General features: G+C 35.2%; 43 protein-coding genes and 5 pseudogenes. 32 read left to right on the top strand and 16 right to left on the bottom strand.

The window, feature by feature from the left end; genetic code table 11:
- Positions 1–122: 122 nt before the first annotated feature.
- Both MLD65_RS15670 and MLD65_RS15665 read right to left on the bottom strand, forming a co-directional pair.
- Complete coding sequence (locus tag MLD65_RS15670) at positions 123–869, bottom strand: helix-turn-helix domain-containing protein (RefSeq protein WP_243292794.1); 747 nt, start codon at positions 867–869, stop codon at positions 123–125.
- Between the two features lie 25 nt (positions 870–894).
- A complete protein-coding gene (locus MLD65_RS15665) occupies positions 895–1,443 on the bottom strand; it encodes a GNAT family N-acetyltransferase (RefSeq protein ID WP_243292793.1) in 549 nt (182 codons plus the stop codon).
- A gap of 336 nt (positions 1,444–1,779) precedes the next feature.
- Here MLD65_RS15665 and MLD65_RS15660 point away from each other — a divergent pair, with 336 nt between their 5' ends.
- From MLD65_RS15660 to MLD65_RS15610, 11 genes and pseudogenes are all read left to right on the top strand, one after another.
- A complete protein-coding gene (locus MLD65_RS15660; RefSeq protein WP_243292792.1) occupies positions 1,780–2,148 on the top strand; it encodes a hypothetical protein in 369 nt (122 codons plus the stop codon).
- A 114-nt stretch (positions 2,149–2,262) separates the two neighbouring features.
- On the top strand, positions 2,263–2,631 hold the full coding sequence (locus MLD65_RS15655; protein ID WP_243292791.1) for a hypothetical protein: 369 nt from the start codon (positions 2,263–2,265) through the stop codon (positions 2,629–2,631).
- Between the two features lie 197 nt (positions 2,632–2,828).
- Positions 2,829–2,990 (top strand): annotated as a pseudogene (locus MLD65_RS15650) (type I restriction-modification system subunit M N-terminal domain-containing protein); the annotation flags it as partial.
- Between the two features lie 280 nt (positions 2,991–3,270).
- Entirely contained in the window at positions 3,271–3,675 is a 405-nt protein-coding gene (locus tag MLD65_RS15645; protein WP_243292790.1) for a (deoxy)nucleoside triphosphate pyrophosphohydrolase, read from the top strand.
- A 531-nt stretch (positions 3,676–4,206) separates the two neighbouring features.
- Complete coding sequence (locus tag MLD65_RS15640; RefSeq protein WP_243292789.1) at positions 4,207–4,569, top strand: YwqH-like family protein; 363 nt, start codon at positions 4,207–4,209, stop codon at positions 4,567–4,569.
- Positions 4,570–4,634: 65 nt separating this feature from the next.
- Entirely contained in the window at positions 4,635–4,931 is a 297-nt protein-coding gene (locus MLD65_RS15635) for a YwqI/YxiC family protein (protein WP_243292788.1), read from the top strand.
- Positions 4,925–6,364, top strand: a complete 1,440-nt coding sequence (locus MLD65_RS15630; RefSeq protein ID WP_243292787.1) for an LXG domain-containing protein — start codon at positions 4,925–4,927, stop codon at positions 6,362–6,364. The genes MLD65_RS15635 and MLD65_RS15630 overlap by 7 nt, the downstream gene beginning before the upstream one ends.
- Before the next feature lie 20 nt (positions 6,365–6,384).
- Positions 6,385–7,083: a hypothetical protein gene (locus MLD65_RS15625; RefSeq protein ID WP_243292786.1), complete on the top strand. Its 699-nt coding sequence runs from the start codon at positions 6,385–6,387 to the stop codon at positions 7,081–7,083.
- A gap of 59 nt (positions 7,084–7,142) precedes the next feature.
- Complete coding sequence (locus MLD65_RS15620) at positions 7,143–7,934, top strand: hypothetical protein (RefSeq protein WP_243292785.1); 792 nt, start codon at positions 7,143–7,145, stop codon at positions 7,932–7,934.
- Positions 7,935–7,954: 20 nt separating this feature from the next.
- Complete coding sequence (locus MLD65_RS15615) at positions 7,955–8,392, top strand: hypothetical protein (RefSeq protein WP_243292784.1); 438 nt, start codon at positions 7,955–7,957, stop codon at positions 8,390–8,392.
- Positions 8,393–9,056: 664 nt separating this feature from the next.
- A pseudogene (locus tag MLD65_RS15610) lies at positions 9,057–11,960 on the top strand (DEAD/DEAH box helicase).
- A gap of 425 nt (positions 11,961–12,385) precedes the next feature.
- Here the strand turns inward: MLD65_RS15610 and MLD65_RS15605 are convergent.
- A complete protein-coding gene (locus MLD65_RS15605; protein ID WP_243292783.1) occupies positions 12,386–12,751 on the bottom strand; it encodes a PH domain-containing protein in 366 nt (121 codons plus the stop codon).
- A gap of 1,223 nt (positions 12,752–13,974) precedes the next feature.
- Here MLD65_RS15605 and MLD65_RS15600 point away from each other — a divergent pair.
- The 6 genes and pseudogenes from MLD65_RS15600 to MLD65_RS15580 all read left to right on the top strand — a co-directional run.
- Positions 13,975–14,706: an ATP-binding cassette domain-containing protein gene (locus MLD65_RS15600; protein WP_243292782.1), complete on the top strand. Its 732-nt coding sequence runs from the start codon at positions 13,975–13,977 to the stop codon at positions 14,704–14,706.
- 598 nt (positions 14,707–15,304) lie between these two features.
- Positions 15,305–16,018, top strand: a complete 714-nt coding sequence (locus MLD65_RS15595) for a hypothetical protein (RefSeq protein ID WP_243292781.1) — start codon at positions 15,305–15,307, stop codon at positions 16,016–16,018.
- Positions 16,005–16,277 (top strand): hypothetical protein, encoded by a 273-nt coding sequence (locus MLD65_RS15590; protein WP_243292780.1) that lies wholly within the window; start codon positions 16,005–16,007, stop codon positions 16,275–16,277. Before MLD65_RS15595 ends, MLD65_RS15590 begins: the two co-directional genes overlap by 14 nt.
- Positions 16,278–16,283: 6 nt before the next feature.
- Complete coding sequence (locus MLD65_RS18490) at positions 16,284–16,529, top strand: metalloprotease family protein (protein WP_481748541.1); 246 nt, start codon at positions 16,284–16,286, stop codon at positions 16,527–16,529.
- Positions 16,530–17,184: 655 nt separating this feature from the next.
- Entirely contained in the window at positions 17,185–17,640 is a 456-nt protein-coding gene (locus MLD65_RS15585; RefSeq protein ID WP_243292779.1) for a (deoxy)nucleoside triphosphate pyrophosphohydrolase, read from the top strand.
- Positions 17,573–17,773, top strand: a pseudogene (locus tag MLD65_RS15580) (phospholipase D-like domain-containing protein); the annotation flags it as partial. The gene MLD65_RS15585 and the pseudogene MLD65_RS15580, both read left to right, overlap by 68 nt.
- Positions 17,774–17,948: 175 nt before the next feature.
- Here the strand turns inward: MLD65_RS15580 and MLD65_RS15575 are convergent.
- The 4 genes from MLD65_RS15575 to MLD65_RS15560 all read right to left on the bottom strand — a co-directional run bounded on the left by MLD65_RS15575 (position 17,949) and on the right by MLD65_RS15560 (position 22,439).
- Entirely contained in the window at positions 17,949–19,895 is a 1,947-nt protein-coding gene (locus tag MLD65_RS15575; RefSeq protein ID WP_243292777.1) for an FtsX-like permease family protein, read from the bottom strand.
- Positions 19,885–20,646 carry an ABC transporter ATP-binding protein gene (locus MLD65_RS15570; protein WP_243292776.1) on the bottom strand — a complete coding sequence of 254 codons (762 nt, stop codon included), beginning with the start codon at positions 20,644–20,646 and terminating at the stop codon, positions 19,885–19,887. The genes MLD65_RS15575 and MLD65_RS15570 overlap by 11 nt, the downstream gene beginning before the upstream one ends.
- A gap of 102 nt (positions 20,647–20,748) precedes the next feature.
- Complete coding sequence (locus MLD65_RS15565; protein WP_243292775.1) at positions 20,749–21,753, bottom strand: sensor histidine kinase; 1,005 nt, start codon at positions 21,751–21,753, stop codon at positions 20,749–20,751.
- Positions 21,750–22,439, bottom strand: coding sequence for a response regulator transcription factor (locus MLD65_RS15560; RefSeq protein WP_243292774.1), 690 nt, complete (start codon positions 22,437–22,439; stop codon positions 21,750–21,752). The genes MLD65_RS15565 and MLD65_RS15560 overlap by 4 nt, the downstream gene beginning before the upstream one ends.
- Before the next feature lie 540 nt (positions 22,440–22,979).
- Between MLD65_RS15560 and MLD65_RS15555 the strand changes: the two genes are divergently transcribed.
- Together MLD65_RS15555 and MLD65_RS15550 are read left to right on the top strand one after the other, a co-directional pair.
- Positions 22,980–24,149 carry a ParM/StbA family protein gene (locus MLD65_RS15555; protein ID WP_243292773.1) on the top strand — a complete coding sequence of 390 codons (1,170 nt, stop codon included), beginning with the start codon at positions 22,980–22,982 and terminating at the stop codon, positions 24,147–24,149.
- A 10-nt stretch (positions 24,150–24,159) separates the two neighbouring features.
- A complete protein-coding gene (locus MLD65_RS15550; RefSeq protein WP_243292772.1) occupies positions 24,160–24,747 on the top strand; it encodes a hypothetical protein in 588 nt (195 codons plus the stop codon).
- 142 nt (positions 24,748–24,889) lie between these two features.
- On the opposite strand, the gene MLD65_RS15545 is transcribed toward MLD65_RS15550, so the two are convergent.
- Entirely contained in the window at positions 24,890–26,353 is a 1,464-nt protein-coding gene (locus tag MLD65_RS15545) for an ATP-binding protein (RefSeq protein WP_243292771.1), read from the bottom strand.
- 117 nt (positions 26,354–26,470) lie between these two features.
- Between MLD65_RS15545 and MLD65_RS18485 the strand changes: the two are divergent.
- The 7 genes and pseudogenes from MLD65_RS18485 to arcC form a co-directional block, all read left to right on the top strand.
- A pseudogene (locus tag MLD65_RS18485) lies at positions 26,471–27,013 on the top strand (transposase); the annotation flags it as partial.
- A gap of 115 nt (positions 27,014–27,128) precedes the next feature.
- Positions 27,129–27,428, top strand: a pseudogene (locus tag MLD65_RS15535) (AAA family ATPase); the annotation flags it as partial.
- A gap of 236 nt (positions 27,429–27,664) precedes the next feature.
- A complete protein-coding gene (gene arcA, locus MLD65_RS15530; RefSeq protein ID WP_243292769.1) occupies positions 27,665–28,897 on the top strand; it encodes an arginine deiminase in 1,233 nt (410 codons plus the stop codon).
- A 29-nt stretch (positions 28,898–28,926) separates the two neighbouring features.
- Entirely contained in the window at positions 28,927–29,964 is a 1,038-nt protein-coding gene (gene argF / locus MLD65_RS15525) for an ornithine carbamoyltransferase (RefSeq protein WP_243292768.1), read from the top strand.
- Positions 29,924–31,279, top strand: a complete 1,356-nt coding sequence (locus MLD65_RS15520; RefSeq protein ID WP_243292767.1) for a M20 family metallopeptidase — start codon at positions 29,924–29,926, stop codon at positions 31,277–31,279. Before argF ends, MLD65_RS15520 begins: the two co-directional genes overlap by 41 nt.
- A gap of 21 nt (positions 31,280–31,300) precedes the next feature.
- Positions 31,301–32,782 carry a YfcC family protein gene (locus tag MLD65_RS15515; RefSeq protein WP_243292766.1) on the top strand — a complete coding sequence of 494 codons (1,482 nt, stop codon included), beginning with the start codon at positions 31,301–31,303 and terminating at the stop codon, positions 32,780–32,782.
- Positions 32,783–32,873: 91 nt separating this feature from the next.
- Positions 32,874–33,836, top strand: a complete 963-nt coding sequence (gene arcC / locus MLD65_RS15510) for a carbamate kinase (RefSeq protein ID WP_243292765.1) — start codon at positions 32,874–32,876, stop codon at positions 33,834–33,836.
- Positions 33,837–34,132: 296 nt separating this feature from the next.
- On the opposite strand, the gene MLD65_RS15505 is transcribed toward arcC, so the two are convergent.
- A complete protein-coding gene (locus tag MLD65_RS15505) occupies positions 34,133–34,825 on the bottom strand; it encodes a Crp/Fnr family transcriptional regulator (RefSeq protein ID WP_243292764.1) in 693 nt (230 codons plus the stop codon).
- Positions 34,826–35,054: 229 nt separating this feature from the next.
- On the opposite strand from MLD65_RS15505, the gene MLD65_RS15500 reads away from it, so the two are divergent.
- The 5 genes from MLD65_RS15500 (at position 35,055) to cydC (ending at position 42,180) form a co-directional block, all read left to right on the top strand.
- Positions 35,055–36,122, top strand: coding sequence for a GGDEF domain-containing protein (locus MLD65_RS15500; RefSeq protein WP_243292763.1), 1,068 nt, complete (start codon positions 35,055–35,057; stop codon positions 36,120–36,122).
- Positions 36,123–36,315: 193 nt separating this feature from the next.
- Positions 36,316–37,713: a cytochrome ubiquinol oxidase subunit I gene (locus MLD65_RS15495; protein ID WP_243292795.1), complete on the top strand. Its 1,398-nt coding sequence runs from the start codon at positions 36,316–36,318 to the stop codon at positions 37,711–37,713.
- On the top strand, positions 37,710–38,723 hold the full coding sequence (gene cydB / locus MLD65_RS15490; RefSeq protein ID WP_243292762.1) for a cytochrome d ubiquinol oxidase subunit II: 1,014 nt from the start codon (positions 37,710–37,712) through the stop codon (positions 38,721–38,723). Before MLD65_RS15495 ends, cydB begins: the two co-directional genes overlap by 4 nt.
- Positions 38,723–40,444, top strand: a complete 1,722-nt coding sequence (gene cydD / locus MLD65_RS15485; RefSeq protein WP_243292761.1) for a thiol reductant ABC exporter subunit CydD — start codon at positions 38,723–38,725, stop codon at positions 40,442–40,444. Before cydB ends, cydD begins: the two co-directional genes overlap by 1 nt.
- Positions 40,441–42,180: a thiol reductant ABC exporter subunit CydC gene (gene cydC / locus MLD65_RS15480; RefSeq protein ID WP_243292760.1), complete on the top strand. Its 1,740-nt coding sequence runs from the start codon at positions 40,441–40,443 to the stop codon at positions 42,178–42,180. The genes cydD and cydC overlap by 4 nt, the downstream gene beginning before the upstream one ends.
- A 708-nt stretch (positions 42,181–42,888) precedes the next feature.
- Here the strand turns inward: cydC and MLD65_RS15475 are convergent.
- Complete coding sequence (locus MLD65_RS15475) at positions 42,889–43,431, bottom strand: transposase (RefSeq protein WP_243292759.1); 543 nt, start codon at positions 43,429–43,431, stop codon at positions 42,889–42,891.
- 55 nt (positions 43,432–43,486) lie between these two features.
- Positions 43,487–43,924, bottom strand: coding sequence for a transposase family protein (locus tag MLD65_RS15470; RefSeq protein WP_243292758.1), 438 nt, complete (start codon positions 43,922–43,924; stop codon positions 43,487–43,489).
- Between the two features lie 138 nt (positions 43,925–44,062).
- On the opposite strand from MLD65_RS15470, the gene MLD65_RS15465 reads away from it, so the two are divergent.
- Complete coding sequence (locus MLD65_RS15465) at positions 44,063–44,269, top strand: hypothetical protein (RefSeq protein ID WP_243292757.1); 207 nt, start codon at positions 44,063–44,065, stop codon at positions 44,267–44,269.
- Positions 44,270–44,354: 85 nt separating this feature from the next.
- On the opposite strand, the gene MLD65_RS15460 is transcribed toward MLD65_RS15465, so the two are convergent.
- The 5 genes from MLD65_RS15460 to MLD65_RS15440 all read right to left on the bottom strand — a co-directional run bounded on the left by MLD65_RS15460 (position 44,355) and on the right by MLD65_RS15440 (position 48,108).
- Positions 44,355–44,681 (bottom strand): hypothetical protein, encoded by a 327-nt coding sequence (locus MLD65_RS15460; RefSeq protein ID WP_243292756.1) that lies wholly within the window; start codon positions 44,679–44,681, stop codon positions 44,355–44,357.
- Positions 44,682–44,784: 103 nt separating this feature from the next.
- On the bottom strand, positions 44,785–46,710 hold the full coding sequence (locus MLD65_RS15455; protein WP_243292755.1) for a DUF6792 domain-containing protein: 1,926 nt from the start codon (positions 46,708–46,710) through the stop codon (positions 44,785–44,787).
- A complete protein-coding gene (locus MLD65_RS15450; RefSeq protein ID WP_243292754.1) occupies positions 46,707–47,318 on the bottom strand; it encodes a hypothetical protein in 612 nt (203 codons plus the stop codon). Before MLD65_RS15450 ends, MLD65_RS15455 begins: the two co-directional genes overlap by 4 nt.
- A 170-nt stretch (positions 47,319–47,488) precedes the next feature.
- Positions 47,489–47,737: a hypothetical protein gene (locus MLD65_RS15445; RefSeq protein ID WP_243292753.1), complete on the bottom strand. Its 249-nt coding sequence runs from the start codon at positions 47,735–47,737 to the stop codon at positions 47,489–47,491.
- Positions 47,734–48,108 carry a hypothetical protein gene (locus MLD65_RS15440; protein ID WP_243292752.1) on the bottom strand — a complete coding sequence of 125 codons (375 nt, stop codon included), beginning with the start codon at positions 48,106–48,108 and terminating at the stop codon, positions 47,734–47,736. The genes MLD65_RS15445 and MLD65_RS15440 overlap by 4 nt, the downstream gene beginning before the upstream one ends.
- Positions 48,109–48,338: the final 230 nt, after the last annotated feature.

The following is a 48,338-nucleotide window of genomic DNA, read 5'->3' as shown; positions in this document are numbered from 1 at the left end:
GCCCAACGATTAGCAACCTACTGATGATGATAAGGAACACGTTGGTAAGCCGTATGCCTTAATAGGGCACGTACGGTTTGATGAGGGGGTAGCCTTGAAAGAGGTTACCCTACTCTATACCCTTAGTAGGTGCTTTCTTCTAACCTTTTGAGTGCTTTCTCATATGCTGCCTTTCTTTCTCTTTCCTCCCAATCGAGTCTTTGTAAAATTCGCTGCCAATATATATTTCCTTCATCAGCGTAAGATTTTGCAGTTTCTCTCCACAAATATGCTTCGGCCTCTTCAAGGACAATATAATGCCGACTATGGATTTTAAAGTGAGGCATACCATCATCTCTGATTAGACTATATATCGTAGACGGACTTGTTCGAAAATGATTTGCTGCTTCTTTGATAGTTAGAACTGTCCTGCCATAGTAGTTTTCTTTATCCTTTTTTGCAAAATTCTTAATTTCATTAGAGAAACTGGCTAATTCTTCTCTTATTATTTTCCTAAGAATATCATCAATCATTTTTGGTTCCTCCTTTGTTTTATGAAATTTAGCAATTTCAGACTGTACAGTTTTTACGTCCCAATTATTGTCTGGATCAGACCAACCTGATTTTTTATAATTTTCAAGTGTTTCTTTAATTTCCTCTTCATTTAGAATTATTCTAGATTTAACCTTTCTATGGGGCATTGCTCTAGAAAACGTTAATTGCCGTATTGTGGATGAGCCGATACCAGTCATTGAGGATACTTCTTTAATGGTTAGGTATTTCTTAGGTATATATTGTCCACTCTGATATAAGTAGTTAACCGAAGTACAAACTTCTTCCCTAATTATGGTTTCCAAAAGGAATTCAAAAGAAAAACTATTTAACTGCATGTCTATTCATTTGCCACCTTCCTTTTTATAAGATGTTTTGCCACACTAATTCTCCAATTTTATGAGAGTCTATCCTCTTTCCTTCCAAACTAACTTTGAAGTCATGCTTCTTATAAAAGTGTACTAATCTATCTAAATGGTCACTATCAACATTTGATATCCAGCCTGAGATATTATTTATATTTCTTGCTTTTGCAATTTGTATAAGATTGCTAAGAAGTATACTTCCATAACCGTGATTAGAAAGAGGCTCTGCAATTTCAATATCCGCTAGAGAAATCATGTTAAAGTCTGCATTAAAAAAAGCCTTTAACATGGGGTCAGGGTAGTGAGTCCCATCTTTAGAAATAACTCTTATCCCTAGAATAATGCTTGTTTCTTCATGGTTTGGAATGTCCTCATAGAAGTGTCTATATAGAATTAATATTTCTTCCCCTTTTGGAATTGTTGATATTATTTCAAATCCTCTTTTTGAAATCAATTTATTATGGTACTTCACCTCGTATTCAAGATCGTTTTTTCGTTGTAAAGGTGATATTCTATTTTGATTAAAAAGTTCATTAAGGAAATCCATTAGACATTCTCCGTTCTATAATTTAGAAATAGATTTAAACAATATAAAAACGAAGATACGTTCGTCTTTTATCTAATCTATTATATAATCTATGGTACTATTCAACTACAGAATTTTACAAATTGATTATAGGGATATTAGAAAGGTCTTATAGGTTTGAATATCACCCAAAAATCAGTTGTTAACAGCCTCTGAAATCAATTTTAGGTATGCTACTTATATATAAGCATTAAATTTATTTTTTCTGTATTTAGCCCTTAATATCAAGGTATTTACTCCATTATCTTGAAGAGTCGTTATGTATAAATTTTTCAAAAGATAATGGAGGAGATACACTTGAAACGAACAAATCACTTAAGAAAAACAAAGGAAAATGTAATTGTTGAGTTCCATCACGAAAATTTCCTTTTTATGATTACACGCTTTAAAAGAATCAACTGGCAGCAATACAAGGGGTTCACTCAATATCAGTACTTTTTATTTGTATTCGACAAAAGGTTGGAAATGGTTAATAAAGAGAATTCTTTAACAACCGATGTTTTTAATACAAAGGTCAGAGGTAATGTTTATGCAACCTTTGAAGATCTAAAGCAAAATATAGATGCTATTTTGAGTGAGTATATTTTAGTTGATGATGAGATTTTCGAGTGTTTAAAATTGGTTGGAAAATTAAATCCTATTTATTTAAACAAAGATGAGGAGTAAAACCCTTGTCTTTTTTAATTACTAAATTTCCGAATGTGTAAAAAAATTCTTGTTCTGAAAATGCAGTGATCACCTCATAAATGTTGAAGTAAACAGTAGAGGGAGGTGTGAATATTGCTTAAATTGAAGGTAGAAGAATTAGTAGAAATAAATGATTTTTATAATGGTGCATCTAGGGTAACGATAACCAATGCAACAGGCAATATGGTTCTTTTTGAACTTTATGATGGTCGTGACATAGAAGAATTCATTCTTAGTAAGAGGGATTTGATAATGGTACTTAGAAATTTTTATGTAGAGGATATTTGTGACATTGTTCATTCAGGAGTTTATGGTTTTATGGATGTAAAAGTAGATAAAACAAGTGAACATTATCCTGTGCAAATCTCTGTTGAAGATGGACATAAGTATTACTGTAATTTAGAGGAACTTAATTACATATATGAAATAATTGATTACCAAAAAGAAGTGTTAACTTTATAAAGGTTTGATTGAAGACAGAAATGGTGAACTAAAGACAGGTCATAATGATTTCATGTGAGAGAAAATCATATAAAGCATAGGTAAAATAGGTGACTAAAAGGCTCCGCTCAATTATTGAAACTATTATATTATGCGACAAAGTTTATGATAAAATAGGAATAAAGTTGGAAATTGTTGTTGAGGAGGAATAATATATTATGGCTGTAAAAGCAGATATAGATTTTCAGAAAGACTTATTTGATGCGGCGACTAGGATGCGAGGAAGTATCACTCCATCAGATTATAAACATTATGTATTACCATTGATATTTCTACGGTATGTATCATTACGTTTTGATAAGCGAAGAGCACAAGTTGAAGTAATGGAGAGGCTAATGACCTCTCCTGTTGTTATTTTACCCTATCCAACGTTACGGAGAACCGTATCACAAGTAAAAGTAAAGCAGAAGTTTGAAATTACTATTTAGTATTAATTATTTTCTGGTTGCATACTAAATGTTAAATATTTCATTTAGAAAGTGAGGATCGTTGACAAAGACTGTTCCACGTGAAACAATATTCCCATTTTTACCGAAAATCCTCTCAATCAGAGTATAATAAAGGTGGATACATAAAAATTGTTGACATAAGGAGGATATAATGAAAAAGAATGTGCATGTTGTTGGTGCTGTCATTATAGAAGATGGAAAAATTTTATGTGCGCAAAGAGGAGAAGATAAATTATTGCCTTTGAAATGGGAGTTTCCAGGTGGAAAAATTGAAAAAGGTGAGTCACCAGAGGAAGCATTGCGTCGGGAAATTGAAGAAGAAATGGACTGTAAAATCGATATTGGTGAACAAATTGAACATACAGTTTACGAATATGATTTTGGAATTGTTCATTTGACGACTTTCTCTTGCCGAATTATTGAAGGAGTTCCTGTGTTAACGGAGCATATGGCTGTTAAATGGTTAGAACCCCATGAATTAAAGTCCCTAGATTGGGCGCCAGCGGATATCCCGACGATTGAAAAATTATCTGAGATCGAGCTTTCGAAAAAGTAGAAGTAGAGAGGCTATTCCATAAGTTCAATTAAACCAATTATGGATGGTCTCTTTTTTTATTCGGTCAGTTGCCTATTCGATTTGGATAAACAACTATTGCGTACAATGCTTGTTCACATTAAAATGGGGATAACAACTAAACGGTAAAAAATGGTGATCAAATGGGTAGTTTTATTCAAAGTTTAGAAGCATCTTTACATAAAGGTTTTATTAATCAACAATCTAGTAAGATTGGAAACTATAAACTTAAGTTATTGGTTAATAATACCGAGTCAAATTATTAGTAAAACAAAAACTTCGGTTCTTGATAAAAAAAGTACCGTATTCGTTATTCTTGAAAGTGCCAATTAACCTCAGAAACGAGATATACAGATAAGTTCTCAGTTAATATAAGTCAAGAACTTGTTTTTGAAGGTCCATAATTCTCAAATAGAACATTTAGGTTATTTAATTACAATAAATTGTTATAACAAAGATTCTTTTTATTATAATATTACTCTTTAAATCACATATGAATGGGGTGAAAGATTAATGTCTATAGCTTATTATTATAGTCTTTTAAGAAAACAGCAGAATCAGTATCAGAGGCTCCAAAATTGCAAGAGACAACTGGTTGAGAAACAGCAGGAATATTCCTCTTATCGGCAGAATGTGACAGATCCTGATCTTTCTTCTAATACATGGCATGGAACACTTGCGACGAGGTTTCAAGAGATCAGACTGGAAGGTATGCTTCAATCTTACTTAGATATAGAGATAGAACAATTTAGTAATGTTTTTACAGCTTTGGATAACACAATACAGCAAATTCAAAGTGAAATTAACTCTACTAAGCAAACAATAGCCGATCTTGAGGCGAAGCTTGCTGAAGAAATAATCCATAAAAATTCGTAAAATAACTATTTAATAGTACGATAATATGAAAAGTTGAACTGATCCAAACAGGAGGTGTACATGAAATGGAAGCAGAAATCAATTTCAAACAAGATGAGATTGAGCGAGCGCTTTCTGAATTAAAATTATCTACTACAGCTCTCCAAGCATCGTTTCCTTGTGACATTACCGGTAATAATATGCTAGAGGTTGTAGATAAATTGAATAAATTGAATCAAACAATAAACCAATTAACGGAAGCTTATAAAGTGTTACTTTTAAAGAATGAAGAATTAACTAGCCAATCTGTTCAGTTGATGGTAGAGGCTGATCTACAGATTTCCTCTAGTATAAAGTCAAGATTAGGAGGTGAACGATGGTGAAAACGTTAGAAGTGCAATCTTTTCAATCCGGATTGAATCAAATTTTGGAAAAGTTGAAGCAGCTGGAAGAACAGATAAAACAAGTAGAAAAAGCTGTAAGGGGGATTGTTTCTCTTGAGGATTCCCTTAAAGGGAAGGGAGGTCAATCCATTAGATCCTTTTATCAGGATTGTCATCAGTCATTTTTAGTATTTTTTCAGCAGGTTATTCAACATTATGAAACCACTTTGAAAAGCATTAAAAATGCAATTCAATCAGTTGAACCCAGATCAGATGGATTTATCAGCCAAAGTTTTTTGCAACACGAGTTAGAAGCAGGGCTTAACAAGACAAGAGACATAACAATGGAGCTAACGAACGAGACAAACAATACAATATTAAGTGTCCAAGATATTGTGGAGTTACCAAGAATTGATGATCAAACTTTTTTCCAGTATGTCGATGAAGCTAAACGTCAAAAGGAACATACAATTGAGAAGTTACATATTTTTGATCAAGAACAGACAAGTGCTCTTGATACAGTCGAGCAGGATCTGCAAAAAATGAGACAATATGTCCAGCAGATTCAGACGTTGTTTACGAATGGCACTCTTTCTATTGATACGTATTCTCCTAATCGCTCCTATAGTAACAACCAGAATATAGGTGATCCAAATTCAAATTCTTCAATTGCAAATAATCAGAGGGTTTTAACGAATGGGGTGGAAGTAGCTGATCCTCAAAATATCCCAGATATGGAATGGGATCCGACTCCGACATTAGGGTTGAATTTTGATCAGTGGAAGGAACAGCCAGTCAATGCTGGAACTAACCTTGGAGTTCTAACAGCTACCGCCTATGGAGCTGCAAAAGATGTAAAACTTGCTAACAAAGGATTTGGAGTATCAAGAACTACTAAAGTCACGGGCCAAGGAAAAGAAAGGGTCGTTGTAAAAGTAAATAAGCCTGAATTAGGGGGCTTTAACAAAAAAACCTATTCAGGTACAAATGCTACAAATTATAACAAGTTATATAAGCTAGTTGATCCAATGACTAAAGTAAAAGACTCTTTTAAATGGTCTAGTAATCGTATTGGCTATATTGGAGTAGGGGTTACAGTTACAGGAGATATTGTTCATGGTGTCCAAAAAAATCAAACAGGAAGTGAAATTGCAGGAAATGTCACAGGTGATGTTGTAGTAGCTGGGGCTTCAATTGCAGCAGCGGCCTATACAGGAGCAAAAATAGGAGCTTTGGTCGGATCGTTTGGTGGTCCGGTGGGGTTTGCTGTTGGAACTGTTGCCGGAGCTGCAGCTGGGATAGTGGTGACATCTTTGCTTAGTGATTTTAAATTCATGGATGTTGATAATGATGGAAAATCAGATTCTATCGGTGACGCGATTAAAAAAGGAACGACAGGCTTAATTAATAAGGTAGGCTCTTGGTTTAAATAATAGAGTAAGAGGTGTCATTCTTGAACAATCAACTAGATATCGACCGTGTTACAAAATCTTATTTAAAGTTTCAAACTCCTAAAGAAAACAGAAGCAATATTATTGTTTTTTTTCTGATTCTTCTTGATGCTTTTGGACTGCTACCAATTGTGGCAGAGCCATTTTCCCGTGACTTTTTTATTGCGGCTACTATTCCAATTTCCATCATTCACCTATGGGCATTTTTGTATATTTTTGCCCCGTACAAATATGAACGTTCTTACTATTTATTCTTCGGCTTCTATGGGGTTATCAATACCTATGTATATTTTCTTGTCAGCCAGAAGCTTTTGTATGCAAACATTGGTACAGAGGGACCTCTGCCCTTTATTATTGGACTTATATGCCTAATAGGATTGATAGGTCTTCTAAATTGGGTTAATCTTAAAGCTTTATATTCAGGAACCTATGCGAAACTTCAGCAAAAGGGTGCAAATGTAAATATTTCCCGCATTATTGCAGCGTCTGGATTAGGTTATGTTATTGCACAGTTAATCCTTACTTATATTTACAGTGAATCAGTTCGAATGATGATTTTCATTTTACTTTTATCCATCTTATCAATTTTCACTGCGTTTTGTTCTGTTTATATTCACCGATATTTCTTTATTTTAAAAAACTACGAGACGGTAAAAAAAATTCATCCGAATTTTGGATTGCCTAAAAACTTAAGAAAATAAGCTACCTATCGTAATTAGCTCTAAAGTAGGACAATATTATTTAGAAAGGGATAATTGCCATGAATGTTATATTGTCTAATAAAGATATCTTTCTACTAATGAATATTCTAGGGGCAGAATCTCTAATCGGCATTTCAAACCCCTTTTTACAGCATAGTAAAGAAGATATGGAGAAAGAATGGGAAAGAACCTTTAAAAAACTCCATAACTTGGGTTTTGTTGACTTTGTAGAGAGCGAATTAAAGTTTGATAAGACATTTATTCACTCAATGTGGGTGATGGCAAGGACAAATGTAATCGTTGAGACCATGACTGATGATCTGGACAAAAGCCTGTTGTATTTTAATAAGGAAGCTGTCACAGAGTGCAAGAGGTTAGAAGAAGAGCAATACTTAGTTCTCGTCCATGGGACTCCTGAGTGGACTTGGAATCATGTTCTCTTACCACGTATGCTGATGGGGCAAGAGAACCTTCCAATCCGATCCACAGACACCCTGCTAATTACTCCAGATGATTACAAAGTATATTGTGAAAGGTGTGAAATACATAATCCAGAGGAGTTGTCTAAAAATAACGAATTAAAAAGTAATAGCTTGATCGTTAGACAGTTCAATAAATCAATCCAAAGGAAAAAATATTCGAAGAGAATGATGATGTTTTATCGGTTGAATAAATGTTGGAATGTAGAGGGACTTCATGTTCTTGCCTCGCCATCATATAATTGGACATTAAAGATGGTGAATAGAAATGGACAAGAGTGGCTTGAAGCAAAACAAGGAACAAGTAAAGACATATTAAAAGAAGTACTAGATGTAATAAAGTGTGTGAAACAGGAACAGCCAGTCAAATAAAGAGAAGGTGTGTAAGGACATTGCTATTTAAAAATAAAGATCATTTAGACCTAAATAAAAAATGGTACGGCGTCGGAATCATGTCAGAAAACGGTCTATCGGACGAACAATATGATAGGCTAACAAATAAAATTCTAGATGCCGTTAACAATGTTGGGATGACGTCCGACTTGATTAGAAAGGAATGGGATGAAAAGCAATTAAATATTCTTAATCAACGAATTCAGAATCGAAGGTTATCTGATCCATGCTTCATTGTAAATGAAATGGTTCCTGAACTTATTGAAAGAGAGAAAAAGCTCCTGGAGAAGAATCATAAGTGGAGAAAGATGCTTGGCCTTCTGATGCCAATTGAATACATGGCTGCAGAAACTAGAGCGATATTTAATTTTCGTCACACACTTCTCTATACTGATGATTTGGAAGAAGTAGTTGAATTTCTCAAAACGAGTAACTAAACACACCATTTACTGGTGTGTTTTATACTACTTTGTAATGAAGCAAGAGTTAAGATATCTTTTACTGATAAAGCTCTACAAATCGCCCGTCATTTATTAAGAAGTATAGGTTAGGTGCTTAGCGCATAGTGAGGGGATAAAATGAAAAAAAGAAAAAAAGACATCTGAAGCTTGAACAAAGACAAAAACAAAAGAAGAAAAGGGATTTGGAGAAAAGAAAAGAAAACGTAAGGAAGAAGCATTTAATAGGGAGAAAGAGTCGACGGCAACAAAATTTTTTCGATCGCTAAGTATATTGTTACTTTTAGCTCCAGGTTGGTATTTGCTGACAAGTCATCTTGAAGCTGAATATACAGAACAGGCGTTGATTAAACCTTATTATTCGTGGATCAAAACCATTTCAGTCGGATACTGGACTATTGGGTATAATCCTAGATCTTGCTCATTTCTTCACATTATTGGCAGATTTACGTAAACATACAGAGGACTTGTTGGTTTCTGTATACCATTGTGTAATGTTTATGTAACTTGGACTTGGTATATTAACTTATTTTCTTATTGCTTAAATCAAACTCCCCCTCTAATTGGATAAACAACTATTGCGTACAATGCTCGTTCACATTAAAATGGGGATAACAACTAAAAGGTAAAAAATGGTGATCAAATGGGTAGTTTTATTCAAAGTTTAGAAGCATCTTTACATAAAGGTTTTATTAATCAACAATCTAGTAAGATTGGAAACTATAAACCTAAGTTATTAGTTAATAATGCCGAGAAAAATGAATATATTTTAACCTCTTTATTAGAGGAATTAGATCATTGTACGTCCTTTCTGTTTTCTGTTGCTTTTATCACAGAGAGTGGATTAGCTACGTTGAAGTCTCATTTTCTTGATTTGAAACATAAAGGAATTAGCGGGCGGATTTTAACGTCAACGTTTTTACATTTTAATCAGCCAAAAGTGTTCCGTGAACTCATGAAGATCAGCAATTTAGAAGTACGTTTAACGAATTTAAAAGGTTTTCATTCGAAAGGATATATTTTTACTCATAATGACTACTATTCATTAATTGTCGGAAGTTCGAATTTAACGGCACATGCATTAAAAGTTAATTATGAATGGAATGTGAAACTTACATCTCATGAAAATGGAGAAATCGTTCATCACTTTAAACAACAATTTGAAGAAGTTTGGCAAGAGGCGGACATATTAACGGCACAATGGATTGAAAACTATGAAAAGGTGTATGAACAGCTTTCAAACAGAAAATTATCCGACCAAGTCATTGAGTTGCCAAGCTCTTATGAACCGAATGCTATTCAAGAAGCGCTAAAAATACACCCGAATAAAATGCAGCAAGCGGCTTTACAAGAAATTGAAGCCCTTCGATTAGAAGGTAAGAAAAAGGGGTTAGTGATCTCTGCCAAAGGTACGGGAAAAACCTATCTTTCAGCATTTGATGTAAGACGATTTGCGCCAAAACGGATGTTGTTTATTGTTCATAGAGAACAAATTTTGCATAAAGCGAAAGAGGATTTTCAAAAAGTCCTTGGTGGACCAAGTAAAGACTTTGGTATTTTGGCATGAACGAATAAAGAAACAGAAGCGAAATACTTATTTGCGACCATTCAAACGATATCAAAAGAACATTATTTAACTCAATTTGATCCAGAAGCATTTGAATATATTTTAATCGATGAAGTACATAAAGCAGGGGCTTCGTCCTATCATCGTGTTATTCATTATTTCAAACCACAATTTTTGATGGGAATGACGGCTACTCCTGAACGGACAGATGATTTTAATATTTATTCATTATTTGATTACAATATTGCCTATGAAATTCGCTTGCAAGAAGCATTAGAAGAAGATATTCTGTGTCCTTTTCATTATTTTGGTGTTACTGACCTTGAATATAATGGGGAAATAATCAATGATGCAACTATTTTAACCAGGCTTGTTACGGAAGAGCGGGTGCAGCATTTGGTTGAAAAAATTGAATATTACGGTTTCTCTGGAGAGAAAGTTAGAGGGCTGATTTTTTGCAGCAGGAAAAAAGAAGCTGAACAACTCTCGATAAAATTAAATGAAATGGGGTATCAGACGGTCGCTTTAACAGGGGATCATTCTCAAGAGGAACGGGAGCGACGTGTTCGCCAATTAGAAAATGGAGATCTTGACTATATTTTAACCGTAGATATTTTTAATGAAGGAATCGATATCCCGAGTATTAATCAAGTTGTTATGTTAAGACAAACACAATCGAGTATTGTTTTCATTCAGCAGCTTGGAAGAGGCCTCCGTAAGCACGAATCGAAGAACTATGTAACGATTATCGATTTTATCGGTAATTATAAAAATAATTACTTAATTCCAGTCGCACTATCAGGTGATCGAACACAAAATAAAGACAATATTCGCAGAAAGATGATTGATACAAGCTATATTAAAGGCGTGTCAACGATTCACTTTGAGGAAGTCGCTAAGAAACAAATTTTGCGATCGATTAAAGATACCCGACTAACCAAATTAGCAATGCTAAGAGAAGCATTTAATGAGTTAAAAAATCGACTAGGAAAAATTCCTTTTTTGTATGATTTCATCACAAATCATTCAATAGACCCGCTCGTAATTGTAAATGAACATAGCAATTATTATCAATTTTTATTGAAACTTAATGAAGATATCCCAGTCATATCGGTTTATGAAAATCAAGTATTAACGATGCTGTCACAAGAAGTGTTGGATGGAAAACGGAAGCATGAACTACTTTTATTAGAGATGCTACTTGCTGAAGGAGAAGTGGAATTCGATAAGTATCTTGTTTATTTACGAGAATCGAATTGTTCAACAGATGAATCGGTTATCGCCTCCGTTCAACGTATATTTGATTTATCGTTTTTCACGCGAAGTCATCAAAAGAAATACGGGGAGCAACCAATCATTAAATTGACGGCAGATAAAAAGTATATACTTAATCCCACGCTACGAGCTAGTTTAAGTGAAAATCAATATTTTAAGGAATTGGTCCAAGATATTATTAAAAGTGGGATAGAGAAAAATAAAACGTTTCGCAGTGACGAACCTTTCACGTTATATCAAAAGTATTCGCGAAAAGATGCATGTAAGCTATTAAATTGGGAAAAAGATGAAAGCTCCACTGTTTATGGCTATAAAACAAAATACCAATCTTGTATTATATTCGTTACCTATCATAAACAGGATGAAATTGATTCTAGTGTAAATTACGGTGATGAATTTCTCAGTCCAGATTTGTTCAAATGGTATACAAGAAGCAATCGAACACTAAAGTCAAAAGAAGTGCAAACGATTATAGAAGCAGAAAAGAATGGAATCGATATTCATATGTTTGTGAAAAAGGATGATGATGAAGGAAGGGACTTTTATTATTTAGGAAAAGCGGTCCCTGATCCATCTAGTATCGAACAAACAACGATGAAAGATAAAAAAGAGAAGGATATCCCAGTGGTACATATGAATATGGTGATGGCGAACCCTGTTCAACATCAGTTATATCACTATATTAAGAACATTGGTAACAATTAATAGCTAAATATAAAAGCGAAGCTACGTAAAAAGAGCTTCGTTTTTATATTTAAGAACCTAAGTACATTGATAGTGGGATCAGGCATAATTTATTTTGAGTTTGAGAGTAAACTATAGTTAGAAAGGTTGTTCACATGGAATCCATTGTAGATCGTGGACAGTCAAGTATTTCACTCAGCGTCAAGATAAAGCTGAAGCACTTTTAAGAACAACGATTGAAAAATTATTGAGAATAATGAACGTTACACCTATTGTTTCGCATTTACGTTTCTTCATTCCAGATGAAAGAGCTTATCTCCCAATTTGGCTAATGCCAGTATAAAAGCTTTATTATAATAAAAAGTTGGCACCCAAAATAGTTGCCAACTTTCCAGAAAAATTAAAATAGAAGGTTACAGATTAAGAGCATTGAGATTTCAATGCTGTTATAAAATATGTTTAGCGATGATCCGATCAAGCTTTCGAATATTTACTTTCTTATTCAAGTTTAATTTAAAACAACCGGCTTTCGTCCATAATTCCAATTCTGCATTAGCGTCTAGCATACCACCATTTTCACTTGAATACATGATAATAGAGTTAAAGGGGATTGTGTAAATTTCAACTTTTTTCCCTGTTAGTCCCTGACGATCTGCAATAATGAAGCGCTTATTTGTTACGACAGCTACGTCTCTTACGGTCTTATAAGCTACTTCTACTGATTCATCGTCAATTAGTATTTCTTCTATTTCTCTAGGTACAGGAACTTCCTCATAGAAAGTCCACGACATAATTGTACTAACATCCGCCATAAGCACTCGACCTCCAAATAATGTAAAATCTAGCGTTTTTATTATATAGCACATATTTACATAAGTAAATGTTATTGAAAGGGTATATCACTTATAAATATTATCGGGTTTTATTTGAAAGCACTGCGTCACATGAACTTTTAATCTGAACTAAGTAGATAAAAACTATAACAAAGCCTTTTTGATTCTTCAGTAACCATTCTAGGTTATGGATTGATTAACGTTTATGAAGGGAAGGTAGTCCCGCTAATAGTGGATGATGGGGAGTAGCTTTGATAAAGTGAAGTGATGTGAAACATTAAGGTAACAGTCCTCTTAAAGCAGATGTAGGCTCTTGGTTTAAATAATAGAGTAAGAGGTGTCATTCTTGAACAACCAACTAGATATCGACCGTGTTACAAAATCTTATTTAAAGTTTCAAACTCCTAAAGAAAACAGAAGCAATATTATTGTTTTTTTTCTGATTCTTTTTGATGCTTTTGGACTGCTACAATTGTGGCAGAGCCATTTTCCAGTGATTTTTTTATTGCGGCTATTATTCCAATTTCCATCATTCACCTATGGGCGTTTTTGTATATCTTTGCTCCGTACAAATATGAACGTTCTTACTAATTATTCTTCGGCTTCTACGGGGTTATCAATACCTATGTATATTTTCTTGTCAGCCAGAAGCTTTTGTATGCAAACATTCGTACAGAGGGTCTCTGCCATTTATTATTGGACTTATATGCCTAATAGGATTGATAGGTATTCTAAATTGGATTAATCTTAAAGCTTTAGAAGTTTTAATGTTGAAAATAAATTTTTCCTGTTTATCAAAGATTTGTGTGAAAAAATGAGACAATTTACTTATTTGTTACTGATATTGGGAAATATTTCTTTTTGAATGGAAAATGATATAATAATATAAAATGTAAAAAGTTAATATTTTGGTAGATATTAACAAAGTACAAATCATGCTTTGGAGTTCTATTTATTCTTTTATCAATCACCTCGAAGAACAACATAAGGAAATTATTGAAAACAAATGGATCATTTGGGTTGTTGTTTTAATTGTACTACTGGCTGGAAGTGGCTATGCATTTTCTGGTAAGCTGAAGTGGAGCTGGCCGAGTTTGGGATATTGGTATAGGATGTAAACCTAAATAAATTAAAATAGCCGTTCTCTAAAATATTAATGTTTACTACTTACTACAATAAAAATAAATTATAGGGTTGAATCAATGATTACTGTATCTAATTTAGAAAAATTATATGGAAAAAATAAAGTCTTAGACAAGCTCAATATTAAATTTAGTTCAACAGGTACTGATATTATAGTTGGTGTCAACGGTTCTGGGAAGACCACCCTGTTAAACTGTATATGTGATATTACTCCTTTTCAAAATGGCGACATTCAGGTAGATTCCATTGACCATAAAGAGAAAGAAGCAAAACTGAAAATGTATTATATTCCTTCTGATTTCTATCTTCCTGAGTATTTGTCGGGAAAGGAATATGCGGACTTTGTTTTCAATCGATATGAAAACGCAGATGAACAATTTTTTCAGTTTGTTATTGAACTATATCATTTGAAGGAAGCTATTTATAAAAAAATTAGTGGCTACTCCTATGGGATGAAAAAAAAGCTGCAAATAGCCGTGTCTCTGTCCTTAAGGGTGCAGTATATTTTCGCTGATGAAGTTTTTAATGGCTTGGATTATGAGAGCTACCTTTTAACAGAGTATTTAATTAATAGGCTATCAGGAGATCGGAAATTCATTTTAATTACCCACAATATGGATTATATTAATCGTAATCCACAGGCGGATGTTTATTTATTGAGCTACGGAAAAATGCAAGTAATGAAGGATATAAGCAAAATTGAGGAAATAGTAATTAATAATGGAGAATTAAAAAACTACTATGACAAAATTGACCGATTCCTTAACGATAACCAAAATTCTACTAAATGAAGTTTTTAATAACATTTTATCCAATAGTATTTTTAAAAAGAGAAGAAACAGGTATATTTTACTTGCCTGCTTGGTTGTGGCTTATGTCCTGTACTTTCTTTTGAATGTGTCTGAACTGAATAAGATTTTTGTCAGTGAAGCCGAGACAACTATGGAAATGCGTAATATCTTATTTTCGAGTCTCACCAATGTTATCCTAATTATTTCGGGTATAATTTATCTCATTGTTACGATTTCTTTTTCCATTACGAATAGAATGCAATATCAGCTCAAAATTTTGCCATTTGAGAAAGGTAGTATTTGGCTGGGGAGTATTTTCTTTCAATTGTTATTGGGATATAGTTCTTTTTTGATTATCTTTGCTATTATTATCCCTTTGCTGAAGCTTTTTCATTTTTCTTTATCACTAAATTTATTGATTTTGGTCTATTGTCAGCTCTTGTTTTTGGGCAGTGTGTGCTTCTATTATTTTGTGTTTTACTCTGTAAGTAAAATCTTGAAGCTCACGTATTACAACATTAATAATATGATATTAGTTGTTTTTCTTTTCTTTTACTTTTTCATTTTCCGATTCAAAATCGATTTGCAAGTCAAATCTATGAAGTTGCAAATTAACCATATTTTTGTTCTAATATTGATTTTCTTGCTACTTGTTCTAACTGTTTTGTTAGCACTTGCCATTTATTTTCTTCAATCCAAAAATAGTGAAGAGATGTATTCTTCGTCAGATTTTTATTCGACACGGTATACCATTCCGATGAATCAAGTGACATTCATTTTATTAGGGACATTTAGGAATAAGCTCACAATAAGATTAATTGGAATCGTAGCGCTCTTTTTCAGCTTATCCTATATTGATACGAAAGATTTTGTCATTGCCATGACAACTCTTGTTTTTGTATATCCTGTGATTGCATTTTCAGCAATTCGTTATTATAGTACAACGGTATCTTACCGGAAAATGAATCCATTTTTTGGACTTACTCCGTTCCGTGAGACGATCATAACCACATTCGTAAATTGGCTAATAAATCTCCCATTGATTATCACAGCGATTGGACTTCAAGGAGATTATGAGAAAACAGCATATTACGGTTTTATCATTTTTGAGGCAGCACTTATCATGGGTATTATATTCCCCAAAAATAAAAGCTCTGTTAATGAGTTCTCTGCGTCAGTTCTATGTGTCATTATCGCTGTTTCCCTATACCTAATTTCGAAAAGCTTCCTTATATTCATAAGCATATTATTGGTTCTTACTCTTATAAAATATTCTTTGATAAAAAGGAGTTTTCTAGATGAAGCTATCTAAGTTTATCTTTCTTGGAACAGTTCTTTATCTTTTTCTATTTTTGTTTGATTATTTTATTACCTTGTTTTCCATTGATGAAACAGGGGTTTACATGTCAAAACTTGGATTGAAAATAGACATGATTATGAATGAAGAAGAGCTTTTTACGACATTTTCCTTAACACCTCAAATCCTTGTCACTTATGGGATTTGGTTATTATTTATTTGCCTGTGCTATTTTGGAATAAAAAAATTCAGAGCCAGAAGTATCTCTAGTTAGAAAATAATGGATAATTTTATTATCTTTATAAGGGAGTTTTTGATTGTCTATTTGATGGTAATCAGTGTGATGGTGGTGCACGAACTCATTCATCTTCTCTTTATTAAAGTATTCAAGAAAGAGATTAAATCCATCAAAATAAATCTGTTAGGTGGAAAGGTTTCGTATTTGAATGAAAAGAGGTACTTAGAAATGTTGATAATATCGATTGCGCCAAATAATTGGATTTGGGCATTTACGGAACCATATTAGCATTTATCTGTCTCCTCAATCTCCTTAATCTTCTTCCTTTCACAGCAGACGGCTCTGCTATCATTTACGCTACGGTTAAGATGGTCCAAGCGAAGAAGAAAGGGTTTAGTGCTTCGAAGTTGTAAAAAAGTAGGAGCGGGGCATATAGGATTAGGAAAGCAAGTGGACGGTTCTGGGCGCTTCCTTTGGTACTCGAAGGAAGCTGGAGAAGAACGGATTTACTAACTCGGTGGTTTTTAAGAGCCCCTGCTAGACTAAAATAATAAAAAAACTTAAACGGTTAAACTAACACAGTTATTGGTTTAGCCATTTTTTGTTTTACTTTGTTCAGGTATTCGACGGGGGTTCTTTTGTATTGGAATCTCTTTATATGCTCATCTGTTCTTTCTTTCCAATTTTCCATCTCTTCACACATCAAATAGTTGGGGGAGAATTCGTTATTCTACAAAGCTGAAAATAAACAAAAAACCTTAGAACCTTGATGTTACAAGATTTCTAGTTTTTTTGCATTGCTCTTTAATGAGGAAATTAATTAACGAAAGTAAAACTAAACAGCTTTCTTTGAAACAAAATTCTCCATTTTTTTCAGAAGATCATATCAATCGGAGTATAATAAAGTTGGCTAAATAAAAACAGTTGACACAAGGGGGTTATAATGAAAAAGAATGTGCAAGTTGTTGGAGCTGTCATTATAGAAGATGGAAAAATATTATGTGCGCAAAGAGGAGAAGATAAATTATTGCCTTTGAAATGGGAGTTTCCAGGTGGGAAAATTGAAAAAGGTGAGTCACCAAAGGAAGCATTGCGTCGCGAAATTGAAGAAGAAATGGGCTGTAAAATCGATATTGGTGAACAGATTGAACATACAGTTTACGAATATGATTTCGGAATTGTTCATTTGACGACTTTCTCTTGCCGAATTATTGAAGGGGTTCCTGTGTTAACGGAGCATATGGCTGTTAAATGGTTAGAACCCCATGAATTAAAGTCCCTAGATTGGGCGCCAGCGGATATCCTGACAATTGAAAAATTATCTGAAGATCAGCAATCTAGAAGTACGTTTAACCAATTTAAAAGGTTTTCATTCGAAAGGATATATTTTTACTCATAATGACTACTATTCATTAATTGTCGGAAGTTCGAATTTAACGGCACATGCATTAAAAGTTAATTATGAATGGAATGTGAAACTTACTTCTCATGAAAATGGAGAAATCGTTCATCACTTTAAACAACAATTTGAAAGAGCCAACGATTAGAAAAATAATAAAGGAATTACAGGGATTTTCTTTAGTAGAGCAGCAAGGTGAGAGATCAGCATTTTATTGTATAAAACAGCAATATTTTGAAGTTTAGTTTTAAAAAGTACGATTTGTAAAAAGCTCTAGGCTCCTTTTAGCCTAGAGCTTTAATGCTATATCAAAGCGCCTCTCTAATCACCTTCTTATAATAAAGCACAGACAGAATACCAAATATGGAATACAAGGCGGTATAAAGGATCATAACGATGATCATCGGTGTCCAAAGCTCGGTCCCGAATAAAAACCAGCCAGATTGGACGGCAAAATAGCTATGAAGCAGCCCGATGACTAAAGGAATGCCAAAATTAAAAAATTGTTTGGATTGAATGCCTTTTAGCAAGTCTCCTTGGGTGAAACCGAGCTTTCTTAATATGGTGTAGTTCGGCTTTTCATCTTCACTCTCACCCATTTGTTTAAAATAAAGAATACAGCCGGACGTAATAAGAAAGGTTAGCCCTAAGAAGCCGACGATAAACATGATGAGTCCCATGTTTTTTTTCTGACTGTTGCTCATTTCAAGGCGTGAATCGTGCGAAAGGTTATCGTGAAAGCTAGCTTCTTTAAATAAATCATTTGCTTTTTCAATATGTGCTTCCTTTACGATATCAATACCGATATAAATGGATGATTCTTTTTGAATTTCTGGATCTAAATCGTTTTTTAAACGTTCAAAGATTGCTTCGTCGACAATGGCTGTAGGCATTCCACCATTTGTAAAATACAATGAAATCGGGTAATCGTGTTTTAACCCTAAATATTTCTGGGAAATAACTTCACTTTTCCCCTTTAATTCGATTTGTCCCTCATTTTTTAATGGCATAAATTTTTGCAGTAAATCATTATAACCTGTAAAAACCGTTTCATCTTTTGACAATTTGATATGATCAACCTCTTTTTCACTAATAACGGGAGTGAGTAGGGCCTTTGCGTCGACTTGTAATTCTTCTAAATTTGAATCTAAAAGGTTCTCAATATTAAATTTTGCATAAATCACTTCAAGTCTATTTTCTTGATAGGGAATATCGTTCGCACGTAAGGTTTCCATAAATTGCTCAGCGTCTTGTGTATTTGTCATCGAAAAATCCGATGGCACATAATTTTTAGCCTGTTTCTCCGCTGAGTAGTAAGAAATGTAACTTAACGACAATAAACCGATTGCGAGTGCGGATACAGTCGTAATAATTGTTAACAATAAAGCGTTTGATTTCATCCGAAACATAATGGATGTAATGGATAATACTTCATTGATTGTTAAATAACCATCTTTCCTCTTTCGAATTAAATGTAAAATAAAGCTGACAGATCCTTTATAAAATAGGTACGTTCCAATGATGACAGATGCTAGTATAAAGATCATGGCAAGGAACAATTCATTCATCGTTGTAAAGTCGCCACCAAATAATTTTGATGAAACATAGTAGCCGACAATGATTAACCCAATGCCGAAAATCCCGATAATCATTTCAAACAAGGACATTTTCTTCACTTTTGCTTCTGTAGATGAAACGACTCTAAACAGTGATAAAATACTTTGTTTTTTAATATATACATAGTTCATGAACATAATAAAGAGGTATATAACAGTAAATACAATAAGTGTTTGAATGAGCGCTTGTATTGAAAAATGGAGCCGTGCGATCGCTTCGACACCTGTAATGTTAAATAAGATCATCATAACTAATTTTGAAGCAGAGAATCCAAGAAAGATTCCGATTATTAACGAGCCGAAATAAAGGATAAAATTTTCTACAGTAAGAATGCGAAAGATCCTTCTTTTCGTCATTCCGATAACTTGTAATAATCCGATTTCTTTACTGCGTCGTTTCAAAAAGAGGTTATTGGCATATAAAAGAAAAATCGAGACAATCGTAACGAGTAGGACGGATGCAGCTCGAATAGAAGCGGCACCTTTTATCGATCCTTTGACTTCATCCGTTGACGGGTCATATTGTAAGGTGACAAAGGCGAAATAAAGGGCAACACTAAAGATTAAGGCAAAAACATACAAGTAATAATTTTTTAAATTCTTTTTCAGATTTCTTACGATTAGTTGATTAATGCTCATATTGCACCCCGCCTAAAACACCTTGTGTTTTCATAATGGCTTGTAAGAGCGTCTTCCTTGATTCTTCGCCTTTATTTAACTGTGTGTAGATTTGCCCATCCTTTATAAAAATGACTCGATTCGAGTAGCTAGCTGCAACGGGATCGTGCGTAACCATCATGATCGTTGCGTTTCGCTTTTGATTTAAGTTGCTTAATTTGTTTAATAAATCCGAAGCGGACTTTGAATCAAGTGCCCCTGTTGGTTCGTCAGCGAAAATAATGCTCGGTTCATGAATAAAGGCGCGAGCTGCTGACGTACGTTGTTTTTGCCCACCGGAAACTTCATTTGGGTATTTCTCTTTTATGTCATAAATACCTAACTCTGTTGCCACTGATTTGAATTTTTGTTCCGCTTCTTTTTTCGGCACTTTTGAAATCGATAACGGCAACAGAATATTTTCTTTCACGGTAAGCGTGTCGAGTAAATTGTATTCTTGAAAGATAAATCCTAAATGATATTTTCGAAATTCGGCTAGTTGCTTTTCTTTCATCCGAGTAATTTCTTTTCCATCAATTTTGATGGTCCCGTCACTAACCTTATCAATCGAAGAAAGAACATTAAGCAATGTCGTTTTACCCGAACCAGATGCACCCATGATGCTAACAAATTCGCCTTGTTTGATACGTACGTCTAAACCCTTTAGCACTTCTTGTTTATTAAATTTATTGCCATAGCTTTTATGAATTTTATTTGCTTCTAGAATATTCATATCGAAACACTCCTCTCGTTTTTCTAGATTTAGTATAAAAGGCTTTAGTTGTTCTTTTCCTTCGATTGAACGAACAAATAGGAAAAGCATGTGACATTTTTGTCACATGCTTGTGATCTTCACGAACCCATTCTGTTTGGGGAAGATTAACGTAAAGGTTGTTCCTATTTCAAGCTTTGAGTGAACATCTATATGTATCGATAAGGAGTCTGCTACTTTTTTTGTTAAATATAACCCCATGCCAGTTGCTGAATGATCATGATGGTTTGTAGTTGATGTAAAGCCTTGATCAAATATTCGCGGTAAATCCTTTGGATCAATTCCCCGTCCGTAGTCTTTTACTTCTAAATAAGTTTGATCATTTTGTCGGTAGCTTTTAATGATAATATCAGATGCCTCGCTATATTTAACTGCGTTCGTTAAAAGCTGTCTGATGATAAACGCTAGCCATTTCGCATCACTAATAACGTCTGTTACCTCTAACTGTATGTCAAATCCTATCCCTTTTTGGATACACCACGATTGTAATGTTTTAATCTCCTTGTAAACCAATGATTCTACATCAATATGTTCCACATATAAATCATTTTCAATAAAGGATATTCGTTTTTGATGAAGCTGTTGATCGAGCAAAAGGTGGATTCGCAGCCATTCATACGTTAATTGCGCTTTCATCGTTTCATCATCTAATCGCTCAATGATTAAATGCATCGCGGTCAATGGTGTTTTGACCTCATGTATCCAAGATAGTAGATCATCTTTTTCCTGTTCTACTATCATTCGATTTTGTGAAGCTTCATGCTTCAGTCGTTGCGCCTGATCAGTCATACTCTTTTCGACCATTTTTTCAAAAGGGCTTATTGGACTAGCTAAAGTTGTGGTATCTAGGTTATCGTCCCGTTCTTCCAAACTTTTATAGAAGTTCGTTTCTTTTTGATAGCGAATGATAAGAAATATGGAAAAAATAATAATCGATAAATAGACAATATAAAGGATTGGCTGAAATGGAATCGCTGAATCAATAGAGGCGATAAAAAGGCTTAGGAATTGTAAGCATAAAAATAAAAGGATCCAACTTCGTCTTTCGATCCAATATTTCTTAATCATTGGTTTACTTCATCCTTTGCAATATAACCTTGTCCAATCTTCGTCTCAATATATCGTCCTATGCCGAGCTCATCCAATTTCTTTCGCAAGCGATTAACATTTACGGTTAATGTATTATCACTAATAAAGCGCTTATCATCCCATAAGCTATTCATTAATGCTTCACGACTTACAATTTTATTTTTCTGTTCAATGAGGATTTTTAAAATGAAAATTTCATTTTTCGTTAACTCAATTGATCCAAGATCATTTGTGACTGTATTTTTCTCGAAATCGACTGTTGCACCGCACCATGTTTTGAGATGAATTTGTTCTGTATTGTAATTATAAGTGCGGCGAAGAATTGCCTGTATTTTCGCAATAAGTACATCGAAATGGAAAGGTTTTTGGATAAAATCATCAGCGCCGAGCTGCATGGACATAACCATGTCGGTAGGATGATCCCGAGACGATAAAAACAAAATTGGAACATTCGAATGGGAGCGAATCATTCGACACCAATGAAAGCCATCAAATTTTGGCAATTGAATATCAATGATCACTAAATCAGGTTTAATCGCTGTAAATTCTTGAATGACTTTACTAAAATCGGTTATTCCATACACGTCATAAGACCACCCGGCTAACCGATTTTTTATTTCAGAAAATAGAGTGACATCATCTTCAATTAATAATAATTTAAACAATGGATTCACCACACTAGCATGTCTTTTATTTAAGTTTATAGCAAAATATGTAAGTGTGCTATAGGTTGATTGTGTTGTTTATATAAAATTTGAACAAAAAAATCCCGTAAAAAGAAAACAGCTTTCTTGTACAGAACTTACCTAAGCAGTCTATTCCAATTGAGGCACCATTCCGGCTGTCTTAAAGTAGTGCCTACCCTTAATACATAAAGATGTTAACAGAGCAGGGTGAGTGGGCCATATTCCATTTTGACTATATTTATAAAAAAATAGTATTAAATGAATAGTGATTACAAAATGTATACATGTAAACATTAAGTGTACAATATGTTTGCAATACCGTTTACATGTATACAAACATGTTTACATTCAGTAATATCAATGTGTGTACAATTTTCACTCCTTGTATACAATGATGTATACAAGTATACTTTTTTGAACACAACTTTAGGATGATTGTAGAATCTGTTTCCGTATTATACCATATAACTATATGGTGATTTATTTAACCATATAGTTAAAATTGGAAAGGATGATTTTATGAGTAAAACTAGAGTTGCGGCGATCGATGTAGGTAATGACTCAGTGAAGGCGATTTTTGGAAAAGCTGAATATGAACTAAGTATTCCGAATGTTATGGCAAGAGATACTGAAGATAGGCCAGTCATTGGAATTGAAGAATTAAATAGTAAAGATCCTCTAGACGGTATTCATATTAGAGTCCACTCCCCTGCTTTAAAGGAAAACAATGTTATTTATCGCGTAGGTAACTTAGCCACTAAAAGTGACAATGCCACTGAATTAGATCCCGGAAGTACGAAATCAGAAGAAGATCAAATATTAGTCATGCTATTTGCTACTTTAGCATTAGATGCTGTTAGAGAAGAAAATGAACATATATTTAAAAAGAGTCATAATGTCATAGATTGTCATTATACACTCGGAACGGGGCTACCTATTCGAGAAGTGAAAGAAGGAAAAGACGTAGGTTACCGTTCGCGTCTATTAAGCTCTGTCCATCAAGTTGAATTTTTAGTTACGCCTAAGTATCAAGGTTTAAAGGTTAACATTAAGTTTGATCAAGTGAAAGTATATCCTGAAGGTTTTGCTGCTTATATTAATTTAGTTATGGATAATGATTTCAATATCATTAATAGAGATTTAGTAGATAAAAGAATACTCATTCAAGATATTGGTGGATTATCAACGGATATTGCAGTCATCAAAAACCGAAACGTAGACGATGATAAAGCACAAGGGTTTAATATTGGGGTATCCGAATCGTTAGAAGCCATTAGGGAAGAGATAAGAACGAAACACGGTGTAGAGCTAGATAGCCGCCGAGATGTAGTTGAAATCATAACGAAGAAACAAGATAGAAATCATATTATGGTAAAAGGTAGTCGGACAAGTGTTCATGATATTACCGACAGAATTTTATTCGAGTTAGCGAAAAAGCAATATCGTCTTTTACGTAATGTTTGGCAGAAAAATTCCCAAACGGAAATTTGTTATTTTGTAGGCGGAGGATCTATTGTCTTAAAAGATTACCTAAAAACGCTAAATAATAACTTAGACGGTTACAATATTGGTTTTTTTGAAGATGAAAAAGAAAGTATTTGGATGATGGCCAATGCTTATTATAAATTAATCTCTGATTATGTTAGAAAGACGAATAAAGGAAAAGAAGTGCAAAAAGTAGAAAAATAAGGGTGATTGCATGACGAACAAGGGAATGACTCGAATACAAAGGGGACAGGCCATTACGTTTCGTATTCCTTCTGACACTCCTGATCACATTATTAAGCAATTGCAAAAATTAAAGGAAACAGAAAGAAGAAACTTTTCTAGTAAAATGGCAGAGTTTGCATTGGAAGGTGTTCGCAAATCCTTGTCAAAAGAAAGAGAAACCGTAACGATCCCACTTCCAAAGCAATTGAGCAAGGAACAACGGAATTGGCTTAGACATTCACATTCAGAAGCATTGTTAGGAAATATCGTTTATCAGTTGTTAGCAGACCCTGTTCGGGCAACATCAGTACTAGCTTCCCTAAATAGTTCAGCCGTTGATATAAATGAAGCATTATTTCTACAGGAAAGTGAAACAACCCGTTCTGATGAAGAATTGAAAACAGAGCGTCCTCTCTCTAATATAGGGGAACATAAGGAAATAGAGGCAGTCGACGAAGACTTGATCAACTTTGATTTACAAAAGGCTAGACAAGAGTTAGTTTCTTCAGTCGAAGAGGTGGAAGAAGAGGATGCTGAAGATTTACTAGGTGATTTTTTAGCACAAATGAACAAGTAAAATAAAGGTGCCTGACCGTCAGTAGAATAACTAGGGTCAGGCATTGTAATTACATGACTGTATAGCATGATGTTGCTTTAAGGGCTATCGAAAGTAAAAAGAAAACTAATCAAGAGTCTTTTATTCGCATAATTATTTGAATTTACTTAGAGATTTCTTGTAGTTGCTCATACCCTTCTTTTTCTGCATGGCCTAATAAGTAAAGGAAAGCAAATGCGGGGATACGAATAATTTTTGTATTTGTTTTATGCTTGGTCATACCGTAGTCATCATCACTTCGGGTAACTACAATTGCTCCTTTTGTTTGAGAATCATTTGCCCATTCTACAATAGCCTCATTTTCGGAAATAGTTGAATTTTGCCTATACTTCACTTCAATTAAGATACGACCAATTGGAAATGAAACAATGATATCGATTTCTTTTTGAGTTTTCGCATTTCGATAATACCCAATTGAAGGGTGTTGATCATAAAAGAAGGTATGGATATGTTTGTATACGGCTGTCTCAATGATTGTTCCCATCTCTAATGGATCTGTAAGAACTTCTTCGCCTAACATTAGTACAGCATTACGAATGGCAGGGTCAGCTAAATAGACTTTTGGTTTTGATTTTAATATTTTTTTCCCTTTAAGTTCAAAAGGTTTACTCGTGTAGATTAAGTTAGCATGCTCTAATAATTCTAAGTAATTACTAATTGTCGGTCTTGAAACACCTATTTCTTTTGCAATTGTTTCAGTAACAACAATATTTCCACTTGTGATACAAAGAAATAGAAAGATTTTTTCAAACTCAGAGACGTTGCGTATATTAAATAATGAGACAATGTCTCTCTTTATGACTTTATCTACTACATCTTCCCGAATAATTTTTTGAGCAAAAGAAATATCACGAGTTTTTGCAACTTCAGGAAATCCCCCAATTAAAAGGTATTGATGAAAATGTTTTTGCAGGGGCTGTAATGAAATCATGATAGAAGAAAGTGTTTTTTCATCCAAGTTTCCTAATTGAGTTGGTTTAATATTTCTAGGTAAGTCAGGTTTATTTGCTTCAATTAAATCAATGTATTCATAAAAGGACAGTGTAGGTATTTTAATTTGTGTCCATCTACCAACTCCACTTTCACTCATTTTTGTGGTAAGAATAGGACTTGCAGAGCCAGTGGCCATTATTTTATAGGTAGGGTGCTGATCATATAAGGTTTTAAGCCAAGTGTCCCAATCTGTTGCATACTGAATCTCATCAAAAAATAAAAATAATTCTTCTGAACCTTGTGATATATTGTTTTCAAATACCTCAAGAATGTCCCCAATATCACAAAGTTTAAGCATTGGGTGATCAAAAGAGACGTATAGAATTTGTTTAGAGGATGAATGATTAAGAATGTCACTAATCATTTGATACATAATGGTCGTTTTTCCAACTCGTCTTGGACCAGAGAGAATTACTTCGCGCCTAATCTCTGTATGGTAGAAATATTTTTTGGCTTCATAAAATGCCAACCTTTTAACTGGCTTTTCAAAATCACGAGGGATTTGACCGCTATTCCACCAAGGATTAAAGCCTAATAATACTTTTAAGATTTTTTCTTGAGATATAAAGGACACTGTATTCACCCCTTATTTAATTTTATCTATATTTTATATTTATCTCGAAAAAAATTAAAGTATGTTTTACATTTTTCCCGTAATTATTGAAATTTAAACACAAAAAATATAATTTGGGGTCCTGATCACTTCAGTAAAGATTTTCGGATTCTTTCCGATGGGTTGACCTATTTTCCAATCCAAAGTTTTTCAGTACTTTAGAAGAAAAATTAGCGAAAGCACAACGTATTCTTTCCAGACGTAACTTGCAATCAAAAAGAAAAAAGCCATTGTTGCAAGAAAAGAATTATCAAAAGTAAAAGAGAAAAGTTACTCGACTTCCCGAAAAAATAGCTAATGCTTGCAAAGTTTACTTAGATAAAATTTCAATCGAGATTGTCAAAAGTATTATCGGTATCGTAAGTTTGTCTGTAACTAATATGCAAAAAAATCACAAATTAGGATTGTGACCAAAAGTCGGGGGTGATAATTTCTATAAAATATGTATTCACCTCAATTCCCTCATTTTTTGCAATATAAATGTTTGCAATGGCTAATAAGTTATGGATTTTGTCACCCCCAAGTGAACCACAAATTAGCTAAAACAATTAGCGAAGTGTCATGGTCACAATTAGAACAATGTTAGAGTACAAATGTAAATGGTACGGAAGCCAGTTATGAGATACTTCCTTTTATCAATAACCAAATGAAATAGGTCTGAACGATAACGCCATCGCCAAACGAGTTCACTTTCCTTTTGTTCTCTCTCAATCGAATCAAAAGAGGGGACAAGGCCATGTATAAAACGTTTTATTCGCTTTCGAACTCCCCGTTTCCAAAGGATTTGCGTCCTTCTGATGAGTATCGTTCAACCCATTATCAAGGGGCTCTCGAAGGGCTCCATTATTTAAAAACATCCAAAGGAAGGGGGCTCCTCACTGGTGAACCTGGTGCAGGGAAACACTTTGCGTTACGTTCATTTAAAGAGTCTCTAAATCCAGCACTGTATCATGTCGTCTATTTTCCTCTTTCAACGGGTGGGGTCATGGACTTCTATCGAGGGCGCCTTTTATTATTTTCAGAAAATAAAAACTTTTATCACAAAAAATCCTAATTATACAACGATTATTCAAATCGAACCCCTTTTAACAAAACAATTAAATTAGATACTCTAAGACAACTATGTATATATATTCACAAACTTTAATGACCATACGGATTATTTGTGAAATATTTCACAAATCAATAGCCTTCCTCTTCACAGCAAGGTACTTATAAAACCGAGTAAGATAAGGGTGTAAAGAAAATGAATATATCAAGGAGGGAAGTAAGATGAAATACCCACTCCATGTTACTTCAGAAATAGGAGAACTGAAAACGGTAATTTTACATCGACCCGGAAGAGAAGTTGAAAATTTGACGCCAGAATATTTACAACGATTGTTGTTTGATGATATTCCATTCCTTCCGGCTATTCAAAAGGAGCATGATTATTTTGCAAGTGCTCTTCGTAACCGAGGTGTAGAAGTCTTATATTTAGAAACGCTTGTTGAAGAATCCCTTCATACTGATGAACTACGTGAGCAATTTGTCGATCAAATTTTAGAAGAGAGCAAATCAAATATAAACGGTGCAAGACAAAACTTAAAAGATTATCTGCTTAAAGGTTCAACAAAAGAGCTTGTTGAAAAGGTCATGGCGGGTGTACTAAAAACAGAGATTGAACAAGATAAAAAAGTTCATTTATATGAGCTAATGGCTGATCACTATCCATTTTATCTAGATCCAATGCCAAACTTATATTTTACTCGAGACCCAGCAGCGGTCATCGGCGGAGGCATATCCATAAATAAAATGAATGAAAGTGCTAGGGTTAGAGAGTCCATTTTTATGGATTATATTATGAACCATCATCCACGATTTGCAACACAAGATATTCCAAAATGGATAACACGTGATTCCCAGTTCTCAATGGAAGGTGGAGATCAGCTCGTACTGAATAAACATACGGTTGCAGTTGGCGTAAGTGCACGATCTACTGCACAAGCCATTGAAAAAATGGCGATTAATTTATTCGAACAACAAAAAGATATCACAAAAGTAATAGCTGTTGAAATCCCTAAATCTCGAGCTTTCATGCATTTAGATACCGTGTTTACAATGGTTGATTATAACAAATTTACGATTCATCCCGCAATTCAAGGACCAGAAGGGAATATGAGAATTTTCATTCTGGAGAAGGGGGAAGAAAAAAGACGAGTAAAAATTCAGGAACGGAACAATTTAGCAGAAACATTAAAAGAGGTTCTTGGGTTAGATGAAATTGTATTGATCCCATGTGGTGGTGGAGATCCAATCGCATCTGCACGTGAGCAATGGAATGATGGTTCTAACACATTAGCTATAGCTCCAGGCGTTGTGATGACATACGATCGAAACTATGTATCTAACGACTTACTAAGACAACATGGCTTAGAGGTTATTGAAATTCCAAGCTCTGAACTTTCAAGAGGTCGTGGGGGCCCACGTTGCATGAGTATGCCAATTTACCGAGAAGATATTTAGTTTTCATTAAAATTTAGGAGTGAAAAAACATGAACTTACAAAATCGTAACTTTTTAACATTAAGAGATTTTACACAAGAAGAAATTGAATATTTAATTGATACATCAATTGAATTTAAACGATTAAAAAAACTAGGGATTCCACACCGAGTATTAGAAGGGAAAAATATCGCTCTTTTATTTGAAAAACCATCTACACGTACACGCTGTGCTTTCGTCGTAGCTTGTGTCGATTTAGGCGCACAACCTGAATATTTAGGAAAAGCTGATGTCCAGTTTGGTAAAAAAGAATCCGTGGAAGATACTGCAATCGTTTTAGGTAGAATGTTCGATGGTATTGAATTCCGAGGATTTAAACATGAAACGGTAGAAAAATTAGCGAAGAGTGCAGGAGTACCTGTTTGGAACGGCTTAACGGATCTTTATCACCCAACGCAAATTCTTGCAGACTTTATGACAATAAAAGAAAAACTAGGTCATTTAAAAGGTGTGAAGTTCGCTTATGTAGGAGATGCAAGAAATAATATGGGTAACTCACTATTAATTGGAGCAGCTAAAATGGGGATGGATTTCCGGGCAGTCGCACCGAAAGAATTATTCCCATCTAGTGAAATGGTTGACTATGCTAGAGAGATTGCGAAAGAGACAGGTGCAACCATTACTCTAACAGAAGATGTGCAAGAAGGCGTTCAAGATGCTGATGTTATTTATACAGATGTATGGGTCTCAATGGGTGAAGAAGAAAAGTTTGAAGAACGGATTACTATGCTGAAGCCATACCAAGTCAATCAGCAAATGCTAAGCATGACAGGCAAAGATCATACTATCTTCATGCATTGTCTTCCAGCCTTTCATGATGATGAAACAACGGTTGGCCATGAAATTTACGAAAAATATGGACTCACTGAAATGGAAGTAAGCGATGAAGTGTTCCGTAGTAAGAATTCTGTTGTATTTGATGAAGCTGAAAACCGTATGCATACAATTAAGGCGGTTATGGCTACAACGCTAGCAGAAGGTGATGTTAATGAACTTTTTAAACGAAGAGAGCTTATTAGCGCAACTTAAAAAAATTGAGACTGATTTACACTTTTCTCTGCGATCGCTCGTGTCGATACCGAGTGTACTTGACGATGCATCTCCAAACAAACCGTTTGGAGATGCCATCCAAGCCGCTTTAGAATATACGCTCATCAAATGTGAGGAGCTTGGTTTTAAAACGTATATGGATCCTAAGGGTTATTATGGCTATGCAGAAATTGGTGAAGGGGAAGAAATGGTTGGAATTTTAGGTCATCTTGATGTCGTACCACCAGGAAATATAGATCATTGGACATACCATCCATTCAATCCGGTTATAAAAGAGGGGAAAATGTACGGACGTGGTACACAGGATGATAAGGGACCAACGTTAGCAGCTATATATGCTGCGAAAGCATTAATGGACTTAGGTGTAACGTTTAAAAAGCGTTTACGTTTTATTTTTGGAACAGATGAAGAAACGCTATGGCGCTGTATGAAACAATATGAAGAAAACGAGGAAATGCCGTCATACGGATTTGTTCCAGATGCTAGTTTTCCGCTTACCTACGCTGAAAAAGGATTACTGCAGCTCTATTTAGTTGGCGAAAATACATCTGGTTTGCATATTAGAGGTGGAAGTGCTTTTAACGCCGTTCCTGACAGGATTCACTATAATGGACCAAAGCAAGAGGAATTAGCCAAAGCTCTATTTAAGCGGAACTTTCAATTTGAAAAAAATAATGATGGCATTACGGTGATTGGAAAATCAGCTCACGCTCAAGTACCTGAAGAAGGAATAAACGCCATTTGCTGCTTAGCGATTGCCTTAAAGGATATAGATGTTCAATCAAAAGCTATCCAATTTATTGCAAATGAAATTGGGGAAGACCCTTACGCAACAAAGATATTTAATCAATGTCAAGATGATGTAAGTGGAAAATTAAAGTTCAATATCGGGAAAATTGAGCTTAGTGAAAAAGAAATCGTATCCATTGATATTCGGATTCCAGTCACAAAATCAAAAAATGATATTGTGAAGAAGCTAACGAAGGTAGCGGCTCAATACGGATTAGAATATCAAGAATTTGATTGGTTAAAGTCAATATATATTCCAACAGATCATTTTTTAGTAAAAACATTGATGGAGGTGTATCAAGAAGAAACAGGAGATACGGAATCTACACCTATTTCAGCTGGTGGTGCTACTTATGCTCGGGCTGTAAAAAATTCAGTAGCCTTTGGTGCAGTCTTTCCAGGAAAACCTAAGGTGGAGCATCAACCAAATGAATACGTTGACTTAGCTGATCTGTTTAAAGCCATGAAAATTTATAGCAAAGCCATTTATCAATTAACCCGATAGTTTAAAACGGAGGGTTTAAAGATGAAAAAATTTAAAATGCCAACGGCTTTTACCATTTTATTTCTCATTATTGTTGTTATTGCCATTTTTACATGGATCATCCCAGCAGGTCAATATGAATATGTAGACCCAACAGCCTCTACATTAGAGCCAGTTCCAGGTACGTATTCATCTGCAGAACAACAACCCCAAGGATTATGGGAAGTATTATATGCACCGATCAAAGGTTTCTTTGATGCACAAGATATAGCGCTTTTCGTACTCGTTATTGGGGGATTTTTAGGAATCGTCATGAAAACAGGAGCAATTGATGCTGGAATCGGACATGTTGTTCGGAAGTTAGAAGGCCTTGAAAAAATTATGATTCCGATTTTAATGACCCTCTTTGCTCTTGGTGGAACAACTTACGGAATGGCAGAAGAAACAATCGCATTCTATCCATTAATTATTCCGATTATCATTGCTGCAGGGTACGATGCCTTAACAGCTGTTCTCATTATTGCTGTTGGAGCAGGTATCGGTGTATTAGGCTCAACGGTTAACCCGTTTGCAACAGGGATTGCTTCTGGATTTGCAGGAATTTCTATCGGAGACGGTATTATATTACGTGTAATTATTCTAGTAGCTTCTCTTGTTATCGCTATTCTTTACGTCATGAGATATGCTGAAAAAGTGAAAAAAGACCCAAGCAAATCGCTTGTTTCACATTTACACCAGCAGCATAAAGAACAATTTTTAAAAGGGAATGACACGGTAGAAGTTATAGAGCTTACGAAAAAAAGAAAAGCGGTTCTTTGGATATTCGGTTTAACTTTCTTCATCATGATTCTCGGTGTTATTCCATGGGCTTATAAATTTAATATTACGTTCTTTGAAGATATGAATAATGCGGTTTTAGGAATTCCATTTATAGGAAAGTTCCTTGGTGGTATATTACCACTTGGCGATTGGTGGTTTGGTGAGTTAGCGCTGCTATTCTTAGTATCCTCTATCATTATTGGATTCATTTATCGTATGGATGAAGAAGAGTTAACGGGTTCTTTTGTTGAGGGAGCGAAGGACTTACTAGGGGTTGCGCTAATTATTGGAGTATCACGTGGGATTACAGTGGTCATGAATGATGGCGGAATGACAGCAACTGTGCTTCACTGGGGTGAAAATCTGTTAGCAGATCTTGGACCTGTCACATTTGCGAATCTATCGTTTTTATTCTTCTTGCCATTATCCTTTTTAGTCCCATCTACATCAGGTCTTGCAACATTGTCCATGCCTATCATGGCGCCTCTTGCTGACTTTGCTGGAGTAGACAGAGCGATCGTCATAACTGCTTATCAATCAGCATCAGGAATTCTTAATCTCATTACACCAACATCTGCCGTTATTATGGGGGCATTGGCGATAGCAAAAGTACCATATGATATTTTCTTTAAATTTATGTGGAAGCTGTTAATTATCTTAACAATTTTAATAATGGTGTCCCTAAGTATAGCTGTCTTAATGTAGAAGTACAGCGGGTTTAGCATAAAAGCTAAGCTCGCTTCCCTTCTATTCTTTGTCTCGTAAATCATGGACATAAATGAGAGGAGAATGCAAAATGAGTAATCAAAAGGTTGTTATTGCATTAGGAGGAAATGCTATTCAAACCGGAAACGGTGCAACAGCAGAGGATCAGCAGTTAGCTTGCTATAAAACAGCAAAGGAATTAGCAAAAATTATTATGGATGGTCATCAAGTAGTTATATCACATGGAAATGGCCCACAAGTAGGAAATATCGTGTTACAGCAACAGCTAAATCAAAGTGATATGATTCCAGCGATGCCACTTGATACGTGTGGGGCAATGAGTCAAGGGATGATTGGGTATTGGCTAGAAAATGCGTTGATCGATGTGTTGAAAAAAGAAAATATGGATGTGAATGTGACGACGATGATCACACAGGTGCTGGTAGATAAGGAGGATCCGGCCTTCCAGCATCCGACGAAGCCAATAGGCTCCTTTTATACAGAGGAAGAAGCGAAGAAACTGATGGAAGAAAATCATTTTGTGATGAGTGCAGATTCGGGTAGAGGCTATCGACGTGTCGTTCCTTCACCAAAGCCAATTGATATTATTGAAAAGAATAGTATTCAAACACTTGTTGATCAAGAGTTTGTGGTGATTGCTGGAGGTGGCGGGGGCATTCCAGTGATCCAGGAAGGTGATAAGCTTGTTGGAGTAGAGGCTGTGATTGATAAGGATTTTGCCACAGAGAAAATGGCTGAGCTCATTGATGCCGATTTATTACTGATTCTAACAGCGGTGGAAAAGGTTGCGATTAATTTTGGTAAACCTAATCAAGAGAACTTAGATAAAATAAGCTATGATGAAGCGCTATCTTATATTGAGCAAGGTCAATTTGCGCCAGGAAGCATGTTGCCAAAAGTCCAAGCAGCTCTTGAATTTGTAGGCTCTAAGCCAGGGCGAAAAGCCATCATTACATCACTGGATAAAGCGTATGATGCCTTACACGGAAATGCGGGAACAACGATTTTGGAAAGATCAATTTGCTTTGCTTAAATAGAAGATGGAGCACGATGATGAAAACCGCTAGAACATTTTCCTAGCGGTTTTTTGACAATATCAGGATTTTTCCAAGGGTTATTGGAGTCTTCGATGTCCAGCTTAAAAGGCGCAAATAGTCCCTCTTCTCATGCAATTCCGTTCTTTTTTTACGAATTTGCGGATTTTTTCAAGACTTGCGGGCTATTTTCATAATTTGCGGACTTGTTATCCAAACTTGCATGAATGTGGACGCAACATGCGGATACGATTTTTAAGCTTATGTAAATAGACAATGGCAAATAACTTACCATTTATTTAATAGCTGCCAGGAAATAATTAGAATCTTTTAAAAATAATCGCTTCTCATTTGACTCGAGCTTTCCTTCTTTTTTTAATTTTTTTAATACATGGCTAACTGTTTCACGTGTTGTTCCAGTTAATTTTGCGGTTTCAATAATGGTAATTGGACAGGGAATTAAGATGCCTTCTTCCTGTTTCTCCCCAAGATCTTCTGCTAAGTAACCAATAATTTGAACAACTCGCTGTGATGCATGTGAGTTTGTGATAGACTGTAAACGATGCTCAAGCATCACCATTTTATCTGTTAAGCATTTTACTAAATGCAGTAAAAGCTTTTTATTCTTCTTAATGATCTCTTCCATATAATAAGTTGGAAGATAGAGTACTTCTACATCGGTAAAAGCTTCTGCAGAGTAGGAATACGCCTCATCGTAAAACAAACCTTCATAAGGGAAAAAATTTGTAGGCTTTAATAAAGTATCAAACCGAGTAGATCCATTCGAATTCGTTCTTTCTAAACGAATGTATCCCCTTACAATAACGTAAATACGTTCACGAGGATCTCCTTCAAAAAAAAGCATCTGCCCTTTTTTATACTGTCGAAAGTAAAGGTGCCTTTCGATCTCTTTGATTTCTTTTGGGGATAATCTGGATAAAATATCCATATCTTTAATGGTGTCAGTTGTAATTTGTGGATGGCGCATGGGTATTCCTCCCTTTTCTCGTTACTTTAATTGTAATGGAAACTTCTAACTAATAAAGCGGAATTTAGTTACAATTTTGTATACATTTCTTGTTAATAGGCTTTTAGTAGTTAAAAATAATGGCATATTGTAAAAACTATTGGTATTATTGTAAGAGTTTGGGAAATTTATAGTGCTAGGAAAATACTCCTTCTCTAGTTTTATTACTTAACAAAGGGAGGTATATGTAATGAAAGATTTTATTTTTCATACGACATTAATTATCTCGTATCTTTTTATTGTTGGCTTTATTTTGAGTCAAAAAGACACGAGAAGTTATTCGCCTTTCGTAACAAAAGTTTTTATAGGAACTGGTACGGGGTTAATGGGGATCGTATTAATGTATTTCTCTATTCAAATTACTAGTTCAGTCATTTTAGATTTACGTCATCTCTTTATGATAATGGCCGCTCTATTCGGTGGTCCTATTTCTTCTATGCTGGCTTCCGTCATTATTGCTTCTGGAAGAATTCTTTTATTTGGGGTGAATGAAGCTTCTATTGTGGCAGCAAGTAATGCATTATTATTAGGAGCGATTTTCGGAGTGATTTCAACGATTCGATTTAACCTCCAAATGAAAGGTTTCTTGATGAATCTAGTAGCTTTATTTAGTACGTTAATCGCCTTTATTTATTTAACAAATATAATGAAAGCTTTGGAAATCACCTTTTTTCTAGCTCTTATTTCGATTCCTGTAGGTTTTTTAATTGTTTCACTTAGTTTATATATTTATCGTTATAATGCGATGATAAAAAAATTGAAAAAAGAAAATAAAATGGACTTTCTTACCGGATTAAATAATGTACGAAAGTTTGATGAAGAGATGAATGGTTTTAAATCTCATCGATTGTCAAACGGAGAGAGGTTATCCTTATTATTTATCGATATTGATCACTTTAAAAAAGTGAACGATACATACGGTCATGATGCTGGTGACGAAGTATTAAAACAATTGGCCGTTATTTTGCGTGAAAATAAGAGACCATTTGATCAAGCTTATCGAAATGGGGGAGAAGAGTTTTCGATTTTATTACACGATTGCTCGTTACATCAAGCAAAACAGGTAGCAGAGAGAATTCGAAAAGCAGTAGAAAAACACTCCTTCGTTCTTTCCGGTCAAACGGTCATCAATATTACGATTTCTATTGGGGTAGCCGCTTTTCCTGAAACGACAAGTGACATCGACCAATTAGTAAAAAAGGCCGATGAGGGGCTATATAAAGCAAAAAGATCTGGAAGAAATAAAGTCTGTGCTTGATTTAGGTGCCTGACCCACCGTGCATTTAGCGGGGGCAGGCACCGTTTTTCTGACACAAATTATCTATATATCTGTCACGAATCAGTCAACGAACTATGACAAAAAGCACATATTTTTTCGATACAATACATTTGTGAAAAACAATGTGTGGGTCAATTCGTTCATATAAACATTCGTGTAGGAGGGAGAAATGGTGTCTGAGTTGTTTTTAGCAAGACTTCAGTTTGGGTCTACGACGATTTTTCACTTCTTATTTGTACCGATGTCGATAGGTCTAGTGTTTATGGTCGCATTAATGGAAACGCTTTATGTCATTAAAAACGAAGATGTTTATAAGAAAATGGCAAAGTTTTGGGGACATTTATTTCTCATAAACTTTGCTGTTGGGGTTGTCACAGGAATTATCCAAGAATTCCAATTTGGAATGAACTGGTCGGAGTATTCGCGATTTGTAGGTGATGTTTTTGGTGCACCGCTGGCGATTGAAGCGTTGCTCGCATTTTTTATGGAGTCAACTTTTATTGGGTTATGGATATTCGGCTGGGATCGTCTTTCAAAGAAAGTTCACTTACTGTGTATTTGGCTTGTATCGATTGGTACGATGCTTTCTGCCTTTTGGATTTTAGCTGCGAATTCCTTCATGCAAGAGCCAGTGGGGTTAGTGATTCGAAATGGTAGAGCGGAAATGAATGACTTTTTTGCACTTATGACGAATCCGCAATTATTAGTTGAATTTCCTCATACCATCTTTGGAGCATTAGCGACAGGTGCTTTCTTCATTGGCGGGGTTAGTGCTTATAAACTATTAAAAAAACAAGAGGTCGCCATTTTCACAAAATCTTTCAACATGGCCATGGTCGTTGCCCTCATATCGGGTCTTGGAATCGCCTTTAGTGGACACGCACAAGCTCAACATTTAATGGAATCACAGCCGATGAAAATGGCCGCCAGTGAGGCGCTATGGGAAGATAGTGATGACCCGGCACCGTGGACAGTTTTCGCCAATATTGATGTAGAAAAGCAAGAAAACTCTTTTGAACTTTCGGTTCCTTATGCTTTAAGTTATCTTGCTTATGAAGAATTTTCAGGAAAAGTTCCTGGAATGCTTACACTTCAAAAAGAATATGAAGAAAAATATGGCCCTGGTAATTATATTCCACCTGTGAAAACAACGTTTTGGAGTTTTCGGATTATGGTAGGTGCGGGAATGGTGATGATTTTAGCGGCGGCATTGGGACTATGGTGGAACTTTAGAGAAAGGTTAATGGAGAAATCGTTATTTCTCAAAACAATGGTTGCCCTAATTTCTTTTCCGTTTCTGGCCAACACAGCAGGCTGGATTATGACGGAAATAGGACGTCAGCCATGGACAGTGTTCGGTTATATGACGACTTCTGCATCGGTATCACCGAATGTATCTGCTGAATCATTATTGTTTTCATTTATCGCCTTTACGACGATTTACCTTATTCTTGCTATTGTGCTTGTATTTTTATTTGTTCGCGAAATTAAGAAAGGAACAGATCATCACGATGCGGAAAAGGATTTGAACATCTCCGTGGATCCATTTGATAAGGAGGCCATCCAATGATCGAACTAAGTGAACTTTGGTTTATTTTAGTCGCAGTGTTGTTTGTCGGATTCTTTTTTCTTGAAGGCTTCGATTTTGGTGTAGGTATGGCTGGGCAATTGCTTGGAAAAAACAATATTGAACGCCGGATGCTTATCAATACGATTGGACCTTTTTGGGATGCGAATGAAGTTTGGCTTTTAACAGGGGGAGGGGCGATTTTTGCAGCGTTTCCGCACTGGTATGCCACGATGTTTAGTGGTTACTATATTCCTTTTGTTTTTGTTCTGCTTGCGTTGATTGGTCGCGGCGTTGCATTTGAGTTTAGAGGAAAAGTCAACCATCCAACTTGGACAAAGACGTGGGATTGGGTCATCTTCTTTGGCAGCATTTTACCGCCATTTTTGTTTGGGGTACTCTTTGCTAGTCTATTAAGAGGAATGCCGATTGATGCTTCAATGACATTAAACGCCGGATTTTCCGATTATGTCAATATGTATTCTGTGACAGGTGGAGTTGCTGTTACGCTTTTATGCTTTTTGCATGGTTTACTGTTTATAACGATCCGAACGGTTGGTGATTTACAACAACGGGCTCGTAAGCTTGCTCAAAAAATGGTCTATGCCGTTTTGGCTGCACTCGCTGCTTTTGTTTGCCTTTCTTATTTTGAGACAGACTTATTTACACATCGAGGCGAGGTGACGATTCCACTAATCATGGTCGTTGTTGTTTCTTATCTTCTCATCATCGTTTTATTAAAGAAAAAACGAGATGGTTGGACATTTACGATGAGTGGAGTCGGAATTGTTTTAACCGTCGCATCTTTTTTTGTGGGGCTATTCCCACGTGTGATGATTAGTTCACTTTCAAGTGCTTATGATTTAACGGTTTATAATGCTGCATCAGGTGCATACTCATTAAAGGTCATGACGATTGTAGCCTTGACATTGCTGCCATTTGTTCTCGGTTACCAAATATGGAGCTATTATGTTTTTCGTAAGCGTGTAGATGGGAAGGACATGGTCTATTAATGAATAAAGAGCTATTGCGATACAAAGGAATGAAAAAAATACTCGTGATCCTCATGGGTTTAACCATTTTTCAAGGAGTGGCCATTATTTGGCAAGCCATTTTGCTTGCAGGTGTGGTCACGCATCTTTTTCATAACGGATCGATCGAAGAGGCGAGTCGATCCCTTTTCTTTTTTATTTTCATGTTTCTTATTCGATATGCTCTTCATCATATTAAACAGAAAAAGGTGTACCATTATGCTGTTACGCTTGGGGCGGAACTGCGAAAAGAGGTTCTTCATGCACTCTTTCATTTAGGCCCTCGTGTATCCAAACAGTTAGGAACGGGAAATATTGTAACCCTTTTACAGGAAGGGATTTCTCAATTTAAACAGTATATCATGCTATTTTTGCCAAAAATGGTTCATATGACTATCATTCCTGCTATGATTGTTCTTTATATTTTCATGCTGGATCGTACGTCTGCGATTATTTTAATCGTGACCTTACCTATTTTAGTGTTATTTATGATATTGCTCGGACTTGCAGCTCAAAAAAAAGCGGATGCGCAATGGAGCATGTATCGTGTACTTTCCAATCATTTTGTCGATTCCTTACGTGGCCTAGAAACATTAAAATATTTAGGGCTTAGTAAAGGGCATACAAAAAATATTTCTAATGTTAGTGAGCGTTATCGGAAAGCAACGATGGGAACATTAAAAGTGGCTTTCTTATCCTCATTTGCGATGGACTTTTTTACTATGCTTTCGGTCGCAACGGTAGCTGTTTTTTTAGGACTTCGATTAGTGGATGGAGACATGGTGTTACAGCCAGCGTTAACGATATTAATTTTAGCACCTGAATATTTTCTCCCTGTAAGAGAGATCGGCTCCGATTATCATGCAACATTAAATGGTCAAGAGGCAGGGAAAAAATTAATGGGCATTTTATCAATGCCTCGCTTTCAAGAAGAAGTGAAAAAACCAATGGATCGTTGGAATGAAGAGGGGGAATTGCAGCTTCACTCCATTGTTGTTCAACATGATAAGGACAGTCCTCCTTCGCTTAACAACGTCTCGTTAACGGTAAAAGGGCTAAAGAAAATCGGCATTGTCGGAGAAAGTGGTGCGGGAAAATCGACCTTTATTGATTTAATCGGAGGATTCGTGCAAGCAAATGAAGGAACGATTCAAATTGGGGGACAAACATTTACTCATTTGCAAAGAGAAGAATGGCAAAAGCAACTCATTTATATTCCGCAGCATCCTTATTTGTTCCAAGATACAATCTTCAATAATATGACGTTTTATTATCCGGATGCCTCGTTAGAAGAAGTGGAGTGGGCGATAGAGCAAGCTGGTTTAACGGAGCTAATCGAAGAACTCCCGAATGGGCTTGATGAAAAAATCGGCGAGGGCGGAAGAGAGCTTAGTGGTGGACAAGCCCAGCGCGTTGCCGTTGCCAGAGCTTTTCTCGAAAACAGACCGATCCTTTTACTCGATGAACCAACGGCTCATTTAGATATTGAAACAGAATATGACGTGAAAGAAAAGCTGCTGGAACTATTTAAAGGAAAACTCGTCTTTCTTGCTACTCATCGTCTACATTGGATGTTAGAGATGGACTACATCTTCTTTTTACAAGAAGGGGAGATAAAAGAAGTGGGAACGCATGAACAATTGATGAGAATGAAAGGTCATTACTACCAAATGGTCAAAACGCAAATGGGGGATCTGCAATGAATGACAGAGGATGGATTTATCCCTATTTAAAAGAAAATATTCGCCTTTTACTGTTTGTCGTTTTTTTCGGCCTATTAACGGTTTTTTCTGCCGCCTTTTTAATGTTTACTTCAGGATTTTTAATTTCCAAGGCTGCGACAAGACCGGAAAATTTATTGATGATTTATGTTCCGATTGTTGCTGTTAGAGCATTTGGGATTACTCGAGCCGTTTCACGGTACATCGAGAGGTTAATCGGACATGATATGGTGTTGAAGATTTTGTCTAAGATGCGAATTAAAGTGTATCAATTGATTGAACCACGCGTATTATCATCAAATTTATCGTTTAAGACTGGGGACGTGCTAGGAATGTTGGCAGAAGATATTGAGCGTCTTCAAGACATTTATTTGAAAACGGTGTTTCCGAGTTTAGTCGGCCTTTTTCTATATGTATTATCCGTATTAGCTCTTGGCTTTTTCTCATGGCCATTTGCTTTCATCATGGCTGTTCATGCAGGCGTTTTACTTTTTCTCTTTCCTTTTGTATCTTTGCTTGTGACAAAAGCAAACGTACAGAGAATGAAAGCTGAGCGCCATGGTTTGTACGAACGGTTAACAGATGCTGTGATGGGATTAAGTGATTGGCAATTTAGCGGACGGCAAACGGATTTCATTTCTGAGTATGAACAAGAGGAAGAAGAGCTATCCCGTATTGAACAGAAGCACATACGCTTTATGAGATGGAGGGACTCATTCGCTCAAGTGGTTGTTGCCACTTTGTTCGTATCCATGCTCTTTTGGACAGCAAACGAAAGTGCTAGTGGCAATCTTTCTCATACACTTATTGCTGCTTTCGTGTTAGTTCTATTCCCCTTAACGGAAACTTTTTTACCGTTATCAGACGCCATAAGTGAAGTTCCAGCGTATCAAGATTCCGTTGATCGACTTTCACGACTATCAACTGAACGAATAGAGAAGCAAGATCTGAATGACTATGTTTTAGAGAAAGTGAATCGTGCAGAAGGTGTTACACTTAAGCTTGAGAATGTCTCTTTCCGATATGACTCCCATCATAAAACGTTAGATCGTCTTTCATTTTCGATTAAGCAAGGTGAAAAAGTCGCTTTGCTCGGACCAAGTGGATCAGGGAAATCAACGATTTTAAAGTTAATCGAAGGCGGTATTTCTCCAACAGAAGGAGCGGTAACGATTAATGGTGTTGAGACGACAACGATCGGATCAACGATTTCTAATTGGGTCGCGGTATTAAACCAGCAACCACATTTATTTGACACAACGATTATAAATAACATTCGCTTAGGAAAACGAAATGCAACTGATGAAGAAGTGTATTGGGCAGCTAAGCAAGTAAAGCTCCATGACTATATTGATTCGCTTCCGGATGGATATGAAACGCATATGCATGAAACAGGCATGCGCTTATCAGGAGGACAACGGCAACGGATTGCTCTAGCCCGAATTTTGCTTCAAGATGCCCCAGTTGTCATCTTGGACGAGCCGACGGTAGGACTTGATCCTGTAACCGAAAACGATTTATTACAAACGATTTTTGCCGTGTTACAAGATAAGACTGTGCTATGGATTACACACCATTTAGCATTTGTACACCTAACCGATCAAGTTCTCTTTCTTGATAAAGGAACCATTCAATTACAAGGCACTCATCAACAATTAATGAACGAAAGTGAACGATATGCTCGCTTTTATCAATTAGATCGTCCTTTTCATCTTTGATAAGCGGGAGAATCAAATCGTTTACAAAAATAAATAACATCTAAAAGAGCGTGTTCAAAAAGTGCCTAATTCGCTTAAAAAACAAAAATGCACCTTCGAGAAAAAATGGTAAAATGGAAGTGCCAAACAATCCAAAATACCAATTTGCGAGGTGCATTTTCATGGAATTACAATTAGAACTAATCCCATACCATTACTATAACACACTCGGCTTTGATGTGGAACTCATTGATTACATCGACCAGCTATGAAGAGTAAATTTATTATTTTCCGTGTGCTCTGTGAAAAAAGGACTTATCCACAATTAGGTAAAATTGCCAGCTGTTTTTTTACTTCTATAGTCAAGACGAGCCGAATTTGCTCATTTTGCTTTTTAAATTGTGGATAACTTCAAAAACTTCTTCTTTCACATCACATCCTTTGCTATAATAAAACTGCTAGGTAAACCTTACTTGTATGGGTTTGTCCAAAGCAGTGAGGTCCTCATCTGTTAAAATGTGTGTCCGAAACGATTCCAACAGATTTGAGGACTTTTCTTTTGCCGTTTTTCTGAGTTTCTTGAAGGCAGTCGAACCCTTTTCATATAACTGTCTAATGATATCCGTTATTTGTACAAGGAGATAGTGATTTTTCATAGCTATGTAGTTATGGCTATTGACATGTTTAATGGCGTAACGAATATTTTTTTGTTGATTAAATCCTTGGTTTTCAATTTTCCAACGGCTCCGACCTACATCTATTATTCTTTCTACGTTCTTTTTTGACTTTGAGGTTAGTTATGAATACATATTCCTTCCGTGTACCTTCTTCTATCTCCACTTTTGACTCCACCAAGTTAACCTTTCTATCGTTATAGGCAATATCATTAACCCAAAATAGACGATCCTTCGTCTTACTTTGCTCCAATTCTTTTATTGCCTGAAACTCAGAAGCGATACTTTTTATTCTGCCTTCCTTAAATCGGCATAGGTATTTCCATTTGTAATCATCGCACAGACTAAATACGGATTCACATGCATAGAGACTATCTCCCAAGATACAGATAGGTAGTCTCTTAAATGTTTGTTTTATTTTCTTTGCGAGCCTGTGAAACGCCTTTAATTCACAATCTTGCTTCGTGACATCTTCTGATTCATTTTCGATAAACTCTGATCCAATACTAAAGACCATGTCACCTACTACAAGTTTTGCTTCAAGTACATGGTGCATATAAAGTACAGCCGTTTTTCCGGTTTCTTTATTCGTGTACACCCGTCTCAAACAATGTTCACAGTGCTTATTATGAAAGGTGTGTAAGCCTGTTCCATCAATGATGCCCCCCAGTATTTCCCTTCAATTCGGTACGATTCAAAAGACTTTTTTTCAATAATTCTTTAATCATATAGGTTCTAGTTTTTTCTAGTTCTTCAACATCTAGACAAGATAAAAAATCGTTAATCGTATCATAATGAGGAAGTTCATCAAGGCATTCCAGACCTAATACCTTTCGGATATTTTCTATACATTCATCTTTATTAAAACTTTCACTCATATTTCTCATCGATTTCAAGCCCGTCATATTTTTCAGAATCATAGTGAATAAAATAACCTTTGGACCGTACGATATATAGCTTTGATGTCGAGGATCTACTACATTTTTTAGATTATGTATTAAATTTTTGAAAAAGTGTTTCTGAATTTTAAGGATCTCGAATAAATAATTTGTTTCTCTTTCATGCTTCCTTTTTTCTTTTCTCGTAATCAAAATAACTTCCCCCTAAAAACGCTATATTACTGTACTAATTCAGTTAAATTATCACATATTTTACGTATTTTTAGGGGAAGGAATTTAATAATTATCACGAAAAAATTTTACTCCTCAGAGCTGGAAAGTGATGAAGCAATGAATCAGTTTTATGAAAAAAATAAGTCGAAGTTTATAACAGAATATGCTATGACGAATCCAGAAGAAGACATAGCTGAGTCATTTATGCGATTCATTGTCGATGAGAAGCCAAAGGGAGACACAATGGCAGAAGAAAAAATACGCTTTTTCTATCAATTTGATGAGCTCGTTGAATTGAGGAAAGAGATGAGAGAGAAGCTTTGAATGGTAGGTTGAAATGTTATTAAATGGAGGCTGTCCCTTTTTACGCTAATTGGGGACAGCACTTTATTCGTAAGTAGCAACTTGCTTAAACATCGATCTTTGCTCGTTCATAATACAAGGTAATGTTTTGAGTGTTCATGTCATTAATATGGTCTGAGTAATGAATAGCTGCGTTTCGCATAGTTTCTTTGTAAGAGATTGTAAGTTGTTCGCTGAATTGTTGATGTTTTTCAATCGTTTTATTGATTTGTTCAATGATTTTACCAGAGTTTCCGTTTGTTTCGTTTTGAATAAAATGAACGAGTTCAGCACCGAGCTCATTCATGGCTTCAACTTTATTAATGAAATCATTGGCTTTATAGGTTAAGTCTTGATTACTTTGGAAATAATACGTCACTTTTCGTTGATCCATTTTATCCCCCTCTAAATTGGCATGTTTGTCAAGAGTGAATGTGTGGCATTTCCACCTGATTAATGGAAATTACCCTTGGCATCTATTGGGTTTTCACATTTCTTTAATGATTGAGGTTAAATAATTGTGCTAGTGATTTTTCTTCCTTAAACAATTCTTCAATTCCAATCTTGATTTGAAGGATCATTTTTTTCGTTTTGGCCATTTCCTGTTCGTAATGAAAGAACATCTGTTCAAATTCAGATTTAAATTGTTCGCTTAAGGGAGGAATTTCTTCATGGACATCGATTTTCTTTAATGAATACATTTCTGACTCATATGCATATTTACCTAATAAATGTTTGTAACTACTAGGGTTTCCTTCTATATGAGCTATCTTGTTGTATAAATCTCGTTTTCTATTTTCAAAATCATCAAGATATTGTTCATTATAGGACAATTTTAACCCATTGAGAATATCTTGTTTCTTTTCGATAATCGAAAATCCCTTTTTGAAAATCTTTACAGCGACAGAAAGGTTGACTTCAATCCTCTGATTGTTCACGTTTTTCGTTAAAATTAGATTTCCTTCATTGTCATAGCGCCTTCCTTTCTTTGAAATGCTATTGATCACCGTATTTAACCCATGTGCACTTACGCTTTTGTCAATGGCATTCATTAAGTTTTCTGTATTTTCCTTAATGAGATGAAATTGTCCGATTATACTTAATTGCTTTTCTTTGATTTTTTTTAATGTTTGGATAATATCACCAATTGCAATACTATAAAGCGCTGGTGATAATAATAGGAAGCTTTTCCAACTCATCGTGTCTTTGATCAAGTTTTCGAGATCATTTAAATCCTTTTGAATGCCATTGATCGCTTGCATAATTTTTTGCTTCTCAATTGGCTTCATGTATCCAAGTTCTACAAAAACGTCTAAAATGGGATCGATATTTTTGTGCAAAATCTTCAATATCTCTATGAATTCTGAAGCTCTCACTTCCATATGAGCTATCATTTGAACTGATCCTTTTACAATGGATGAAAAGTTCGCTATGTATTCCCAAGGATTATAGTTTTGAACCTTTTCAATAAAATCTAAATCAATCCCAGTCATTGCTTTCATTAAGCCATTAAACCCACCTTGATTGTAGGCTGGAGAGAATTTAGTTAAATAAACTTGGATCTTCTGTAACTCTTGGTCTGGTATTTTCTCCAGCAAATCTCGAATTCCATCAAAATCATCCATCGTATCAATATATTGATAGTTTCCAACCTTCATAAACCCACGAACAATACTCGCAGCATACAACATATCTTCCTTCGCTGTTAAATGATAGATAGTTTGCCCCTTCTCCTGATAATACTCTTCAGCAAATGCTTTTAGCTCTGATGGGGGGAAGGTGTAGATTTGTTTAAATTTATCAGAGTCTATACTAAATTTTTTTACTAATTCTTTTCTGAAATCTTCATCAATATAAGCTAATTGATAAAAGTTAGGCGGAGCATCGTTTATGACATATACTTTTTCAAAAACACCTGTTGTTAACTCAAGCGTTTGTATTAAATTTCCTCCTAATGAGTGTCCATATCCGTATTTTTTTAATGAAATATTTTTCTTAGGATTTAATTTGGCTACATCATTGGTAATTATTTTGGTTACAATTCTGTCAAATTTCTTTGCAGCTTCATATTGAGTTTTATTTTGTCCAGTAAAAATACCGAAAGTGTTATATACCCAGTCATGAGGTTTCCAAGTGTCTTTTTCAGGGGCTTCACTTCCTCTCGTAATCGTATACGTCTGATTAATTCCTTTTTCTTCATCATAGAAGTGAATAACGGTACCATCAAACCCATAGTCCTCTTCGTTAATTCCCTCTATTTTATCAGAGTGGTATACACGTATAAGTGCAGGAGGCTCTTTTCCTGTCTCTTCGATATAAATTTTCTTCACTTCTTCAACAGTAAGATCCTTATACTCACTATTCATCATTCTTGCTCGTAAAATATCAGAATTTAACACTTCTTGATTGGATTCAGTTGTCATTCTTTCTTCTCCCCACTTGCTTTCGGATTGAATTGAATGGATTTCATTAACATTTTTGCAATCTCTTCTTCTTTATTAGTGTCAATTTGGCAAGATTTTTTATCATTTGTGCAGGTGACTTCATACTTAAATTCTATTCCTTGGTTACTTTTCTTCGATATTATATAGGCAAAAAAACTGTAAAAAGGACTATATTCTTTTTCCTCAAATTGATAAATATCTTTTGCAAAATAAATGGTCTTATCTTTATATTCTAACTTTTGGTATTCACCTTCATACCCAATCGACTCAGATAATGTCTCAAGGTTTAGCCAAATGATATCAGCAAGCTTTGAGTTTTCATATTTTGCTTTGACACTGAAACTAATATTTTCCTTTTTTTTGCCACCATAAAAAATAAATTCGATTAAATCTTTTTTGATTTCATAATACCTATCATCCATCTCAGCATTTGTCGGATACAACATCGTATATCCGTCCGTTTTCGACTTGAAGCGGTAATAGCCGTCTTTCACTTCTTCTGGTGATTCCATAAATTCGCGGGTAAACTCATGTTGAAATGCCACGGTGTCTGGTAGATTATTAGAATCCGCCTTTTGATCATTCATATTGCTGCATCCTCCAATCCATAGTATTGAGATAGTTAGTAGGGAAAGTAGTGTTTTTTTCAAGTATAGAACCCCTTTCAACAACCTTAAAATTCCATAAGGATACTAGCATAATTTTACAACAACGTACAATTAAAAATGAGGCTTTTCATCAAAATAAGTGGATAGACCTATTCGGAATTGGTTTTTGGCACAATATGTAAAAACGATAAGGTTATAGGGCTGTTGATGGGAGGGTGGCGTTTGAGACCATAGTAGTAATAGTGGTATACACATATATGTGCAGGAGGCTCTTTTCCTGTCTCTTCGATGTAAATTCTCTTCACTTCTTCGACAGTAAGGTTCTTATATTCGCTATTCATCATTCTTGCCCGTAAAATATTGGAATTTAACACTTCTTGATTGGATTCAGTTGTCATTCTTTCTTCTCCCCACTTGCTTTCGGATTGAATTGAATGGATTCCATTAACATTTTCGATATTTCTTCTTCTCTCTCAACATCAATATGGCAAGGTGTCCTATCATCTGTACAAGTAATATCGTAAACAAATTCAATACCCTGGTGACTATTCTTTGGAATAATATAGGCAAAAAAACTATATATAGGACTATATTTTTTTTCATCAACTTGGAAGATTTCTTTTGCAAAATAAATGGTCTTATCTTTGAATTCTAATTCTTGGTATTCACCTTCATACCCAATCGACTCAGATAATGTCTCGAGGTTTAGCCAAACGATATCTGCAAGCTTTGAGTTTTCATATGTTGTTGTGACACTGTTGTAAATCATCACTTTATTCCCTCTAAAAACCTTTAAAAATTTTCAAATTCCTCCAGAACTTACATGACACGCCTCTGAGATAATATGCTAAATTTTTTGCATATTAATTGGAGGAGTGTTGAACGTGATCATTTCCTATGATTTTGGCATCGGTTTAAAAGAATACGCAAAAAGAGGAAAGATGAATGCCTTTCCTGTGCTTGATACTTGTCCAAAATGCCAGTGTCACGGACCAGGCA

Source organism: Bacillus sp. FJAT-47783, assembly GCF_022808615.1.
Taxonomy (GTDB): Bacteria; Bacillota; Bacilli; order Bacillales; family Aeribacillaceae; genus Bacillus_BZ.
This window is presented reverse-complemented; position numbering and strand designations above follow the sequence as displayed.

Excerpts from the sequence above, each read along its gene's own strand:
- MLD65_RS15590 (WP_243292780.1), top strand. The coding sequence starts at position 16,005 with ATGAAGCTATCTAAGTTTATCTTTCTTGGAACAGTTCTTTATCTTTTT.
- MLD65_RS15460 (WP_243292756.1), bottom strand. The coding sequence starts at position 44,681 with ATGGATCAACGAAAAGTGACGTATTATTTCCAAAGTAATCAAGACTTA.
- MLD65_RS15600 (WP_243292782.1), top strand. The coding sequence starts at position 13,975 with ATGATTACTGTATCTAATTTAGAAAAATTATATGGAAAAAATAAAGTC.
- cydC (WP_243292760.1), top strand. The coding sequence starts at position 40,441 with ATGAATGACAGAGGATGGATTTATCCCTATTTAAAAGAAAATATTCGC.
- arcC (WP_243292765.1), top strand. The coding sequence starts at position 32,874 with ATGAGTAATCAAAAGGTTGTTATTGCATTAGGAGGAAATGCTATTCAA.
- MLD65_RS15520 (WP_243292767.1), top strand. The coding sequence starts at position 29,924 with ATGAACTTTTTAAACGAAGAGAGCTTATTAGCGCAACTTAAAAAAATT.
- MLD65_RS15445 (WP_243292753.1), bottom strand. The coding sequence starts at position 47,737 with ATGACAACTGAATCCAATCAAGAAGTGTTAAATTCCAATATTTTACGG.
- MLD65_RS15635 (WP_243292788.1), top strand. The coding sequence starts at position 4,635 with ATGGAAGCAGAAATCAATTTCAAACAAGATGAGATTGAGCGAGCGCTT.
- MLD65_RS18490 (WP_481748541.1), top strand. The coding sequence starts at position 16,284 with ATGGATAATTTTATTATCTTTATAAGGGAGTTTTTGATTGTCTATTTG.
- MLD65_RS15645 (WP_243292790.1), top strand. The coding sequence starts at position 3,271 with ATGAAAAAGAATGTGCATGTTGTTGGTGCTGTCATTATAGAAGATGGA.
- MLD65_RS15455 (WP_243292755.1), bottom strand. The coding sequence starts at position 46,710 with ATGACAACTGAATCCAATCAAGAAGTGTTAAATTCTGATATTTTACGA.
- MLD65_RS15670 (WP_243292794.1), bottom strand. The coding sequence starts at position 869 with ATGCAGTTAAATAGTTTTTCTTTTGAATTCCTTTTGGAAACCATAATT.
- MLD65_RS15595 (WP_243292781.1), top strand. The coding sequence starts at position 15,305 with ATGAAGTTGCAAATTAACCATATTTTTGTTCTAATATTGATTTTCTTG.
- MLD65_RS15605 (WP_243292783.1), bottom strand. The coding sequence starts at position 12,751 with ATGGCGGATGTTAGTACAATTATGTCGTGGACTTTCTATGAGGAAGTT.
- MLD65_RS15620 (WP_243292785.1), top strand. The coding sequence starts at position 7,143 with ATGAATGTTATATTGTCTAATAAAGATATCTTTCTACTAATGAATATT.
- MLD65_RS15565 (WP_243292775.1), bottom strand. The coding sequence starts at position 21,753 with ATGATTAAGAAATATTGGATCGAAAGACGAAGTTGGATCCTTTTATTT.
- MLD65_RS15440 (WP_243292752.1), bottom strand. The coding sequence starts at position 48,108 with ATGATTTACAACAGTGTCACAACAACATATGAAAACTCAAAGCTTGCA.
- cydB (WP_243292762.1), top strand. The coding sequence starts at position 37,710 with ATGATCGAACTAAGTGAACTTTGGTTTATTTTAGTCGCAGTGTTGTTT.
- MLD65_RS15630 (WP_243292787.1), top strand. The coding sequence starts at position 4,925 with ATGGTGAAAACGTTAGAAGTGCAATCTTTTCAATCCGGATTGAATCAA.
- cydD (WP_243292761.1), top strand. The coding sequence starts at position 38,723 with ATGAATAAAGAGCTATTGCGATACAAAGGAATGAAAAAAATACTCGTG.
- arcA (WP_243292769.1), top strand. The coding sequence starts at position 27,665 with ATGAAATACCCACTCCATGTTACTTCAGAAATAGGAGAACTGAAAACG.
- MLD65_RS15555 (WP_243292773.1), top strand. The coding sequence starts at position 22,980 with ATGAGTAAAACTAGAGTTGCGGCGATCGATGTAGGTAATGACTCAGTG.
- MLD65_RS15500 (WP_243292763.1), top strand. The coding sequence starts at position 35,055 with ATGAAAGATTTTATTTTTCATACGACATTAATTATCTCGTATCTTTTT.
- MLD65_RS15465 (WP_243292757.1), top strand. The coding sequence starts at position 44,063 with ATGAATCAGTTTTATGAAAAAAATAAGTCGAAGTTTATAACAGAATAT.
- MLD65_RS15550 (WP_243292772.1), top strand. The coding sequence starts at position 24,160 with ATGACGAACAAGGGAATGACTCGAATACAAAGGGGACAGGCCATTACG.
- MLD65_RS15585 (WP_243292779.1), top strand. The coding sequence starts at position 17,185 with ATGAAAAAGAATGTGCAAGTTGTTGGAGCTGTCATTATAGAAGATGGA.
- MLD65_RS15575 (WP_243292777.1), bottom strand. The coding sequence starts at position 19,895 with ATGAGCATTAATCAACTAATCGTAAGAAATCTGAAAAAGAATTTAAAA.
- MLD65_RS15515 (WP_243292766.1), top strand. The coding sequence starts at position 31,301 with ATGAAAAAATTTAAAATGCCAACGGCTTTTACCATTTTATTTCTCATT.
- MLD65_RS15450 (WP_243292754.1), bottom strand. The coding sequence starts at position 47,318 with ATGAATGATCAAAAGGCGGATTCTAATAATCTACCAGACACCGTGGCA.
- MLD65_RS15570 (WP_243292776.1), bottom strand. The coding sequence starts at position 20,646 with ATGAATATTCTAGAAGCAAATAAAATTCATAAAAGCTATGGCAATAAA.
- argF (WP_243292768.1), top strand. The coding sequence starts at position 28,927 with ATGAACTTACAAAATCGTAACTTTTTAACATTAAGAGATTTTACACAA.
- MLD65_RS15505 (WP_243292764.1), bottom strand. The coding sequence starts at position 34,825 with ATGCGCCATCCACAAATTACAACTGACACCATTAAAGATATGGATATT.
- MLD65_RS15640 (WP_243292789.1), top strand. The coding sequence starts at position 4,207 with ATGTCTATAGCTTATTATTATAGTCTTTTAAGAAAACAGCAGAATCAG.
- MLD65_RS15665 (WP_243292793.1), bottom strand. The coding sequence starts at position 1,443 with ATGGATTTCCTTAATGAACTTTTTAATCAAAATAGAATATCACCTTTA.